The 57,671-nt window shown below is 45.5% G+C and carries 49 protein-coding genes and 1 tRNA gene (2 of these 50 cut by a window edge); 25 read left to right on the top strand and 25 right to left on the bottom strand.

Annotation, left to right across the window (positions count from 1 at the left end):
- The 3 genes in view from pdxA to lptD are tightly spaced (at most 60 nt apart) and all read right to left on the bottom strand, a layout consistent with a single transcriptional unit that may run on beyond the window.
- On the bottom strand, window positions 1–178 hold the 5' portion of the coding sequence (gene pdxA / locus H735_RS22890) for a 4-hydroxythreonine-4-phosphate dehydrogenase PdxA (RefSeq protein ID WP_020193957.1). It extends 821 nt beyond the left edge of the window; only the first 178 of its 999 coding nucleotides appear in the window; the start codon lies at window positions 176–178; its stop codon lies off the left edge, out of view.
- On the bottom strand, window positions 168–1,451 hold the full coding sequence (gene surA / locus H735_RS22885) for a peptidylprolyl isomerase SurA (protein ID WP_020193958.1): 1,284 nt from the start codon (window positions 1,449–1,451) through the stop codon (window positions 168–170). The genes pdxA and surA overlap by 11 nt, the downstream gene beginning before the upstream one ends.
- A 60-nt stretch (window positions 1,452–1,511) precedes the next feature.
- Window positions 1,512–3,857, bottom strand: coding sequence for an LPS assembly protein LptD (gene lptD, locus H735_RS22880; RefSeq protein ID WP_020193959.1), 2,346 nt, complete (start codon window positions 3,855–3,857; stop codon window positions 1,512–1,514).
- 269 nt (window positions 3,858–4,126) lie between these two features.
- On the opposite strand from lptD, the gene djlA reads away from it, so the two are divergent.
- Window positions 4,127–4,987, top strand: a complete 861-nt coding sequence (gene djlA / locus H735_RS22875; RefSeq protein ID WP_005437387.1) for a co-chaperone DjlA — start codon at window positions 4,127–4,129, stop codon at window positions 4,985–4,987.
- A gap of 138 nt (window positions 4,988–5,125) precedes the next feature.
- Here djlA and H735_RS22870 read toward each other — a convergent pair whose 3' ends face one another.
- The 5 genes from H735_RS22870 to leuA all read right to left on the bottom strand — a co-directional run bounded on the left by H735_RS22870 (window position 5,126) and on the right by leuA (window position 10,870).
- Window positions 5,126–5,908: a DUF547 domain-containing protein gene (locus H735_RS22870; protein ID WP_020193960.1), complete on the bottom strand. Its 783-nt coding sequence runs from the start codon at window positions 5,906–5,908 to the stop codon at window positions 5,126–5,128.
- A 135-nt stretch (window positions 5,909–6,043) separates the two neighbouring features.
- Window positions 6,044–6,646 carry a 3-isopropylmalate dehydratase small subunit gene (leuD, locus tag H735_RS22865; protein ID WP_020193961.1) on the bottom strand — a complete coding sequence of 201 codons (603 nt, stop codon included), beginning with the start codon at window positions 6,644–6,646 and terminating at the stop codon, window positions 6,044–6,046.
- Between the two features lie 16 nt (window positions 6,647–6,662).
- A complete protein-coding gene (gene leuC / locus H735_RS22860; protein WP_020193962.1) occupies window positions 6,663–8,063 on the bottom strand; it encodes a 3-isopropylmalate dehydratase large subunit in 1,401 nt (466 codons plus the stop codon).
- A 73-nt stretch (window positions 8,064–8,136) separates the two neighbouring features.
- Entirely contained in the window at window positions 8,137–9,228 is a 1,092-nt protein-coding gene (gene leuB, locus H735_RS22855; RefSeq protein ID WP_005430431.1) for a 3-isopropylmalate dehydrogenase, read from the bottom strand.
- Between the two features lie 94 nt (window positions 9,229–9,322).
- Complete coding sequence (leuA, locus tag H735_RS22850) at window positions 9,323–10,870, bottom strand: 2-isopropylmalate synthase (protein ID WP_005437391.1); 1,548 nt, start codon at window positions 10,868–10,870, stop codon at window positions 9,323–9,325.
- A 534-nt stretch (window positions 10,871–11,404) separates the two neighbouring features.
- Here leuA and H735_RS22845 point away from each other — a divergent pair.
- The 8 genes from H735_RS22845 to H735_RS22810 all read left to right on the top strand — a co-directional run bounded on the left by H735_RS22845 (window position 11,405) and on the right by H735_RS22810 (window position 22,256).
- The gene (locus tag H735_RS22845; RefSeq protein WP_020193963.1) at window positions 11,405–12,196 is read left to right on the top strand and encodes an SH3 domain-containing protein; all 792 of its coding nucleotides are present in this window, start codon (window positions 11,405–11,407) and stop codon (window positions 12,194–12,196) included.
- Window positions 12,197–12,396: 200 nt separating this feature from the next.
- On the top strand, window positions 12,397–12,945 hold the full coding sequence (locus H735_RS31465) for a phosphatase PAP2 family protein (RefSeq protein WP_020193964.1): 549 nt from the start codon (window positions 12,397–12,399) through the stop codon (window positions 12,943–12,945).
- Window positions 12,946–12,948: 3 nt separating this feature from the next.
- Window positions 12,949–13,995, top strand: coding sequence for an MJ1255/VC2487 family glycosyltransferase (locus H735_RS22835; RefSeq protein ID WP_020193965.1), 1,047 nt, complete (start codon window positions 12,949–12,951; stop codon window positions 13,993–13,995).
- A gap of 531 nt (window positions 13,996–14,526) precedes the next feature.
- Window positions 14,527–15,486 (top strand): LysR family transcriptional regulator CalR, encoded by a 960-nt coding sequence (calR, locus tag H735_RS22830; RefSeq protein WP_005437396.1) that lies wholly within the window; start codon window positions 14,527–14,529, stop codon window positions 15,484–15,486.
- Window positions 15,487–15,785: 299 nt separating this feature from the next.
- The gene (locus H735_RS22825; protein WP_020193966.1) at window positions 15,786–17,594 is read left to right on the top strand and encodes an AMP-dependent synthetase/ligase; all 1,809 of its coding nucleotides are present in this window, start codon (window positions 15,786–15,788) and stop codon (window positions 17,592–17,594) included.
- A 448-nt stretch (window positions 17,595–18,042) separates the two neighbouring features.
- Window positions 18,043–19,767, top strand: coding sequence for an acetolactate synthase 3 large subunit (locus tag H735_RS22820; protein WP_020193967.1), 1,725 nt, complete (start codon window positions 18,043–18,045; stop codon window positions 19,765–19,767).
- Window position 19,768: 1 nt separating this feature from the next.
- A complete protein-coding gene (ilvN, locus tag H735_RS22815; RefSeq protein WP_009707783.1) occupies window positions 19,769–20,263 on the top strand; it encodes an acetolactate synthase small subunit in 495 nt (164 codons plus the stop codon).
- A 112-nt stretch (window positions 20,264–20,375) separates the two neighbouring features.
- Window positions 20,376–22,256, top strand: a complete 1,881-nt coding sequence (locus H735_RS22810; RefSeq protein ID WP_027726530.1) for a sensor domain-containing diguanylate cyclase — start codon at window positions 20,376–20,378, stop codon at window positions 22,254–22,256.
- A 55-nt stretch (window positions 22,257–22,311) separates the two neighbouring features.
- Here H735_RS22810 and H735_RS22805 read toward each other — a convergent pair whose 3' ends face one another.
- Both H735_RS22805 and pykF read right to left on the bottom strand, forming a co-directional pair.
- Window positions 22,312–22,989, bottom strand: a complete 678-nt coding sequence (locus H735_RS22805; protein ID WP_027726531.1) for a GntR family transcriptional regulator — start codon at window positions 22,987–22,989, stop codon at window positions 22,312–22,314.
- Window positions 22,990–23,140: 151 nt separating this feature from the next.
- Window positions 23,141–24,553: a pyruvate kinase PykF gene (gene pykF / locus H735_RS22800; RefSeq protein ID WP_020193970.1), complete on the bottom strand. Its 1,413-nt coding sequence runs from the start codon at window positions 24,551–24,553 to the stop codon at window positions 23,141–23,143.
- 432 nt (window positions 24,554–24,985) lie between these two features.
- Here pykF and H735_RS22795 point away from each other — a divergent pair, with 432 nt between their 5' ends.
- The 6 genes from H735_RS22795 to H735_RS22770 all read left to right on the top strand — a co-directional run bounded on the left by H735_RS22795 (window position 24,986) and on the right by H735_RS22770 (window position 31,713).
- Window positions 24,986–25,747 carry a DeoR/GlpR family DNA-binding transcription regulator gene (locus H735_RS22795; protein WP_005437403.1) on the top strand — a complete coding sequence of 254 codons (762 nt, stop codon included), beginning with the start codon at window positions 24,986–24,988 and terminating at the stop codon, window positions 25,745–25,747.
- A gap of 115 nt (window positions 25,748–25,862) precedes the next feature.
- Window positions 25,863–27,695, top strand: coding sequence for a glutamine--fructose-6-phosphate transaminase (isomerizing) (glmS, locus tag H735_RS22790; RefSeq protein ID WP_005437406.1), 1,833 nt, complete (start codon window positions 25,863–25,865; stop codon window positions 27,693–27,695).
- Between the two features lie 222 nt (window positions 27,696–27,917).
- Window positions 27,918–29,033 (top strand): DUF481 domain-containing protein, encoded by a 1,116-nt coding sequence (locus H735_RS22785; protein WP_020193971.1) that lies wholly within the window; start codon window positions 27,918–27,920, stop codon window positions 29,031–29,033.
- A gap of 131 nt (window positions 29,034–29,164) precedes the next feature.
- Entirely contained in the window at window positions 29,165–29,542 is a 378-nt protein-coding gene (locus H735_RS22780; protein WP_009707777.1) for a DUF3316 domain-containing protein, read from the top strand.
- A gap of 94 nt (window positions 29,543–29,636) precedes the next feature.
- Window positions 29,637–30,326 (top strand): heavy metal response regulator transcription factor, encoded by a 690-nt coding sequence (locus tag H735_RS22775; RefSeq protein WP_020193972.1) that lies wholly within the window; start codon window positions 29,637–29,639, stop codon window positions 30,324–30,326.
- A complete protein-coding gene (locus tag H735_RS22770) occupies window positions 30,319–31,713 on the top strand; it encodes a heavy metal sensor histidine kinase (RefSeq protein WP_020193973.1) in 1,395 nt (464 codons plus the stop codon). Before H735_RS22775 ends, H735_RS22770 begins: the two co-directional genes overlap by 8 nt.
- Here the strand turns inward: H735_RS22770 and H735_RS22765 are convergent.
- The 6 genes from H735_RS22765 to H735_RS22740 all read right to left on the bottom strand — a co-directional run bounded on the left by H735_RS22765 (window position 31,667) and on the right by H735_RS22740 (window position 39,036).
- Window positions 31,667–32,311, bottom strand: a complete 645-nt coding sequence (locus tag H735_RS22765; RefSeq protein ID WP_020193974.1) for an HAD family hydrolase — start codon at window positions 32,309–32,311, stop codon at window positions 31,667–31,669. The genes H735_RS22770 and H735_RS22765 overlap by 47 nt on opposite strands.
- Window positions 32,312–32,418: 107 nt before the next feature.
- Window positions 32,419–32,949 carry an MltR family transcriptional regulator gene (locus H735_RS22760; RefSeq protein WP_005437418.1) on the bottom strand — a complete coding sequence of 177 codons (531 nt, stop codon included), beginning with the start codon at window positions 32,947–32,949 and terminating at the stop codon, window positions 32,419–32,421.
- 85 nt (window positions 32,950–33,034) lie between these two features.
- On the bottom strand, window positions 33,035–34,183 hold the full coding sequence (locus H735_RS22755; protein WP_020193975.1) for a mannitol-1-phosphate 5-dehydrogenase: 1,149 nt from the start codon (window positions 34,181–34,183) through the stop codon (window positions 33,035–33,037).
- Between the two features lie 113 nt (window positions 34,184–34,296).
- Complete coding sequence (locus H735_RS22750) at window positions 34,297–36,249, bottom strand: PTS mannitol transporter subunit IICBA (protein WP_020193976.1); 1,953 nt, start codon at window positions 36,247–36,249, stop codon at window positions 34,297–34,299.
- 591 nt (window positions 36,250–36,840) lie between these two features.
- Window positions 36,841–38,604, bottom strand: coding sequence for a lysophospholipid acyltransferase family protein (locus tag H735_RS22745; protein WP_020193977.1), 1,764 nt, complete (start codon window positions 38,602–38,604; stop codon window positions 36,841–36,843).
- 141 nt (window positions 38,605–38,745) lie between these two features.
- Window positions 38,746–39,036: a hypothetical protein gene (locus H735_RS22740; RefSeq protein ID WP_020193978.1), complete on the bottom strand. Its 291-nt coding sequence runs from the start codon at window positions 39,034–39,036 to the stop codon at window positions 38,746–38,748.
- 164 nt (window positions 39,037–39,200) lie between these two features.
- Here H735_RS22740 and H735_RS22735 point away from each other — a divergent pair, with 164 nt between their 5' ends.
- Together H735_RS22735 and H735_RS22730 are read left to right on the top strand one after the other, a co-directional pair.
- A complete protein-coding gene (locus H735_RS22735) occupies window positions 39,201–39,920 on the top strand; it encodes an SIMPL domain-containing protein (RefSeq protein WP_009707771.1) in 720 nt (239 codons plus the stop codon).
- Between the two features lie 229 nt (window positions 39,921–40,149).
- Window positions 40,150–40,422 carry a hypothetical protein gene (locus H735_RS22730; RefSeq protein WP_020193979.1) on the top strand — a complete coding sequence of 91 codons (273 nt, stop codon included), beginning with the start codon at window positions 40,150–40,152 and terminating at the stop codon, window positions 40,420–40,422.
- Window positions 40,423–40,545: 123 nt separating this feature from the next.
- On the opposite strand, the gene H735_RS22725 is transcribed toward H735_RS22730, so the two are convergent.
- The 5 genes from H735_RS22725 to rpsU all read right to left on the bottom strand — a co-directional run bounded on the left by H735_RS22725 (window position 40,546) and on the right by rpsU (window position 45,324).
- Window positions 40,546–40,621: transfer RNA gene (locus H735_RS22725), tRNA-Ile, on the bottom strand.
- Window positions 40,622–40,765: 144 nt separating this feature from the next.
- Entirely contained in the window at window positions 40,766–42,628 is a 1,863-nt protein-coding gene (gene rpoD / locus H735_RS22720; RefSeq protein ID WP_020193980.1) for an RNA polymerase sigma factor RpoD, read from the bottom strand.
- 99 nt (window positions 42,629–42,727) lie between these two features.
- On the bottom strand, window positions 42,728–44,488 hold the full coding sequence (gene dnaG / locus H735_RS22715) for a DNA primase (RefSeq protein WP_020193981.1): 1,761 nt from the start codon (window positions 44,486–44,488) through the stop codon (window positions 42,728–42,730).
- 148 nt (window positions 44,489–44,636) lie between these two features.
- Window positions 44,637–45,080, bottom strand: coding sequence for a GatB/YqeY domain-containing protein (locus tag H735_RS22710; protein WP_020193982.1), 444 nt, complete (start codon window positions 45,078–45,080; stop codon window positions 44,637–44,639).
- 28 nt (window positions 45,081–45,108) lie between these two features.
- Complete coding sequence (rpsU, locus tag H735_RS22705) at window positions 45,109–45,324, bottom strand: 30S ribosomal protein S21 (RefSeq protein WP_001145625.1); 216 nt, start codon at window positions 45,322–45,324, stop codon at window positions 45,109–45,111.
- Window positions 45,325–45,554: 230 nt separating this feature from the next.
- Here rpsU and tsaD point away from each other — a divergent pair, with 230 nt between their 5' ends.
- Window positions 45,555–46,571: a tRNA (adenosine(37)-N6)-threonylcarbamoyltransferase complex transferase subunit TsaD gene (tsaD, locus tag H735_RS22700; RefSeq protein ID WP_009707767.1), complete on the top strand. Its 1,017-nt coding sequence runs from the start codon at window positions 45,555–45,557 to the stop codon at window positions 46,569–46,571.
- Window positions 46,572–46,757: 186 nt separating this feature from the next.
- Window positions 46,758–47,573 (top strand): alpha/beta fold hydrolase, encoded by an 816-nt coding sequence (locus H735_RS22695; RefSeq protein WP_020193983.1) that lies wholly within the window; start codon window positions 46,758–46,760, stop codon window positions 47,571–47,573.
- A gap of 39 nt (window positions 47,574–47,612) precedes the next feature.
- Here H735_RS22695 and plsY read toward each other — a convergent pair whose 3' ends face one another.
- Window positions 47,613–48,224: a glycerol-3-phosphate 1-O-acyltransferase PlsY gene (gene plsY, locus H735_RS22690; protein WP_009707765.1), complete on the bottom strand. Its 612-nt coding sequence runs from the start codon at window positions 48,222–48,224 to the stop codon at window positions 47,613–47,615.
- A 266-nt stretch (window positions 48,225–48,490) separates the two neighbouring features.
- Here plsY and folB point away from each other — a divergent pair, with 266 nt between their 5' ends.
- The 3 genes from folB to H735_RS22675 are packed head-to-tail and all read left to right on the top strand — an operon-like array spanning window position 48,491 to window position 50,147.
- Window positions 48,491–48,850, top strand: coding sequence for a bifunctional dihydroneopterin aldolase/7,8-dihydroneopterin epimerase (gene folB / locus H735_RS22685; RefSeq protein ID WP_005436044.1), 360 nt, complete (start codon window positions 48,491–48,493; stop codon window positions 48,848–48,850).
- A complete protein-coding gene (gene folK, locus H735_RS22680) occupies window positions 48,847–49,329 on the top strand; it encodes a 2-amino-4-hydroxy-6-hydroxymethyldihydropteridine diphosphokinase (protein WP_005436045.1) in 483 nt (160 codons plus the stop codon). Before folB ends, folK begins: the two co-directional genes overlap by 4 nt.
- A 14-nt stretch (window positions 49,330–49,343) precedes the next feature.
- Complete coding sequence (locus tag H735_RS22675) at window positions 49,344–50,147, top strand: undecaprenyl-diphosphate phosphatase (RefSeq protein WP_020193984.1); 804 nt, start codon at window positions 49,344–49,346, stop codon at window positions 50,145–50,147.
- 70 nt (window positions 50,148–50,217) lie between these two features.
- Here the strand turns inward: H735_RS22675 and H735_RS22670 are convergent, their stop codons facing one another.
- Complete coding sequence (locus H735_RS22670; RefSeq protein WP_020193985.1) at window positions 50,218–51,438, bottom strand: multifunctional CCA addition/repair protein; 1,221 nt, start codon at window positions 51,436–51,438, stop codon at window positions 50,218–50,220.
- Between the two features lie 148 nt (window positions 51,439–51,586).
- On the opposite strand from H735_RS22670, the gene H735_RS22665 reads away from it, so the two are divergent.
- From H735_RS22665 to ggt, 3 genes are all read left to right on the top strand, one after another.
- Window positions 51,587–53,212, top strand: a complete 1,626-nt coding sequence (locus H735_RS22665) for an ExeA family protein (protein ID WP_020193986.1) — start codon at window positions 51,587–51,589, stop codon at window positions 53,210–53,212.
- A complete protein-coding gene (locus tag H735_RS22660) occupies window positions 53,212–53,934 on the top strand; it encodes a general secretion pathway protein GspB (RefSeq protein WP_020193987.1) in 723 nt (240 codons plus the stop codon). Before H735_RS22665 ends, H735_RS22660 begins: the two co-directional genes overlap by 1 nt.
- Window positions 53,935–54,241: 307 nt before the next feature.
- Window positions 54,242–55,972 (top strand): gamma-glutamyltransferase, encoded by a 1,731-nt coding sequence (ggt, locus tag H735_RS22650; protein WP_020193989.1) that lies wholly within the window; start codon window positions 54,242–54,244, stop codon window positions 55,970–55,972.
- Window positions 55,973–56,051: 79 nt separating this feature from the next.
- On the opposite strand, the gene H735_RS22645 is transcribed toward ggt, so the two are convergent.
- Together H735_RS22645 and H735_RS22640 are read right to left on the bottom strand one after the other, a co-directional pair.
- Window positions 56,052–56,663 carry a TIGR04211 family SH3 domain-containing protein gene (locus tag H735_RS22645; RefSeq protein WP_005528771.1) on the bottom strand — a complete coding sequence of 204 codons (612 nt, stop codon included), beginning with the start codon at window positions 56,661–56,663 and terminating at the stop codon, window positions 56,052–56,054.
- 181 nt (window positions 56,664–56,844) lie between these two features.
- On the bottom strand, window positions 56,845–57,671 hold the 3' portion of the coding sequence (locus H735_RS22640) for an inorganic phosphate transporter (protein ID WP_005431976.1). 433 nt of this gene lie beyond the right edge of the window; the window shows 827 of its 1,260 coding nt (coding positions 434–1,260); its start codon lies off the right edge, out of view; the stop codon is at window positions 56,845–56,847.

Genomic DNA, 57,671 nt, shown 5'->3' with positions numbered 1-57,671 from the left:
CAGTCAGTTGAACATCAATGCCAAGCAAGTTGGCACGTTCCAACAGCATATTTTTGTCTGCGCAGACGACGATTTGGTGTGCCCAGTCTTCCTTAGATAGAGCCAGTACCAAATCCGGGCCGATACCCGCAGGTTCCCCTGCGGTCACGACGATTCTGCGAATCGAATTAGTTGCCATCATTGTCATCCACGATTTCAACGAATGCGCTTGCGCGTAGCTCTTGCATCCATGCGCCAGCTTCTTCATTAAACTTACGGTTAAATAGAATTCGGTAAGCTTTGTTCTTCATTGCTGAGTCTGTACGGTCAACTTGGCGACGGTCTAGAACTTCAACAATGTGCCAACCGTGTACCGTTTTGAAAGGTTCACTGATTGAGCCTACAGGTAGTGTTTCTACTTGGTGCTTAAATTCTGGTACGTACAAATCAGGTGTTTGGTAACCTAGCTCACCATTTTGAGCCGCTGAACCAGGATCTTGGCTGTACTGTGTTGCCAGTTGAGCAAAGGTAGCTTCACCTGCTTTGATGCGACGAATGAACTCGTTTAGCTCTTTCTGTGCACCTTCGTCACTCAAGATAACGGTTGGTTTGATCAGAATGTGGCGAGCATTTACCTCTGTTACCGCTACGGTCTCAAGACCTTTCACATCCTCTACTTTTAGGATGTGGAAGCCGATGCCGCTGCGGAATGGGCCAATAATGCTGCCTTTGTTTTGCATCTTGATCTGGTCTGCAAAGATGGTTGGCATTTCTTCTTTCCGCATCCAACCCCAATCACCACCTTGTAGTGCTTTAGGACCTTTTGAGTAGGTGTATGCCATTTCAGAGAAGTCTGCACCGTCTTTTAGTTTCTTAACCAATGCATTGGCTTCTGCTTCAACTTCTGACTTGTCTTTATCGTCAGAGAAACGAAGTTGGATGTGGCCAATCTTGTATTGAACTGTAGCGTTAGTTTCGGTCGCTAATTGGTCGGCAAGGCTATCGACTTCAGCTGGCAAAATGTTGATACGACGACGAACAAGTGCATTACGAGCTTCAGAAGCAGCAATCTCTTTACGAATCTGCTCACGGAATTCTGGGTAGCTGAGACCTTCAGCTTGAACCGACGAAGCTAACTGCTCCACGCTTTGATTGTTGTTGCGAGCAATTTCAGCGATCGCTTGGTTCAGGCGGTTGTCATCAATACGAACACCGATACGCTCCGCCTCTTGGCCTTGCAATGTGTCGATGATCAGTTTCTCTACCACTTGGTCTTTCAGCACACTTGCCGAAGGGAGACTCTTGCCACTTTGGCGAGCATTAGCTTGCAGCGTTTTCATCGCGGTATTGATGTCGCTTTGTAGAATTACGCCATCGTTAACGATGACTGCAACCTTATCAAGCTCTACTGGCGCTGCTGTCACACCACAAGATAGTAGGGTGGTGAATAAGAGTGATTTCCAAATTTTCATTAAAAATTCCGTCAGTAATGGTGTTTAAGCGTCTTGTTATAGGTAAGACGCTTAATTCAATTAATTGTTCAAATAGAATGGACGACCGTATTTAATCGCGTTGTCTGAGCCATCAAGTTCTTTCGCGGCCAAATCTGCGCGTTGGTTGGTTGCAAAGCCTTGAATACCGAAGTTCACACTGATGTTGTTTTCGTATTCTGGTGATGCACCATCACTGCCGATTGCTCTGTCATCCCAACCCAGTAGTTGGTTTGAGTAAGTCAGACCAAAGTACCAACAATCTGATTGGTAACGAACGCTAGCAAGCCATTCCATATCAATGTTTTCATTCAGATCGTAGTAGTACTGGCCACTTGCAGACCAGTTCGGGTTGAACTCGTATGCCGCCACGATACCTGCTTGTGAAATACCTTTACGAGTGATCGTATCTAGGTTTTCGACAATGATCGTATCTTCAATGTATTCACGCGTTACATAACGGTAGTTACCTTGAATAAAGCCACCATTGAATTGGTATTCCAATGTGCTGTTTGCAAGCTGCATCGAGCTCAAGTCGATGTCGTACTGGATACCACCGTGGTAGAACAGGTAATCGTTGTAGTTGAAGTCAGTCTCAACTGCCCACGATGAGTAGTTTGATGTTTCATCTGGCAAGCTTGGGTTGTTACTGATCTTAGTCTTCTTATCAAAGTAATAGATCTGACCAAACGAGACGTTCAAGCGCTCTTTGTAGTCATCATCAAAAAAGCGAGTACTTGCACCGTAGCTTAACTGGTTTGCTGAAGCAATTTTATCGATGCCACTGTATTTGCGACTGCGGAATAGACCGTAATAATCGGTTTGCAGCAAGGTGGTGTCGTAGTTGTAAATGTTGCTCTGATCTTCATCAGGAACATACAAGTACTGTAACTGTGGTTCTAACGTCTGTGTGTAACCTTCGATCCAGCTAGTATCACGCTCTAAGTACATGCGAGCGTGCGTGCGGAACTCTGGGATCACACGTGACACGTTTTCATCCAGTGTGTCACGCAAGTCGGTATCAGTTAGGCCAGTAAGGTCTTGAGAGTAGTAAGTCGATAAGATGCGTGCTTCTGTCGTCCAATCTGCCCACGAGTTTGACAGCGGGATTGTTATACCTGGTTCGACGTGAACACGAGTTGCGTTTGGTTTTGCAGTGTCATCGGTGTCGAAGCGGCTCACTTGGCTCTTTACATCGAAGTTAACGTAGTTACCCCAAAGCGGCGTGTAGTAGTTAAGGTCGAGCTGAGGAAGCAAGCGATATGGTTGGTTGTCTTCTTGGAGTAGGATTTGGAAATCACGTACTCGCAGTGACGCATCCCAGAAGTCAGAACGGTATTGAACTTCACCTTCTTGTAGCAATTGACCATCTTCGCGGTTACCAATATCAGAGTCGAGATCTCGGAAATAGTCGATATCACTTACCTTAGAGTAATCAAGCCTGACAACCCATTGTTTATTGATAATACCATCGTGTTTGAATTGGTAACCCCAGCGCGATTCGTCTTGGTAGCGTTTATCGCTGCCCATGTATTCGCCTTTAAGCTCACCGTCACCCCAGCCATTGGTTAGATAGCGGAAGTCAGTATCTAGCTTAGTACCACGCTTTTGCATGTACAGAGGCGTAATTGTCATGTCGTATTGAGGAGCAATGTTCCAGTAGAACGGAATTTCAACTTCCATACCATCGCTTGAACCGTACGACATAGAAGGGAAGAGGAAACCTGTTTTACGCGTATCGCCAATTGGCATCGTCAAGTAAGGCACATAGAATACTGGTACATCCAACACCTCAAAACGAGGGTGGTGCAGGGTTGCTGTTTCTTCGTCTTGGTCAACATCGATTCCTGATGCCACTAATCGCCAAGAGTTATCACCTTGTGGGCAAGAGGTAATTGAACCATCTTCTAGTTCATAAACAGATTGGCCCGTGCGTGCAATGTACGCAGCTGTACCGCGGCCTTGTTGGCAGAGGAATTGGTAATCGGTGTTTTCTAGCGAGAAAGTATCTTGATTAATGTCGTTGGTGACGCGATCTGAGCGTGCTTTTACTTTGCCATCGTTGAAGGTTACGTTACCTTCAGCGACAACGACATTGTCTTGTTGGTGAAGCGTTACGCTATCCGCGGTGATTTTCTTCGGACCTTGCGTGACTTCTACGTTGCCAGAGTACTGAGCTTTGTCACCATTGATGGCTTGTAAGCGGTCTGCTTGTACTACGACTTCGGAGTTAAGCGCGTCCTCCTCACCACTTGTTTCGACCAAACATTGATCTGTGGTGGGCATTTCCTGCACACTATCATTGATATTCGCTTCAGCTTGAGTGGTGGGTACAAACAAGGCGGTGCTGATAGAGGCCGCTAAACATGTGCGGGAGAAATGTTGCATTGAATTGAACTTTCCTGTGTCACTACTACTCGATGGCTATAGGGCTTGTTGTACCCTCGCTTTATAGCCAAATGAATCAACTATAGTTTGCAATTATCCCAGAGCATGGATTCGCTGTGGCATAATGCCGATATAAAATAGCTGCAAAGATAAGCAGGCGAAATAGCCTGATCATAAAAAAACTAATTCCATTATCATAAAGGAAATCGTTGCGTCCGGCACTATAAGACCGCCGTCGTCGATAAAAATTCATTGATAGAGAACACATAATGCATATTTTTGGCAAAATTTTGGGTGCCTTTTTTGGCTTGTTACTCGGTGGTCCATTCGGTTTGTTGTTTGGCCTATTTATCGGTCACCAATTCGATAAAGCGCGTCGTTTAAGCCAAGCGGGGTTTTCTACCGGAGGCTTTGGTAAAGGTCCAAGCCAAGCCCAGCGCCAAGAAGAATTTTTTAAGGCTGCATTCGCAGTTATGGGACATGTGGCAAAAGCCAAAGGTCAAGTGACCAAAGAAGAGATTCAACTTGCGTCTGCAATGATGGACCGCATGAGTTTGCATGGCGAGCAACGTCGTGCAGCACAAGAAGCGTTCCGTGATGGTAAAGAGAGTGATTTCCCACTTGAAGATGTATTGGTTCGCGTAAAAATCTCTTCAGCAGGGCGTTTTGACTTGTTGCAGTTCTTTTTGGAACTACAAATCTCAGCGGCATTTGCTGATGGTTCCATCCACCCGAGTGAGCGCAGTGTATTGCACAAAATTGCCCGTGGTTTAGGGTTCTCTTCGGAGCAATTAGAACGTCGCCTGAACATGCAAGAAGCCGCGTTTCGTTTTCAAAGCCAAGGTGGTTTCCATGGTCAGCAACAAGGGCAATATCAATCTTCAGGGGCAGGTTGGCAGCAAGCCTCACAAGCGGATCAACTGGCGGATGCCTACAAAATCCTTGACGTCTCTTCAGATGCGGACGGCAAAACGGTCAAACGTGCTTACCGTAAATTAATGAATGAACATCACCCAGATAAATTGATGGCAAAAGGTCTACCACCAGAGATGATGAACGTCGCGAAAGAGAAATCTCAAGAGATTCAAAACGCTTACGATTTGATTAAGAAAGTCAAAGGCTTCAAGTAGGCGGACGTTTTCTATCAAGTATTGGATTTAAAAAGGGCACAGAGTGCCCTTTTTTCATGTCTTAGTCTTTGAGTTGCCGGCGTCTTTAGCTTTTGGCTTATCATGATCCTAACGCTAATTGACCTCAAATCCCCCAGTTTAGTTGGCCTGATTCAAGTCCCAATCGTATTCGTATTTCACGTTACCAGAGAAATTTTTGTATTGCGGTGCGTATTTTGCGATGTGGTTGAAGATTTGTTTTTCTCCACCAAAGTCCGTTGCAAACCAATAATAAATAGAAGACAGCTGTGCCGTGTTACCTTGAATGGATACGCCTTTGTTGCTGTTGATAAATGTTTTGGCGGCACTATCTAGTAGAGCTTGCGTGTTTTCAGCAGTGAATGCTTGAGACTGCAGATTAGGGCATCCTAGGCTGGCACAGTTAACTGCGTAATGTGTTCTAGAGTCATTCCAAATTGGACGTAAAATGCGATGTTCAATATCGTTTAAAGTCAGATCTTTCCCGTTGACCACGACCACATCGTCTCCCCAAGGGCCAAAGCTAAATAGCCCACCAAGTTTGGTAATCGATTCGACAGGATAGTTATCTAGAATTAAGTCTACAGTGATGGCGTTGTAAAGGTTTACCCAGTAGGCGTATTGCTCCGCTTGGTTGTATTGTCGAGGGTCGAGTTTTGCCAAACGTTGGATATATTGTTTCAGCTTAGTTTTATCGGCTGAGGTGACTTGGCTGTAACGAAACAAGGTATTCTCGCCTTGTTCAACTAAATAAGCATCGAGCAATTGCTGCCAATCTTGATGAGAGATTTGACTTTGATTGGCTTGATTCGATTGTTTCCAATACGGCCATAAGTCGGATTTAGGTGCGGCAAATGTCGAGAAAGAAACGAGCGCACACAAGAGTAATAACAGACGTTTCATAGAGATACCTTTGGGTTAAAACCTTATTGATATTGTAGACCTGCACAAGGCGAAGTTTCTTTCTTGAGGCAATGAAAATAAAAGAAAAAAGGCTGGCATAAGCCAACCTTTTGTTTGTTTAAGTTGCGATTTTAATTAGTTGAGAAAGCTTGGGATATTCGCTTCGTACTCGGCAATCTTATCTTCGTGTTGAAGGGTAAGACCGATATTGTCCAAACCGTTTAGCAGGCAGTGACGACGGAATGAGTCGATTTCAAAGCTGTACTCTTTGCCGTTGGCGCGAACCACATTCGCTTCTAGGTCTACTTCCACTTCTGCGCCTTCATTCGCCTCAACAAACTGGAAGATTTCATCCACTTCTTGCTCAGTCAAACGAACTGGCACCATTTGGTTGTTGATCGAGTTGCCGTAAAAAATATCGGCAAAGCTTGGTGCGATCATCGCTTTGATGCCGTAATCCGCTAGTGCCCACGGTGCGTGCTCACGAGAAGAACCACAACCGAAGTTTTCACGTGCTAGCAAGATAGAAGCGCCTTGGTAGCGCGGAGCGTTCATCACGAACTCTGGGTTCGGTTGTTCGCCTGCATCATCTAGGAATCGCCAGTCATGGAATAGGTGCTTACCGAAACCTAGGCGAGAGACCTTTTGTAGGAACTGCTTTGGAATGATGGCATCAGTATCTACGTTCGCTGCATCTAGAGGAACAACTAAGCCTGTGTGTTGTTTAAAACCTGACATCTGTTCTCTCCTTAACCTAATCCAACTCACGAATATCAACAAAGTGACCAGCAATTGCTGCTGCCGCTGCCATCGCAGGGCTCACTAGGTGGGTACGGCCATCACGACCTTGGCGGCCTTCAAAGTTACGGTTTGATGTGGATGCACAGCGCTCATGAGGACCCAAACGGTCATTGTTCATTGCTAGACACATCGAGCAACCTGGTAGGCGCCACTCAAAACCCGCTTCTTTAAAGATAACATCCAAACCTTCCGCTTCTGCTTGCGCTTTTACTTGCTCAGAGCCAGGAACGATTAGCGCTTGAACGTGAGATGCGACTTTGCGACCTTTCGCCACTTCTGCGGCTGCGCGCATGTCTTCGATACGTGAGTTAGTACAAGAACCAACGAAGACTTTATCGACGTTGTAATCAGACAATGATTTGCCTGCTTCTAGACCCATGTAAGCCAACGCTTTTTCTGCAGAGGCTTTTTCTACTGGATCGGCAAAGCTCTCTGGTGCTGGGATCGGTTGGTCTACCGCGATAACTTGGCCTGGGTTAGTACCCCAAGTGACTTGTGGTTTGATATCGGCAGCATTTAGCGTCACGACCGCATCAAACTGAGCATCATCGTCAGTTTTTAATGTCTTCCAGTACTCTACTGCTGCATCAAAGTCGGTACCTTGAGGTGAGAATTTACGGCCTTTGATGTATTCGAATGTGGTTTCATCTGGCGCAATCAAACCGGCTTTCGCACCTAGCTCAATTGCCATGTTACATACGGTCATGCGGCCTTCCATTGAAAGGTCTGTGATCGCTTCACCACAAAATTCAACCACGTAGCCTGTACCGCCAGCAGCCGTAGTTTCACCGATGATGGCTAGCACGATGTCTTTAGCCGTGATGCCCGGTGCCACTTTGCCTTTCACTTCGATCTTCATCGTTTTAGCGCGCGCTTGTTTTAGCGTTTGAGTCGCTAATACGTGCTCAACTTCTGATGTACCAATACCAAAAGCTAGAGAGCCGAACGCACCGTGTGTAGCCGTGTGCGAGTCACCACAAACAATGGTCATGCCTGGTAGGGTAATACCAAGCTCTGGGCCCATAACGTGCACAATACCTTGGTATTTGTGGTTAATGTCGTAAAGCGTAACACCAAACTCTTCACAGTTTTTCGATAGCGTCTCCATCTGGATACGAGCCATCTCACCGGATGCGTTGATGTCTTTGGTGGTTGTCGAAACGTTGTGGTCCATGGTGGCAAAAGTTTTGCTGACCTGGCGCACTTTACGACCTTTTTCACGCAAGCCGTCAAATGCTTGCGGAGACGTCACTTCGTGTACCAAGTGACGGTCGATGTACAAGATTGGGTTTTCCCCTTCTGCTGCGACGGCAACGTGTGCGTCGTAGACTTTTTCGTATAGTGTTTTGCCCATTGTTTGCTATCTCGTGTATAGCTCCCGACAACGGCTCATCAGGAGCAAATAATTATTATCAAGTCGTGCTGTATTAAGAGTTTAAGATGTACTCAGCGATCTTATCGCCCATCTCAGACGTCGAAAGTGCTGGGTTGTCACCAGCAAGGTCACCCGTTAGCTCACCCGCTGATAATGCTTTTGAAACTGCCGTTTCGATGTCTTGTGCCGCCGTTTCTTCACCTAGGCTGTAACGCAACATCAGTGCAGCAGATAAGATTTGTGCCACTGGGTTAGCGATGTTCTTACCTGCGATATCTGGTGCACTGCCGCCTGCTGGCTCGTACAGACCGAATTTGCTTTCGTTTAGGCTTGCTGATGGCAACATACCCATAGAGCCTGTGATCATCGCGCACTCATCAGAAATGATGTCGCCGAAGATGTTTGAACATAACATTACGTCGAACTGAGCAGGGTCTTTGATAAGCTGCATAGTCGCGTTATCAATGTACATGTGTGACAGCTCGACATCTGGGTAGTCTTTTGCGATTTCTTCGACCACTTCACGCCATAAGATAGAACTTTGTAGAACGTTCGCTTTGTCGATAGAGCACACTTTCTTGCGACGTAGACGAGCAGACTCAAAAGCGATTTTTGCAATACGTTCGATTTCGTAACGGTGGTACACCTCAGTGTCGAACGCTTTCTCTGTTGGACCTTCACCTTCACGACCTTTTGGTTGGCCGAAGTAGATGCCGCCCGTCAGTTCACGGACAACAACGATATCAAAACCGCGACCTGAGATGTCTGCACGTAGTGGTGAGAAAGCTTCAAGGCCTGAGTGGATTTGCGCTGGGCGTAAGTTACAGAATAATTGGAAGTGTTTACGTAGCGGCAGTAGGGCACCGCGCTCAGGCTGGTCGTTTGGTGGTAAGTGCTCCCACTTAGGGCCGCCAACTGAGCCGAATAGGACTGCATCAGACTCTTCACACGCTTTTACTGTGCTTTCTGGAAGTGGACAGCCGTGATTATCAATCGCAATTCCGCCCACATCATGCTCGTCACGCTCAAACGCAATGCCGTGTTTCTTTTCGATTGCATCTAACACTTTATGTGCTTGCGCCATTACTTCTGGGCCGATGCCGTCGCCTGGTAAAACGGCGATTTTGTATGATTTGTCTGTCATGGTAATCCTTTGAGTTTTCAAAATTTTTGAGCTTGTCTAAAACGAATTTGGTTGGAGCCTGAGTTGTGAGGCTCAAGCTCCAATGAATTAATCATTAAACCGTCGCAATTCTCTTTTGCTTCATCTCTTCAATCTTGTCGGCACGATGAATGCTGTTGATGACGTGTAATAGCGCTTGGCCAGATGCTTCTACGATATCGGTAGAAACGCCGGTACCGTGGTACTTACGGCCTTTGTAGTTAGCGATGATGTCTGCTTGACCAAGGCCGTCTTCACCTTCGCCTTTTGCGGTTAGGTCAAACTTGTCTAGGACGATTTCGTAACCTGTCACGCGGTAGATACATTGGTATAGCGCATCAACTGGACCATTACCGACGGCAGCTTCACACATTTCTTCATCGCCACATTGCATTTTGACGCTGGTGGTTGCCATTACGCTGCCAGATTGCACGCTTAGGTAGTTCAACTTGTAGAAGTCGTCTTCTTCGCGCAAGTTCGAGAAGTGCATTAGCGCTTCTAGATCGTAGTCGAACACCTGACCTTTGCGGTCAGCAAGTTTCAAGAAGTCCTCGTACAACGCATCTAGGTTGTACTCTTCTTCTTTGTAGCCCATCGCGTCCATGTGGCTCTTAACCGCAGCACGGCCACTGCGACTGGTTAGGTTCAATGCTTGGTTCTTAAGGCCAATCGACTCAGGCGTCATGATCTCGTAAGTGTTCTTGTTCTTTAACATGCCATCTTGGTGAATACCTGAAGAGTGGCTGAACGCGTTAGCACCAACGATCGCTTTGTTGCTCTGGATTGGCATGTTACATAGCTGGCTGACCAACTTGCTGGTACGGTGGATTTCGTCATGTTTTAGACCCGTATGCACGCCCATGAACTCTTGGCGAGTTTTTAGGATCATCGCGATTTCTTCTAGAGAACAGTTACCTGCACGCTCACCGATACCGTTAATGGTACCTTCTACTTGTCGAGCACCTGCTTGCACGGCAGCGATAGAGTTCGCAACAGACATGCCCAAGTCATCGTGACAGTGAACAGAGATAATCGCTTTGTCGATGTTTGGTACACGGTTGAATAGGGTCTCAATGATGCCACCAAACTCGCTTGGTACTGTGTAGCCAACGGTGTCTGGAATATTGATGGTGCTTGCGCCAGCATCAATGGCCGCTTCAACCATGCGACATAGGTTGTCGATTGGCGTGCGACCTGCGTCTTCACAAGAAAACTCAACGTCATCGGTGTAATTACGTGCGTGTCTTACGGCTTTCACGCCCATTTCTACAACATCGTCGTAGCTACGGCGCAGTTTGTCTTGAACGTGGACAGTAGAGGTAGAAATGAAGGTGTGGATTCGGAATGCATCTGCGACTTTTAGCGCTTCAGCGGCAGCATCGATATCTTTCGCAACGGCACGCGAAAGGGCACAAACTCGGCTGTTTTTAATGTGTTTTGCAATAGTTTGTACGGATTCGAAATCACCAGGAGAAGAAACAGGAAAACCCGCTTCGATAACATCAACGCCTAGCCTTTCCAGCGCATAGGCAATTTGCAGTTTTTCTTTAACCGTCAAGCTTGCTGACAACGCTTGTTCGCCATCACGCAATGTGGTGTCGAATATAATGACCTGATCGTTCATGTTTGCTTCCTTCATGATTTCTGCACTTTTCGTGCAATTTAATCGTTTACTTCCGGTATTTAGATATAAAAAAACCCGCATTTGCATGCGGGTTTCTTAGAAATTGGTGTGGTTATTTTTCTTCCACAGCCTACCCGCGCGAATTGGTCACGATCAGGAGGAGGCTAAGCAGGATAGAAAAACGTGCTGACATAGTTGTTAAGCATTCCACAAAATTAAGTTAACAAATTAGTACCGCACTCAATGGAACACGTCAACCCTAAAGTCGATTTTTTATTCATATCGGATGAGTATGATAATAAATAAGTGAGAAGTGATACTTTTGTTGAATGACTATTTTTGGAGATATATACGCTAAGAAGGTAATGACGGCGGTAAAGGTTACGCTGCTGGGAAAGTTCTTTTCCTATTTTATACCGCACGCTTTGCGAGGTATCACACAAAGGGGTCAATTGGTTGGCATAATTCCATCAGAGCGTTTTATAGTAGAGCGGATGCATTTATAGAGTTTCAAAGTAAATAGGTCAGGGATTAATGGATTTAGCAAAACAATTTGGACGTTCTGCGCTGGCAATCGCTGTGGTTTCTTTATCTGGGTGCCAACTGTTGCAGTTTGGTTCTCAGCCCCATACGGTTTCTTCTGTGATGATGAATGATCATGCTGAAAGCGTTATGGTGATCAATCAACAGATGGATCAGTACCTGAGTGAAGATGGGCGAGCTTCATTTCTGAATCAGATGCTGGTGGCGTTGGAGTCTGACAACCGTAACAAGTTCAAAGGCAAAGACCCCGATACATATTCATGGTGGAAGATTCGAGTTCAGCCTAACCAATGGAAAGAGGCGGAAGTCAGTCGCCCAATCGTCGACGGAGTGGACACTTCCAAAACACTAGAGTTTATGGATGTGTCATACCGCTCTAAAGCCAACCTGAATTTACGCTCAAAGCCAAGCTTAGACGGAGAAAAGCTTGGGGAGCTAAATAAGGATGAAGAGTTTAATGCGATTGCAAAAGTTGAGGGTGAGCCTTGGTTGTTAGTCGAGCAAAAGGGCATGGTTCGAGGTTATGTTCATAAGGACTATGCGCGCACTAACCAAGTCAATCACGATATTCTTTCTATCAAGCCAAACCCTTTGTTATGTGGTGATGAACCTGCGCCAGTAGAGCCGGCCGAAAGTGAGCTGTTCGGTAACTACACTTGCCGTGATTTGAGTTATGAGCTGACGAAAGACGGCCATATTACCGCGGGTTCACTCAGAGCATGCCGTAAAAAAAGAAAAGTATGGTATATCGATGTTCCGATGGCGAGCTCGAACCAATCTTAAGTCACCACCTCCTCTCAATGATAAAGCTCGGTCGATCATGTATTTGTCACCGAGCTTTTTAGTACCATCTAATCATTGGTTATTTCTCTCTTTCTCCCAAGCCATCACGTGTCATTAATTGTCCAAATTCTCGTCATGTAGCTGTCACTTTCTACGCCTACTTTTCATACAAGGGCGTTGTCAAAGTATAGGGAAGTCACATGCGAGCTTTAGAGACAATTTCACAGCCAATGGCAAGCATCGTTAAATTTGATTTGGCGTTTTCTAGTGTGTGCTTACAGCACCGCTTTAACCAACAAGTCGCAAATATCAGTAAAGGCGTTTCCCACAGTGGGGATGGGCACCTTTACTTGGTACTAGGTTTACTGGCCTGGTTCCTTGATAAGCAGCATGGACAATGGTTTTTACTCGCAGGGCTTACCGCGTTTGCGTTTGAACTGCCGATTTATTGGATGCTTAAGAACAGCTTTAAGCGTCGTCGTCCTGAAGAATTGAGTGCACTTCTACCTGCATTTATCACGCCGTCTGATCGCTATAGCTTACCCTCCGGTCACACCGCTGCCGGTTTTGTTATGGCGACCATCATCAATCACTTTTATCCAGAGCTTGGAACTTTCGCCTTTGTATGGGCGAGCTTAATTGGCACGTCACGAATTTTGCTCGGCGTGCATTTCTTTACGGACATCATTATTGGCGCCTTGTTGGGCAGCCTTTGTGGTTCTGTAGCAATTGCTATAGTAGGAGGCTAGTGGATGAAAATCCTTTACGGTGTTCAAGGTACGGGGAATGGCCATATCGCTCGGGCAAGAGCCATGAGTGAAGCATTCAAAGTGCACGATGTGCAGGTCGATTTTCTTTTTTCAGGACGTGAGCCAGAAAAGTACTTTTCTATAGAAGCATTTGGGGACTATCAGACGCGTCGCGGATTCACTTTTGTGACGGAAAAAGGATCGGTGAACTACACCAAAACCGCTTTGAACAATAATCTCATTCAGTTTTTTAAAGAAGTGAAGCAGCTTGATCTTTCTTCTTATGATTTAGTCATCAATGACTTTGAACCCGTTTCTGCTTGGGCGGCTCGTAAGCAAAACAAACCTTGTATTGGGATCAGTCATCAAAATGCATTTCGCTATCCGGTTCCATTAAAAGGTGCGAGTTGGTTTGATAAATCGGTGATTGAACACTTTGCTCCTTCGCAACATCACTTAGGCTTGCATTGGTACCACTTTGATCAGCCCATCCTTCCTCCTATTGTTCATACACTTGACCATGCCTCAGGCTGTGAAGACTTTGTTTTGGTGTACCTGCCGTTTGAATCAATTGAAGACATCAGTGATTTGCTATTTCATTTTAATCAACAATCTTTCGTCTGCTACCACCCAAATGTGATTGAGTGTGAGCGTATCGAAAACATTGAATTGCGTCCGTTGTGTCATACCAATTTCCAATATCATTTGCAGCGTTGTAGTGGCGTGATTGCCAACGGTGGGTTTGAGCTTCCTTCAGAGGCCCTATCGCTTGGTAAGAAGTTACTGCTTAAACCACTGGCGGGACAATTTGAGCAACAGAGTAATGTCGCCACGTTAGAAGATCTTGGCTTGGCGACTTCTATGGATAATCTGGATATTTCGATCGTACGTCAGTGGTTGAAGGAGCAATATGCCGAAAGCGTAAAGTATCCAGATGTAGCCAAAGCTATCGCGAGTTGGGTATTACAGGGTGCATGGGACGCGCCGGAGAAGCTTTCTGAACAACTTTGGGAACAAGTGGATTTTCCAAGTTACGTAGCCAATATTTAACTCTCACCCCATATTTCTCTTGCAGTCATTCATGACCTGATTGGCTGCATTTTTATGCCCTCAAAATCATTTCTATTCACTGCGATTTTGCTGCCTCTTTAACTGATTTGTGTGTTTTGTGAACGGAACTATTGATGCTGGTTTTTGAAGTGAAATGGAAACAATAATTTCCGCAAATGGATTGTATAACCCCTGTAGATTGTCATTAACGTGCTAAATAGGTTGTCAGAAATCTCTGATTTAGTTGTTTTATACTTTTTTATGTTTTTCTTAACATTATGATAAATATTGATTAAATACCTAATTGGCTAAAATTTAATGATTAAATATCAATCTAGTTGCGAAACCTTGATTGATTAGTTGATAGTACAGTTCAAGCCGGAAACATCCGGACGATAAATATAATACAAATTCGGTTTTCTATTCCTTCAAAAATGATTTGAATCCAGCCACGGTCGTTTGTGCGCAAAGGGATTCTATTCGTTAAGAATTCATTGAACCAAGTTGACGATTACATAAGAGGCGCACTCCATGTTAGATAAAAAAGACGCGATGAGCGCAATTGCTAGCTACCGTATGGAAAGCACATTGCGTGGTGTAGATTTAAACCTATTGACTGTATTTGATGCTGTGATGCAAGAGCAAAATATCACTCGTGCAGCACACAACCTAGGCATGTCTCAACCAGCGGTAAGTAACGCGGTTGCTCGCCTAAAAGTAATGTTTAATGATGAGCTATTCATGCGTCAGGGTCGTGGTATTCAACCAACTCAACGCGCTCGTCAACTGTTTGGCCCAATCCGCCAAGCACTACAGCTTATCCGTAACGAACTACCAAGCTCAGTATTCCAACCTGAGTCTTCAACTCGTCTATTTAAGCTAGCGATTTGTAGCCCATGTGACATGCGTTTTGCACCTCGCATCATGGCGAACGTCAATGAGCAAGCGCCAAGCGTACAGCTTCACCTAGATGCGGAATTTGATCGTCTTCTTTCTGAGCGCATGCGCTACCAAGAAATCGACTTCGTAATCGACTACGCTCGTTTCGATGACCAAGGTTTCTCAAGCACTGAAATCTTCAAAGATGAGCTAGTTGTGATTGCATCTAAGACACACCCTCGCATCCAAGGCGGTGTATCTGCAGAACAACTGATCAACGAGAAACACGCGAAACTATCACGTGTACATGGTCAACGTAGCTTCTCTGAGCAAGCTTACCGTGAACTTGATTGCCAAGCGGCATACGAAGGTTCAAGTCTAAGCAACCTACTATACGTAGTAAGCCAGTCTGAGCTTGTGACTATCGCACCACGTTGGATGGCTGAAAACGCAGTAAACAGCGATCAGCTACAAATCTTAGATTTCCCATTTGAAAACAAAGAAATCAGCGGCTACCTAAGCTGGCACGAATCAAGTGAGAAAGACAAAGGCCACATCTGGCTACGTGATCAACTAATGATCACTTGTGGTGAAGTTGTAGCGCTTAAATAAGCCTAACTTTTAGCCTGACTAACTGGTCAGACTGGATTTGTAATCATCAATTTTTACAATTCCTTGGCCCCGAGAGATTGCCGTCTCTCGGGGTCTTTTTATATCCGCTAAATAACAGCTGAAACAGCGACTTAAGTTGATTAAACCTTCATCAGTTAAACATGAGCTATGCTCTCATTAGTGATAGTGCTCTCTTAATAATGATAAGTTTGATAATGGTCAGTTGCGTTTTTAAGCGTCGAGGTTACACTTGTGCGCTCAAATAGCTTACGCCTGTAAGCCAAAAGGTAATGTAAAGAATGGCCAAGTTAGATTTTCATATCGTTAAACGTATTCGTGAACAAATTGCGAAGGGTGGTACTCGTGTTGCGCTCAAACATAAAGTAGGCGACGCATGGCAAGGTATTACTTGGGAGCAATTTGGTCAGCAAGTGGATGCTTTGTCGCTTGCACTTTTGGCTCAAGGATTGGGCGTTCAAGATAAGATCGGTATTTTCTCAAACAACATGCCGCAGTGGACTATCGCTGACTTTGCAGCGTTGCAGTTACGTGGCGTAACCGTTCCGATCTACCCAACCAACACAGCAGCGCAGTCTGCTTACATCATCGATAATGCAGACGCAAAAGTGCTGTTTGTCGGTGAGCAACCTCAATTTGACGCAGCCGTTAGCATCTTTGATGAATGCCAGCAGCTAGAACTGATCGTTGCGATGTCGGATGACATTGAACTCGGCGAACACGCGTTTGCAATGACGTGGGATGACTTCATTGCCAAAGGTGATGATAGTCAGCAGCTCGAGTTAACTTCTCGTTTAGATCAAGCGCAAGAAGAAGACCTTCTCACGTTGATTTATACCTCTGGTACAACTGGGCAGCCAAAAGGCGTTATGTTGGATTACGCGAACATTTCGGCTCAGCTTGAAGGCCACGATGAGCGTTTAAGTTTGACTGAAGATGACGTGTCTTTGTGTTTCCTTCCGTTATCACATGTATTTGAGCGTGCTTGGACGTTCTACGTGCTCTACAAAGGCGCGACGAACTGCTACCTACAAGAGACCATGCAAGTACGTGATGCTCTGAGTGAAGTACGCCCTACAGTCATGAGTGCGGTACCACGCTTCTACGAGAAAATCTTCTCAGCAATTCATGAGAAAGTATCACGAGCACCTGTTCACCGTAAGATCATGTTCACTTGGGCCGTTAACATGGGCGCCAAGATGGCGGCTTGTCACCAAGAAGGTCGTAAACCTTCGTTGATGCTGCGTAAGTCATACGCTCTGGCGGATAAACTGGTGCTAAGCAAGCTACGAGCACTGCTAGGTGGTCGCATTAACTTCATGCCATGTGGTGGTGCGAAGTTGGATGAGACCATTGGTCGTTTCTTCCATGCGATTGGCATCAACGTGAAGCTTGGTTATGGCATGACGGAGACCACGGCAACGGTTTCTTGTTGGGATGACCAGTGTTTTGACCCAAGCTCTATCGGTATGGCGATGCCAGGTGCACAAGTTAAGATCGGCGAAAACAACGAGATCTTGGTGCGTGGCCCAATGGTGATGCGTGGCTACTACAAAATGCCAGAAGAAACCGAGAAGACATTCGACGAACACGGCTTCTTGAAGACGGGCGATGCCGGTTACATTGATGAAAATGGCAACTTGTTCATTACTGACCGCATTAAAGAGCTGATGAAGACCTCAAACGGTAAGTACATTGCGCCTCAAGTTGTCGAAGGTGCGATCGGTAAAGACCATTTCATCGAGCAAATCGCGGTTATTGCCGATACACGTAAGTTTGTATCAGCGCTTATTGTTCCGTGTTATGACTCGCTAGAAGAGTACGCGAAAGAGCTGAACATCAAGTATCACGATCGTGTGGAATTGATCAAACACCACCAAATCGTTGAGATGCTTGAAAAGCGCGTTAATGACCTGCAAAAAGAACTGGCTAAGTTTGAACAAGTTAAGAAATTCAAACTGTTACCAAAAGCGTTCTCGATGGATGATGGTGAGTTGACCCCAACGCAAAAACTTCGTCGTAAAGTCATTAATGACAAATACCAAGATGAAATCGAAGAAATGTACAACGAAAAGTCAGATAAAAAGTAACTTAAGCTGACTTAGATTTCAGATTGATGAAATTATCCCCAGTTGCCTAATATTGTGCTGCTGGGGATTTTTTATGACTGTCTTTCACACTTCTTTCCCCTTGATAAAGAGAAATAATCACTCGAAGTGGCTATTTTGAGTGAAATTATTCACTTTATTTTCTTCTTCTTTCTTTTATTGATTCCAAATTGAACGCGCTTGATAGCGTCAAACCCTACCTTTGTTCTGATTTACAGCATCTTGTTTAAAATTTGATTCAACTCTCATTAGACCCGTTGATAATAAAACGTTACATTTGTTGTGTTACCTTGCGTTTTGTTATGACAGACGCAAGACATAGCTGAAAAAGTGGAAGTATTTCTATTAGGCTACGAATAAGACCTAGACTATGTAAAACCAGACCAAACCGTTGGCCTTACGGTGAGGAAAACTGGTAAGGAGAGCAATTATGACAGCAATGTTGTCAGGCGCAGAGATGGTTGTGCAATCTCTGATCGAAGAGAGCGTAGAACAAATCTTTGGTTACCCAGGTGGTTCCGTTTTAGATATCTACGATGCCCTGCACGCCAAAACAGACCAAATCAAACACGTATTAGTAAGACACGAGCAAGCTGCTACGCATATGGCAGATGGTTATGCTCGAGCAACGGGTAAGCCGGGTGTAGTACTAGTATGTTCGGGTCCAGGTGCAACCAACACCATCACCGGTATTGCTACGGCGTACATGGACTCAATTCCAATGATCGTTATTTCTGGTAACGTACCAAACAATCTCATCGGTAATGATGCATTCCAAGAGTGTGACATCGTGGGTGTATCTCGCCCAGTGGTGAAACACAGCTTCTTAGTTAAGAAAGCGGAAGACATTCCAGAGACGATCAAAAAAGCGTTTTATATCTCGACGACTGGTCGACCAGGTCCGGTTGTGATTGATTTGCCAAAGGATATCCTTAACCCGCAAATCAAGCTCCCTTACGAGTATCCGGAAAGCATCTCAATGCGTTCCTACAAGCCAACCACGTCTGGCCATAAAGGCCAAATCAAGAAAGCACTCAAAGCCTTGCTTGAGGCGAAGAAGCCTGTTTTGTACATCGGTGGCGGTGCCGTTATTTCTGGTGCCCACGAGCATATTCAAGCATTGTCAGACGAATTGAATCTGCCAGTTGTGAGCACTTTGATGGGCTTAGGGGCATTTCCGGGCACACACAAAAACTCTCTAGGTATGCTCGGGATGCACGGTACATATGAAGCCAATATGGCGATGCATGAAGCTGACCTTATCTTCGGTATTGGTGTTCGTTTTGATGACCGTACAACCAACAACCTCGAGAAGTACTGTCCTAACGCGAAAGTCATGCACATCGATATCGATCCATCTTCAATCTCTAAAAACGTGAAAGTGGATCTGCCTATTGTAGGCTCAGCCGATAAAGTGCTAGCGACCATGGTTGGCTTGCTGAATGAGCAAAGCAGTAGCAATGACCAAGAAGCAATTGGTCAATGGTGGGACGACATTCAAGTTTGGCGTGAACGTAACTGTCTTGCATACGAAACGTCGCCTGAACGTATCAAACCTCAACAGGTTATTGAAACACTGCATAAACTGACCAACGGTGATGCTTATGTGGCGTCGGATGTAGGCCAGCATCAAATGTTCGCTGCGCTTTACTACCCATTTAATAAGCCACGCCGTTGGATTAACTCTGGTGGTCTCGGCACGATGGGCTTTGGTCTGCCTGCTGGTATGGGCGTGAAGTTCGCGATGCCAGAAGAAGAAGTGGTGGTGGTAACTGGTGACGGCAGTATTCAGATGAACATCCAAGAACTGTCGACAGCAATGCAATACGACATTCCAGTGAAGATCATCAACTTGAACAACCGATTCTTAGGCATGGTAAAACAGTGGCAAGACATTATTTACCAAGGCCGTCACTCTAACTCATACATGAGTTCTGTTCCTGATTTTGCAGCGATTGCAGAAGCTTATGGTCACGTCGGTATTCGCATTGAAACGCCAGATCAGCTTGAAGCGGGTCTACAAAAAGCGTTAGACATGAAAGATCGCTTGGTGTTTGTTGACATCAACGTAGACGAAACCGAACACGTATACCCAATGCAGATCAAAGGCGAGGGTATGGACAAGATGTGGCTAAGCAAAACGGAGCGTACTTAATATGAGACACATTATTTCTTTGTTAATGGAAAACCAACCAGGTGCGTTGTCTAGAGTTGTTGGTCTGTTTTCTCAGCGTGGTTACAACATCGAGTCTCTGAACGTTTCACCAACCGATGATGAGACGCTATCGCGCTTAAACATCACGACGAACTCGGATGAAATGCAGCTTGAGCAGATCCAAAAGCAACTACACAAACTGATTGATGTACTGAAAGTGCAAGAAGTGACTGAGTTTGATCACATCGAACGTGAGTTGATGATGGTGAAGGTTAAAGCGAGCGGTTTTGCGCGTGCAGAAGTAAAACGCACGGCGGATATCTTCCGTGGTCAGATTGTTGATGTCACGGCTGCTCAATATACGGTTCAACTTGCAGGTACGAGTGAAAAGCTGGATGCGTTTATCCAAGCTATCTCTGAAGTTACCGAAGTGGTCGAAGTCGCTCGAAGTGGTGTGGTCGGTGTGGCACGTGGAGAGCGTTGCCTCAAACCGTAATTACACTGAATGCATTTAAGAAAAGCCATCGTTCATCGATGGCTTTTTGTTTAGAAAATAACAATTAATGATATAATTGCTGCTTTCGTAAACAAATTGGGTAGTAGGACGCGTGAAAGTAAGGAAGTTGGTCAGCGCTTTGCTGGCAACCACGCTATTTTTTAGCGCGCTCATCTCTATCTACTACTACCAGAAATACCAGACTCTGTTAGCGGCTAATGTAGAAAATACGGCTAAAGAAGCCCTTCATCAACTGGCTTACTCAGAGCGTGAATACAACAACGTTCAAGACCAAATATCTTCCATCAGTGACCTGCTCGGTCATAGCCAAAGCCTATATGATTACCTGCGCCACCCAAACCCAAAGAATCTCGCCATTTTAGAGGAGGTGTGGAGTTCTGTTGCGGTTAACCAGAAATGGTATCGACAGATTCGCTTCCTTAACGTCGATGGGCAAGAGAATGTCAGAATCAACTATGACTTCAAAACTGGCACTGCAGCCGCCGCTCGTACTCTGCAAGACAAATCCGATCGCGAGTATTTCCAATATGCTCAGAATTTAAAAAATGACCAAATCGGCTCTTGGGGAATTGAGCTCGAGCAAGAGAACGGCAATCTTGTTTACCCGTACAGCCCTTCTGTTCGCATTATGATGCCAGTGGCTATGAATGACATTCGTGAAGGCTATTTGATCCTCAATATCGACGTAAAATACCTTTCTTCTCGTTTGAATTATTCCCCAGTCAGAGATTTCAACATCGAGCTGATTAACCAATCGGGTTATTACGCAGCAAGCTCTCACAGCGACAAACTGTACGGCGATATTATCCCAGATCGTGCTCGATTTAACTTTGGTTTGCTCCATCCTGATATCTGGCAAAACATAGGCTCGCAGAAGATGGGCTATAAGTATGATGGTAAACATCTGATTGCCTTCAACACGATTGAATTTGTGCCAGGTGAGCCTCTCCATTTACTTATTGACCTCTCTCAAGAGCAATTGTTGGAGCGAGCTGACCGAGATATCGATGACTTAGTCCAAGAAGCCTTCTTTGTGCTGAGTTTAATGTTGGTGTTTGCTCTGCCTATCACTTCGCTGGCACTGCATTATCGTCGTCATAGCATTGAATCTAAACTTGCCCGCGCCGCGTTGGATGGTATGACAGCAGTGATGATTTCGGATACGTCACATCGAATCATGATGGTGAACCAAGAGTTTGAAAACATGATGGGCTATACCTCTTCGCGATTGCGTGGTTGGAATGCACATAACCTAATCTTCATTCCTGAAGACATCGAAGAGATTCTGGCGATTTGGAATAAGCTTGGTATCGAGCAAGTGTGGGAGGGGGAAGTGCGTTGTCGCACTAAGCTCAACCACGTATTTACCGCTATCATGCGCATTCAGGCCATCATGGCGAAGTCTGGCAAAGTTAGCTACTACATTACCTCGCTGGTGGACATTTCTGAGCGTAAAGAGCTAGAAGAGAAACTGCGAAACTTGAGTGAGAAAGACGGCTTAACCAGCTTATGGAATCGTCGTAAGTTTGAAGAGCAGCTTGCGCAATATGCCAATATGGTTGAACGTTATCCGGATACGCCAACGACTTGCCTTGCACTGTTTGATATCGACCACTTCAAACGCATCAATGATGAAATGGGTCATGATGAAGGTGATAAAGTGATTTGCGGCGTGGCAGACACGTTGTCGAATGGAGTAAGAAATACCGACTTTGTTGCTCGTGTCGGCGGAGAAGAATTTGCCGTGATCATGCCACATACGACGACGCAAGAAGCGGAAGTGGTATTGAATCGACTTCGAGTTGCCGTAGAGTTAAACAGTGAAAAAGCAGTGACAGTGAGTGTGGGTTACAGTGATCTCACTGGAGACCGAACACGCAGCTATAAATGCGCGGATATCGCCCTGTACGAATCAAAGAGTGCAGGGCGCAACCGAGTGTCGATTTGTCACAGTTTCGATGACATTGCTTAGAGATTATTGCGGTAAACAGATAGGCAGAAGTTTTTCTATTCACTGCTGAACCGAATTAAGCGGTTTCTAGCTCTAACGCTGTTTCGATGCGTTGCATTGAGCTCAACAAGTGCTTATCAAGTAAGTCCATTGCTTCTTCGCTGTTCTTCGCAAGAACAAGCTTCATGATCATCTCGTGCTCATCAATGTTGAACAGTGCGTCTTGTTCTGAGTTTAACGTTTGCATTGCAAAGTAACGGTAACGCTTGATCTGGTTAATCAGGTCACTAAAGAACTCAAACATGTTCTTTGAATCCGCGCCTTCAAGCAGAGAAACATGGAACTGGTGATGACGCTCTTCCCACTCTTGCCAGCAGAAAGTTTCATCAAAGTTCAGACGAGATAGCTTGTGGTAAGACGTCAGTACATCCAACTCCCAGCTTTCATCACCCGCCAAGATTGCTTTCTTAAGCAATACAGAAGAAACCACACGAAGGCTTTCGTATAGATCGTTCAATTCTTTTTTGCACACGGGTGCAACCCAACAGCCTTTTTGTGGCTCAAGCTTTACATACTTGCTCCAAGACAGTTGCACAAGGGCTTCGCGGATAGGTGATGCACCAACGTTGTATTTCTCTTTCAGGTCAGCAACCACAAGCTTTTGGCCTGGTTTTAGAGCACCTGTCAGGATGTCCTGACAGATCATTTTTGCAACTTTATCGGTTAGGGTAGGACTAGACACAAGCAACCTCATGAAATTTTATTATCGTGACGACAACTAAACAGTACGTAGTTCGGTTGTGGTTGATAATACAGCGTACTGATTATGAGGGCAAGATAAAATATATAAAAAAAGAGGGCCGAAGCCCTCTTTTTTATTGAACTGATGATTGAATACGTCAGTCTTATAGAACGTGTACAGAAGCCGTGTTCGTTGTACCTGAAGCTACTAGAGCACCAGAAACCATAACAACGATGTCGCCTTTGTTACCTAGACCAGATTCTAGAGCAAGTTCTTTACCTGCTACGTAGAACGCGTCAGTGCTGTCGATTGACTCAACAACTACTGGAGTAACACCTTTAGTTAGAACTAGCTGTGCAGCAGTCTTAGTGTTAGTTGTTAGTGCTAGGATGTTTGCAGTTGGGAAGTACTTACGTACTGAACGTGCAGATTTACCGCCTTCAGTTGCAACAACGATAAGTGGAGCAGCTAGTTTCTCAGCTGTATCTACTGCGCCTTTACATACTGCTTCAGTGATGCGTAGACGTGGGCTGTCTAGACGAGAACCTAGCTCAGCTTTTAGAGCTGAATCAGTACGGTTCGCGATTTGAGCCATGATAGTTACCGCTTCAACTGGGTACTTACCTTTAGCAGTTTCACCAGAAAGCATTACTGCGTCAGTACCGTCCATTACTGCGTTAGCAACGTCGCCTGCTTCCGCACGAGTAGGACGTGGGTTATTGATCATAGAATCAAGCATTTGAGTTGCAGTGATAACCATCTTACGTGCACGGTTACACTTCTCGATCATCATTTTCTGAGCGAAGATTACTTCTTCAGCTGGGATTTCAACACCTAGGTCACCACGAGCAACCATGATGCCGTCAGAAAGTTCTAGGATCTCGTCGAAGTTATCAACACCTTCTTGGTTTTCGATCTTAGAGATGATGTGGATGTTCTCGCCGCCGTTTGCAGCAAGTACTTCACGGATTTCTTGAACGTCAGAAGCTTTACGGATGAAAGAAGCAGCTACGAAGTCAACGCCTTGCTCACAACCGAATTTAAGGTCGTTCTTATCTTTTTCAGATAGTGCAGGTAGGTTTACAGAAACGCCAGGAAGGTTAACACCTTTGTTTTCGCCTAGAGCACCGTTGTTAAGAACTTTACACTTAACTTCAGTTTCAGAAGTTGCAAGAACTTCCATTTCGATTAGACCGTCGTCTACTAGTATAGTGTTACCAACGTTTAGGTCGTTAGCAAAACCAGCGTAAGTTACTGCAACTTTGTCTTTGTTACCTACAACTGAAATGTCAGTTGTGAAAGTGAATTCTTGACCAGCTACTAGATCAACGTCGTTGCCGTCTTCTAGTTTGATAGTGCGGATTTCTGGACCTTTAGTGTCTAGAAGGATTGCAAGTTGTTTGCCTGTAGCTTCCATTACTTGGCGGAAGTTCGCGATACGAGTGCCGTGCTCTGCGTAGTCACCGTGAGAGAAGTTAAGACGCATAACGTTCATGCCAGCGTTTACTAGTTCAGTTAGCTTCTCTACAGATTCAGTTTTAGGGCCAATCGTACATACGATTTTGGTCTTTTTCATGGAAGATACTCTCCGGTAAGTATAGTTACAATTTGAAAGTCGGTTGTTTACTCTGAAGTTAGGGCGCTTTGATGACATTTAGTGCCTGCCACCCACCGATTTTCCGCCACATTATTGGAACTTCAGATTCTGAAAGTCTTTCACCAAGTTTAGTCATTTTATGACTAAAAGATCGGCGATTATGGTTACCTTTTTGTGACTAATCCCACTTTATATGCAGAAAGTTGCAAAAAAATAACCGTCAATTCTGTAATTTTTTTTCTTTTCGGTGGCGAATTCTACCACCGAATGAATCCAATATCACTGTTTAAGAATTGTCTTAGGACAAGGTTTTATCGAGAAATATTAATTTTTTGGATCGAAATAAATGGACTTAAAAGTTTCGTTTTGACTATAATAAATTTCAAATCGAAACTTAAAATCAAAATTTAAATGTCGAAACGAAACACTCAACTAAGAAGACACGCCATTTCTAACCTAGTAAATGAGCTTGGGGAAGTTAGCGTAGATGAGCTAGCGCAGAAATTTGAAACCTCAGAGGTCACGATTAGAAAGGATTTAGCTTCTTTAGAGAAAAACGGACAACTTTTGCGCCGTTATGGTGGTGCAATTGCGATTCCAACGGAAGTTATCCACGAAGAAATGAGTCCGAATGTTTCGAGTCGAAAGTTAAGTCTGGCAAAAGCAGCGGCATCACTGATCCGAGAACATAACCGAATTGTGATCGACAGTGGCAGTACAACGGCTGCGCTGATTCAGCAATTAAACGACAAACGCGGTTTGGTTGTTATGACCAACTCGTTGCATGTCGCCAATGCACTTAACGAATTAGAGAGCGAACCAACCCTGTTAATGACAGGCGGAACTTGGGATACGCACTCAGAATCCTTCCAAGGCAAAGTAGCCGAATCTGTATTAAGAGCTTACGACTTTGACCAGTTGTTTATTGGTGCTGATGGCATCGATTTAGAACGCGGTACCACCACGTTTAACGAATTAGTTGGCTTAAGCAAGGTCATGGCAGAAGTGTCTCGTGAAGTCATCGTCATGATTGAGTCAGAGAAAGTAGGACGCAAAATCCCGAATTTAGAACTCGCTTGGGACCAAATTAATGTGTTGGTTACTGATGCAGAGTTACAACCAGAACACAAAATACAGATTGAACAACATGGCGTTAAAGTCATTTGCGCCTAATCTAATAATGTAAACAGTTTCATATTTCACTTCCCTCTGGATAAAGGCCTTTGCTTGCTGCCTCTATTTGAAATCATGGTCAGGGAAGAACAAAACTACAAACGGAGATAAACACATGTGTGGAATCGTAGGTGCAGTAGCACAACGAGATGTTGCAGAAATTTTAGTTGAAGGCCTACGTCGCTTGGAATACCGCGGTTACGATTCTGCGGGCGTTGCGATTGTTGATGGTGAGACAAACCTAACGCGTATTCGTCGTCTAGGTAAGGTACAAGAGCTGGCAGACGCAGTAGACGAAGCAAAAGTGATCGGTGGTACTGGTATTGCGCACACTCGTTGGGCAACACACGGTGAACCTTCAGAAGTGAATGCACACCCACACATGTCTGGTGACATCGCAGTGGTACACAATGGCATTATCGAAAACCACGAAGAGCTACGTGAATTACTTCAATCTCGTGGTTACGTGTTTGAATCTCAAACGGATACTGAAGTTATTGCTCACATGGTTGAGTGGGAACTTCGCACTTCAGAAACGCTACTAGAAGCGGTACAGAAGACAGCAAAACAATTGGATGGTGCATACGGCACGGTAGCGCTGGATCGTAAAGATCCTTCACGCATCGTCGTAGCACGCTCAGGCAGCCCAATCGTCATTGGTTTTGGTGTGGGTGAAAACTTCCTTGCTTCTGACCAACTTGCGCTACTTAACGTGACACGTCGTTTCATGTACCTAGAAGAAGGTGATGTTGCTGAGATCACTCGTCGTGACGTGACTGTATTTGATGCAACAGGTGAGCGCGTAGAACGCGAAATCACAGAATCAAACGCGGAACACGATGCGGGTGACAAAGGCCAATACCGTCACTTCATGCAGAAAGAAATTTACGAGCAACCAACTGCGTTGATCAACACAATGGAAGGTCGTATCACGGCGGATTCTGTTGTTACTGAGGCAATCGGTGTAAACGCGGCAGAAATCCTAAGCAAAGTTGAGCACGTACAGATCGTTGCATGTGGTACGTCTTACAACGCAGGTATGACAGCGCGTTACTGGTTCGAAGACATTGCAGGTGTAAGCTGTGACGTAGAAATCGCTTCTGAATTCCGTTACCGCAAGTTTGTGACGCGTCCAAACAGCCTATTGATCACGCTTTCTCAATCTGGTGAAACAGCAGATACGCTAGCAGCACTTCGCCTAGCAAAAGAGAAAGGTTACATGGCGGCAATGACCATCTGTAACGTAGCGGGTTCTTCTTTGGTTCGTGAATCTGATTTCGCATTTATGACCCGTGCTGGTGTGGAAATTGGTGTTGCATCAACTAAAGCGTTCACGACTCAGCTTTCAGCACTACTGATGCTGGTAACTGCTCTTGGTAAGCAACAAAACCGCATCAGCAAAGAGAAAGAAAAAGAGATCGTAGAAGCGCTTCATGCTCTACCGAAGCAAATCAACGCAGCGCTGTCTTTCGAAAAAGAAATCGAAGCACTAGCACCAGACTTTGCTGATAAGCACCACACTCTATTCCTAGGTCGTGGCGAGTTCTACCCAATCGCGATGGAAGCGTCTCTAAAACTGAAAGAGATCTCTTACATTCACGCAGAAGCGTACGCAGCGGGTGAGCTGAAACACGGTCCTCTAGCGTTGATCGATGCAGATATGCCAGTTGTAGTTGTTGCACCAAGCAACGATCTTCTAGAGAAACTGAAATCAAACGTTGAAGAAGTACGTGCTCGTGGTGGTCTGCTTTACGTATTCGCAGATGCTGACGCAGGTTTCGAAGGCGATGAGACCATGAAGATCATCACTATGCCACATGTTAGTGAAATCACGGCGGCGATCTACTACACCATCCCAATGCAGCTACTGTCTTACTACGTAGCGTTGATCAAAGGTACGGACGTAGACCAACCTCGTAACCTAGCGAAAGCGGTAACGGTAGAGTAAGCAACGCAAGGTGTGATTAAGATTACACTTGTTTATGTTGCGCTATGTAAGTAGCGAGAACCTAAAGCGAAGTCACATGACTTCGCTTTTTTTATGTCTGTAGACATGGTTATGATGCGCAATACGTTGACATTCAATTGTTTACTTTCTGACACGCCGAGCGGTGAGCATCACTATCGTAAGCCCAACGGATGTGGTTTCCATTGAACTGAAAAGGTCACTATGAAAATCAAACTCTTGGCTTTATGTATCGCGTCCTCGCTTTACCATCCATCAGTGATGGCAGAGGAAGAAACACAAACAGAAGAGCGCAAAAGCCAAACAGTATTCATCGATGAAAGCGATGACTGGTTACAACTCAAATCTGGTGAAGTGATCAAAGGGGAACTGACTGGCACGATCAAGGAAGAAACTAACTCGTTCGATCAAGAAGTTGAATTCGATAGTGATGATCTTGGCGATCAAGAGATCGAACTGGAAGACATTGCGGTGCTAGAGACAGCAAGTTTCTTTACCATCCGAACTTCCAGTGGCGATATCTACGATGGTTATTTATCGATCCGCGAAGACAAGTTATACCTCAGCAATGATGGTGAAGAGATCGCATTCCCTGTGACAGAAGTCGTGTCGATCTATCGTGGTTCAGAGACAGACTCAGACCACTGGACGACTGAGATCTTTTTGGGCTTGGACATCAGCAAAGGCAACACTGATGAGTTCTCACTCCTTGGTGAAGTAGAAGCGGAAAGGAATACCGTGGGCTCGCGGACTAAACTGAAAACCAAACACGAAAACTCCAAGACCAATGATGAGACCACCGCGAATAACAGTTCGTTTGATGGCTCCTATGACATTTACCTAAGTAACCGACTCTTCTTTAGGCCACTTAAGCTCTCGCTGCTCAGGGATGAGTTCCAAAACATTGATTATCAAGTTAATGCCTCGATGCAGATGGGTTATTTCATCATTGCTAATTCACAGACAGAATGGGATGTCTCCATCGGTCCGGGTTACCAGTACACCGATTTTAAAACGGTAGAGGAAGGGGAATCTGGCGATGCGACCAGTAACACCTTGACCTTCGAATCTAACTTTGAGTATGAGCTGACCGATGACATCGATTTCAGTCATACCTATAACCTCAACTGGGCGAGCAACGATGCTGGTGGTACTCGGCATACCAACGAGCTCGGTTTTGATATCGATCTTGTCGATGATCTAGATCTAAGCATTAAAGCGATTTGGGATCATGTTTCGGATACCAAAGCTGATGCGGAAGGTGTGGTGCCAGAGAAAGACGACTATAAGTTCCATTTTGGTCTGACTTACGAGCTGTAATTTGGGGGGTTATCGGTAATCAATCGCTATTTTGGTTTATGACAAAAATGTCATCTTCGAGATAGGTTGGTGTCAGGTGTGTTGTTGAATAATGAAGCCATTGAAAACAAACACACTCAAAGGTCATCAACATGAAAGTACTGAAAACCGCTCTCCTTGTAACAACAATGGCAATCACTAGCGCATCAGCATTCGCTCAACCGACTTTCACTGGTGGAAAATACATTAGCCGTGAAGAAATGAAGACCATTTCTGTTGAGCCAACGGCAACCTCGGATGCGGCTTATCAACAAGCGTTAGCTGAACTAAACTCTTTAAAAGACATGTCGTCTCATGAGCTTAATAAAGAGTTGAACATCGTGACTTTCGATGTCGCAAGAAACAGCACGCACCTGCAGGACGGTGGTTTTGTTACGGTACAAGAGCGCATGAACGAGCAGGGACAGTTGGAATATCTGGGTACTGTGAACGTGAAAGTGAACTACGCACAGCGCGACAGTAATCGATAAAAACCTTGAATGAAAAGAGTATGATGCAATTTGTATCGTACTCTTTTTGCGATCGTCAATGCTGAGCACATCCCGTTGAGATAGAGGGCTGAAATTGAAACTACTGATTGTAGAAGATGAAGTTAAAGCAGGGGAATACTTGCAAAAAGGGCTAGTGGAATCGGGCTATGTTGTTGATTGGGTTCGCGACGGTGTAGATGGCTTATATCACGCTACCAGTGAACCTTATGATCTTATTCTTCTCGACATCATGCTGCCCAAGCTCGATGGTTGGCAAGTGCTCAACACGCTGCGCAGTAGTGACATTCACACCCCAGTTATCATGCTCACTGCCAAAGAGCAGATAGAAGATCGCGTGCGTGGCTTTGAGTTAGGAGCCAACGACTACGTGGTAAAACCTTATGCGTTTGCTGAGCTGCTGGCGCGCATCCAGAATATCTTTCGTCATCATACTTCTTCTCGTGTACAGACTTCTCCTCAGACACTGCAAATTGCGGATCTAGAGCTTGATATGATGAAGCGAGTGGCAATGCGAGGAGGGCAAAGTATTACGCTAACGGCAAAGGAGTATGCGCTGCTTGAACTGCTGATGCGTAAAGAAGGTCAGGTGTTATCACGGACCACCATTGCGTCATTGGTGTGGGACATGAACTTTGATAGCGATACGAACGTGATTGATGTCGCCATCAAACGACTGCGCAATAAAGTCGACAAGCCATTTGAAACGCCTCTAATTCATACTATTAGAGGGATGGGGTATAAGCTGGAAGCGCCAGATGTTTAAACGCCCAGCCAACCTATCCATGCAAAATAAACTGGTGCTGATGTTTGTCGGCACGACGCTGGTGGTGTACCTCGCTTTAGCCTTTATCCTCTATTACACCATCGAGCGCCATTTCTTTACTCAAGACTATAACGAAATGGTCAGCAAATATAATGCGATAGAGAAGACCATGATGGTTTCTCCTGAGTCGGCTTATTTGCTTATCGACAACAGCTCCGCTTACATGTGGGCGTTTGAGGAGGGAGAGCAGACCTACAAAAACTCAACGCTTTCTATTCCTAACAAACTGTCTCTCACGCTGAGTTCGCCGCAGATTTTGAATCAAAACAACGCAATTGAGTGGCATGAAGATTCTTTGGATATTCGAGCCTTCGCCTTTAAAGCCAAAGATGTCACTGTGGTGATAGGCACCAGCATTAACCACCATATACTGTTCCTCAATAAACTCGGGTGGATTCTATTCTGGTCGCTGGGCTTTGCGTTTTTAGCTTCTGCTCTGTATAGCCGAACCATAGTAAATCGAGGTTTGAGGCCGATTCTTACCTTAAACAAACACATCCAACATATTACTCCTGAACAGTTAGATATTCGTATTGACCCTGAGACGTTGCCGATCGAGCTAAGAGAGTTAGCGATAAAGCACAATGCGATGTTGGATCGATTACAAACCGGCTTTCATCGTTTGAGTGAGTTCTCCTCTGATATTGCTCATGAGCTTAAAACGCCGCTGACTAACATCACCACTCAAAACCAAGTAATCCTTGGTGCTGCCCGCAGTTCTGAGGAGTATCAAGAAGCGATTGCTTCTACTTTGGAAGAGCTTGAACGGATAACTAAAACCATCAATGACTTACTGTATATCGCCAAAGCAGAAAACAAACTGATCCATCGACACAACGAGCGCTTCGCAGCTCATGAACAAGTGGCTCATTTGATCGAGTACTTCGAAATACTGGTGGAAGATTCAGCGTTGGCCATTACCACTTCAGGTGAGGCGATGTTGTATATGGACCGAAACATGTTTGAGCGCGCAATCAGTAACTTATTGTCCAACGCGATTCGCCATGCGTATGACGAGACGACGATTTCGGTTGATATTGAGCAGGTTGGTGAACTTGTGAAGATAACCGTCAGCAACGTTGGTGAGGTGATTCCCAAGCAAAACCTGCCGTATTTGTTTGACCGCTTTTATCGGGTCGACAAGTCTCGCCAGCACTCGGGTAGTGTGGGAGCTGGGCTGGGTTTGTCAATCACTCAATCGATAGTTCACGCCTACGATGGAAGCATCAGCGTCACTTCAGAAGATGGCCAAACCCAGTTTTGTTTGATACTGCCAGCGGCTAAAGCTGACTCAGCAGTGGAATCACTTCCTCAAGAGACGCTTTAATGATGACTTTGTCTTCGAGCTCTGGCAGAGGTGGAAGTAAATCCGGAATCATTACAGCTTGGCATTTCGCAGCGAGTGCAGCTTTGATGCCGTTGTTCGAATCTTCCAAGACTAAGCATTGCTTGGCGTCCACACCTAAGTGGCGATAAGCCATCTGATAGCAATCAGGGTTTGGTTTGCCACGTTCTACATCTTCGGCGGTAATCACTAAATCGAACTGCGCAAGGTACTCGCTGCCTGCGAAATTATGTTTCACCTCTGGAAGGTGAGAAGAGGTGACAATCGCGGTTAATAAGCCATGTTGTTTGATGGCATAAAACAGTGCGTCGAATCCGGGTTTGAGCGCAATGCCTTGATTTCTTAGATTATGGAAGTGTTCATCTCGCACGGCTTTATAGCGAGGCATATCGATGGTGTCTTGAAAATGCTCAGAGAGTATTCTTTCACATTCAGGGTCTTGGACACCGATGAACTGTTGGTAGAAATCATCGGTGATGGTTAAGCCTTGCTCGGTAGCGGCGTATTGCCAACTTTGCTTGTAGATGGATTCGGTATCGAAAATCAGTCCATCCATATCAAAAAGTACAGCTTTTAACATTGGGTAGGGCTCCTACGTTTTGGGTGTAGAGCGGCTGACATTGTTGTTTTGTTATACCTAAGCAACCTCGAATCCTTTTGAAGGTGGCTTGGGTATAAAGTGTGGCGTTAGAATGGGCTCTCTTTGCCGAGTTCATTGCAGATCTCGACAATCGCAAGCGAGAGCCCTGACTTAATGATTTGTTGTTGACGTTGCAGTTGTAGCTGATAAAACTCAAGGTCGATGTCGTCATCTGGTTCGTTAACTTCCAGTTGCACCATGCCCATCTTCTTCACCAAATGCAGCTTTTTGATTGGATCTAGAATATTAGGGTCAGTGAACTCATAGTCAGAAGCGTCGCTATTGAGATGGTTTTTGAGCTTAATGATGTCTTCGATGTCGTGGTAAATATCATCGGGAAGGACACCCAAGCCAAACAATAACTTCAAACGAACAGACAGATCGCCCAGCGGTCCCGAGTCTTGTAACAGCGGACCGACAACCGATTGAACAGCGAAGTTATCTTTACGAAAAATTCTTTGCACTAACCCGTCGATCGAATCGTTAAAAACGTCGACTGCTGCAATGAAAAAGCCTCGTACCGATGGTGCGCTGTTTAATCGCTCAATGATCTCGGTTTCGTTGATGTTATCTGCCATATACTGAATACATTTCTAATTATTAGCTATTCCAACTCTTCAATGGAGATGGATATAGAAGGGGAGCCAAGCTCCCCTAGGTAAATCAAAGTTGGTTGTAAAGTGTCTCGATTTGAGTCACTTCAGCACTGTTTTCTACAAGACCTGTGTATGTCGCTAACGTCTTCTTCACACCCACTTCTTTTAATGAGTTTTGTAGCTCTACGGCTTGTGGGTCAGTGTCGTTAGTGTACTTCAACGCAGCGGCAATGCCTTTCAAAAGTGTTTTATTTTCAGTGCCATACTCAATTGTACCGAGTAAAGGCTTCACTAATCTATCGTTTGCACCTAATTTACGAATTGGTTGACGACCTACGCGATCAACCTCATCCACTAAGTAAGGGTTGGCAAAGCGTCCCAGAATTTTCTCGATGTAAGCATTGTGCATGTCACGGTCGAAGCCGTAGCGTTTGATCAGCACTTCACCACTCTCTTGCATCGCCTGTTTTACTTCAGCATGAATGCTTGGGTCTTCAATCGCTTCACGAATGGTACGATGGCCTTTCAAGCAACCTAGGTAAGCGGTAATGCAGTGACCAGTATTGAGAGTGAACAGCTTGCGTTCTACGAATGCCATTAGGTTGTTGGTTCTTTCCATGCCTGCGATGTTAGGGATTTCGCCCTTGAATTGCTGCTCATCCACAATCCATTCGCTAAAGCTTTCTACCGTCACTTCTAGTGGGTCATCGTTCGCCGCTTCTGCTGGTGGTACGATGCGGTCTACCGCTGAATCGACAAAGCCAACCAACTCGTCTGCTTTTGAATGCAATGATTCATCTAAGTGTTTGTACACCTCACCTTTTAGGTGTGTGGTGCCACGAACCATGTTTTCACACGCGATGATGTTCAATGGTTTATCGTTACCTGCTGCAAAGCGCTTAGCAATGCCGGTAGCGATGGTTTTTGCAATGATGTCCAGTACGTTAGGGCCCACTGCTGTTGTTACCAAGTCGGTTTTTACAATGCGGTCGATGACATCTTCACTAGCTGAGTTAACCGCGGTGACGTGAGTTACTGTGTCGATTTGGCACTCAGTACCGACCACTTTTACTTTATATTCTTGCTTGTGACTCAGTTGGTCGACGAGTGGAGCGTCAACGTCTGCAAATGTCACCTCGACTTCTGCGTCTGCTAATAGTTTACCGATGAAGCCACGACCAATGTTACCTGCGCCAAAATGAACTGCGTTTTTCATAATTCTTACCTACCAATGTCTGAAATGTTGACTAAACGAATTTAGGGTGAGGCCAACCGCATAGGGGGTGACAGCTGACCTCGGTTTGCTCAGGAGCAAATAAAAGGGAGTGTTTAAGCCGCTTGCTGGCCGCCAAGGATGTTCAGAATCTCTTCCACATCGTTGGTGCTAGTTAGCTTCTCAATTGCCTCCGGCTCATCGAGCGCGTTTGTAATGGTGGTAATCACCTGGATGTGCTCATCGTTCTTAGCGGCAATACCGATAACCAGTTTCGCTACATCATCGTCGTCTTCAGTAAATTGGATACCCGATGGGTATTGGCAGATTACAATGCCGGTTTTCTTCACGCGGTCTTTCGCTTCTACCGTACCGTGAGGTACAGCGATAGATTCGCCTAGGTAAGTTGAAACCAACGCTTCACGCTCAAACATCGCGTCTACGTATTCTGGTTCTGCGTAGCCAAGTTCAACCAATTTGTTGCCTGCAAAGCGAATTGCTTCTTCTTTGTTGGCTGCTTTCAAACCTAGGTGAATGTTCTCACGCTGGATTTGGAATACCGATGGTTGTTGTGGCTCAAAGCTGTCGTCGTTCGCCGCCATGACGGAGACTTTTACCATTTGGTCGTCATTGGCTGCGGATTGGTTTTGTGCGGCTAGTAGTTTGGTGACTAGCTGGTTGTACATTTCGCTGTCTAAGAAGTTAGTCAATGAAATGTGGTGCGCGTTTGGAGCATGCTTACGTGCACGATCCGTTAAGTCTTTATGAGTAATCACGATATCTGCACTCTCTGGTAAGCTGTTAATGGCAAGGTTGGTTACGTGGATGTTCAGACCTGCGTCTTGAACCTTTTTGCGTAGCATGCTCGCGCCCATTGCACTCGAGCCCATGCCCGCATCACAAGCGACAATGATGCTTTGTACTGTCGCTAGGTCTACGTCACCTTTGCTTTGGCTGTTTACCACCGCATCGTTTTTAGATGCAGATTTCATGTCTTTCATTTGTGATGTTGCTTTTTCTAGTGCTGCTTCATCACCGTCTTCTTCTGTTGACGTTTGTGTCTTCATTAGCAGTGCTGCTACGGCGAATGACACGCCTGTTGCTGCTGCGATAGACGCTAGAACACCAACGATTGAGCCTTTCTGAGTCATCAACAAGATTGCAAAGATTGAACCTGGCGATGCTGGAGAAACGATACCTGCGTTAAAGATAGTTAGAACGAATACGCCAGTCATACCGCCTGCGATAGCCGCAAGGATTAGGCGAGGGTTCATTAGGATGTATGGGAAGTAAATCTCGTGGATACCGCCGAAGAAGTGGATGATTGACGCACCACCTGCAGTTTGACGAGCCGTACCTTTACCAAACACCATGTAAGCTAGCAGGATACCTAGGCCAGGGCCTGGGTTTGCTTCGATTAGGAAGAAGAACGATTGACCTGTTTCAGACGCTTGTTGGATACCTAGCGGAGAGAAGATACCGTGGTTGATCGCGTTGTTTAGGAACAGGATCTTCGCAGGTTCAACGAAGATTGAAGTTAGTGGTAGTAGGTGAGCAGAAACTAGGAAGTTAACGCCTGCCGCCAAGCCACCAGAAAGAATTTTTACGAATGGACCGATAAAGATGAAAGCAAGGATCGCACATAGCATGCCGATGATGCCCGCAGAGAAGTTGTTAACCAACATCTCGAAGCCACTTTTTACTTTACCATCGATGTAGTTATCGAATTTCTTGATAGCCCAGCCGCCCATTGGGCCGACCATCATTGCACCCATAAACATTGGGATGTCTGTGCCGACAATCACACCCATTGTTGTGATTGCACCGACTACCGCACCACGATCACCACCAATTAATTTACCACCGGTGTAACCGATAAGTAGTGGCAGCAAGTAGGTAATCATTGGGCCAACCATAGAGGCTAACGTTTCGTTTGGTAGCCATCCAGTTGGGATAAATAGAGCAGTGATAAAGCCCCACGCGATAAACGCGCCGATGTTTGGCATTACCATGTTTGACAGAAAACGACCAAAATTTTGTATCTTGATCTTGGCATCTGGTGATATCATAACAATTCCCCGTTCGATGTTCTGATGAATCTTGTTGTAGTAAACGGTTCGCCAAAACCGTTTGTTTGATTGCTTAGTACCCAATCAATTTACCACACATTTTCCAATTGGAACTGACAACGGGTTTTTCGTGATCTACGCCCGCATTTCTTAGGCTGAGAAACGGTTTTTAAGTGACCAAGTTCAACTTATTAACTTGTAACTTAATAACAAAAAGCCACTTTCAAATCTGTCAATAAAAATCTTAGTGATCAATTCGATCTTCTGACAAATTTAAAATCAAAATACTTTGTGATCTTGATCACTTTTGATTTCTTTTGAAATTCAAATTAAATACCAGTAACGATCGATGTCACATTTTGTGTTGATTTGGTCTGGATATAAAATGTGATCTGAGTTGACTTTAGTGTTTTGTGAAAGTTTGCGACGGGATTGGTGTGATCAATGTCATTGCGACTCTTCGATAGGATGTATTTATAAGAGTCTTTTAGGCGTACTTCACGAAGTGCTCTTATCTAATTGATAGAAAAGTAAAAGAGAGTCGCTACACTGCTTTTTATTGACTCACAACTCCCTTCTTACTCACTGCTCTTACTTATGGCTGCTAATTGCATGGTGGGTGAGGTACTCATGAGTTTGTTCGCGTCCCATATACCTTGCCAACGTCTTTTCTTGAACATCGCGCAAGTCCACCGTAATTAACCCATCTAGAGCGTTATTGAATGCAGGGTCGACATTGAAGCACACCAGTTTGCCATTGAGGCTTAAGTACTGACGCAGTAAAACGGGGACACCTTTTCCTTCATCGATTCTGGCAATTACGCGTGATAGTAACTGTAAATCTCCCAGAGCAGTAAGCATGCTGGTGTTCCAGTCACGGTGGTGCTCGGGAAGTGGGTTAGAAGGCGTGACGTATTCAGCACAGTCTTTGTCATAGTGGTGCAGTGTCATTGATTGAGCCAACAACTGGCGTGCTGTGTCGCTGTAGTCATTGCTGATACTGACTGGACCAAATAGGTGTGTGTAATCTGGGTTTTGATGTACGAAGGTCGCAATGCCTTTCCACAGTAGCAATAATGCACTCATGCTCTTTTGATATTGCTGAGCGATCACCGAACGCCCCATCTCGATCGATTTTCCCATCTGATCTAAAAAGCATTGGTCATAGTTAAACAGCGTACGTGAATACAGACCTTCTACACCACGCTTCTCAATCAGTTGATCAACCAGACCTAAGCGATAAGCGCCGACCAAGCATTGGTTTTCTCTGTCCCACACAAATAGGTGCAGATAGTCATGATCGAAGTGATCAATATCTATCGCTAATCCAGTGCCTTCACCAACTTGACGAAAATTGAATTCACGTAGACGACCAATTTCATGCAGTAGAGAAGGAATGCTCTTCGCCTCAGCACAATAGACATCGAACTCTCCACTTTCGAGTAGCTTTGCTTCTTCTGGTAGGTTGTTCAGTTCTTCAAGCAATTCGCCTATGGGTAACCCTGCCGCAATTGGAGAGAGCATTTTCGAAGAGGACGAGGGCTTGATTGGTTGGGTGTCACGATTAAGTAAATAAGTATTGAGGCGCAAATAGTTAACGACCTGATCATTGTTAAGTGTGTTGAGCTCTTTAAACTTTATGGCTTGCCCAAACGAAAGCTTGATGGTCTGTGCATGTTTGTTCAGTAGCTCCCGCCCGAGCATTAGGGTACGCAAAAGTGGATGGATTTTCCCTGCCATATAGAAGCGTTTCGAGTTCTGACCACTGATGAATACTGGAACTGTCGTTGCTTTGTTTTTGCGGATTAGGTTGCTTACGCTTCGAGTCCACGCTTTGTCTTCCAAGCGTTGCTGTTTGGCATCGACTAACTGGGACACTTCACCGGCAGGAAAGACAAGCAATAAGCCGCCATTTGCGAGGTGTCTATTGGCCGCTCTGAGGGCTTTCATATTCGATTTGACGGCGTCTTTGCCTTCAAATACATCAACACCAATAAAGAGCTGATCTAACTCCGGCACGGTTTTGAGGTATTGATTGGCTAGGATTTGGATATCGTCTCTGACCATCAAGAGCAGTTCAGCCAAGATCACGCCTTCCACACAACCAAGCGAGTGGTTCGCCACAATGACGGTAGCACCTTGTTTAGGAACTGAGTCGAGTGAACCATGAGCAATGCGATAATCGATACCTAAGATATCCAGCGTGAAGCGGAGAAAAGTCTTGGTATCGGCATTAACGGGGCGTTGGGCGTAGAACTTATCAAGTTGGTTTAAACCAGTTGCCCATTCAGCAACGTTTTCACCAATGCCAAACGGCGTTTTACGTGGGAGACGAAAAGGGGTCGAACTATCCATATTTACCTCAGCGTACAAGTTGCTGATTGGATAGTAGAAATTACAGATTACAGTTAAGAGGCAAAAGCATGAGCCTTTGGTGACAAACCAATGAAGCTTTATTGACCAAAGGCATTGAGGCGAGAGTTCCTAATGGTTGCGTTAGGTTTTATCCCCAGCGAACATTAAGAAACTCAACGAGTTCAGTGTTTCCCCCAGGCTTTCGAGAGAGCTCAATACTTGCTTGGTTGGCTCGTTGTCTAACAGAATACGCCCATCAAAGCCCTTGCCTTCGCAATGTTCCTCAGTACAAGCAATCGCTGACTCGTCTAGAGCTGCGTTTTCGACAACTTGTTCTTCACTCATCTCTTCAGAGGCAATCTCGTCAGCACTCAAACAAGACGCGGAGACGAGTAGGCCCCTGAGCAACACCATCAACTTTGTTTTTAACATGGTAATGAAACTCGAAAATAAAACACTGTTCGATTTTATGCTATTGCGCTTATCATTTCGAGCGATATGACAAAAACTTAGCTTTCAGTCGCTATTTTCCTGCGGTATCTGGGCTATGTTATCTAGATAACAAATTGATTGGTTTAACGAAATTAGGAGCATGAATGGAGCGGATTTCCAATAAGTCATCACTGTGGCTAGGGCTGTGCTTAATCATTGGGTTAGGTGTGTTGGGCTTTTTCATTCAACAGACCGCGGTAAAATACAAAGCCTATGAACGCGTCGTGACGGTAAAAGGCTTATCTGAGCGTGAGTACCCAGCGGATACGGTGATTTGGCCAATTCAGTTTACTGTTGCGAGTAATGATATGCCGACGATGTTTGATGAGATTGATCAGCAAACCAAATTGGTGCTCGACTTTCTGGCTGCTAAAGGGTTGGATGAATCAAACTTTTCTCTTTCCTCTCCTGCTGTAACAGACCGCAAAGCGCAGCAATACGGCAATGAACAGGACATTGAGTATCGTTACTTAGCCAATCGAACGGTGACGGTTTATAGCCAGAATATTGATGTCGTCAGAGCGGCGATCAATGAAATTGGTGAGCTAGGTAAACAGGGCGTTTTGCTTAACCAAGACCCTTATGCTAATCGTGTTGAGTACAGCTTTACTAAGCTCAATGACATCAAGCCAGATATGATTGAGGAAGCGACCAAGAACGCTCGTGAAGTGGCAGAGAAGTTCGCCAAAGATTCGCAAAGCTCGCTTGGTAAAATCAAGCGTGCGACGCAAGGCCAGTTCTCTATTTATGATCGTGATAGCAACACGCCGTATATTAAGAAAGTACGCGTTGTTTCAACCGTTCAATATTACTTGTCGGATTAACTCTATTTCTTGCTAATCCTGAATAACAGTAGAAGCCAGTCATTTGACTGGCTTTTTTAATGTTCAATTAATTGCATTTTAATTGCCGCTCTTTCTCTGATTTGTGCAAGTGATCTTTTATAAAACTAAGTTCTTATTTGTTTGGCGATGAAGTTGATAAAAGTCAATTCAGAGAAGGAGTTAGAGGCGTAATTTTGACCGCACTGATTAGCTAGAAGGAATTACTAGAATGGCATTTAAACATTACCTCAGAGAGTTACTGGGTTTGACCATCGTGGTCTCTGTGGTGTTCGGGGTTTTGAGTATCTTATTGGATTTCTGTGCCCTTGCGGCACTGTGCGAGCATCAAGAAAATATCGCGCATATCTTCTTCCACGAATCGTTTTACTTCGTCGCGTTTCTGATCCCGCCTTATTTCTTGTGGAAAGTTATTAACCGTCCGGACTTAGTTGCAGCGACAGAGGATTACCAAGTCAGCAAACTTGGGTTAGAGCGCCCTTAGCTCTAAACAAACCTCAGTTCTAAACTAGCTCTAAAGTTAATGTTGAGTCGTTGGTATTGGGTGGAATCTCTGTCTTCCAGATACAACAAAGGCCCGTAGATTTCTCTACGAGCCTTCTGAATTTGGTGGCCCCTCCCAGACTTGAACTGGGGACCAATCGATTATGAGTCGACTGCTCTAACCACTGAGCTAAGGGGCCTTAATAGGTCAACGATTATAGGGGAAGCGTTGCAAGGTGTCTAGCCACTAGGTAGGGCAATTGCGCTTAGTTTTTATTCACTTAGCTTCACGGATAATAAAAAAGGTGACCAACGGTCACCTTTTTTGATTTTAATCGCTTCGATTACTCGTCTAGGAAGCTGCGCAGTGTTTCTGAGCGGCTTGGGTGACGTAGTTTACGCAGTGCTTTCGCTTCGATCTGACGGATACGTTCACGAGTAACGTCGAACTGCTTACCAACTTCTTCTAGAGTGTGGTCAGTGTTCATGTCGATACCAAAGCGCATACGAAGAACTTTTGCTTCACGTGGCGTTAGGCCTGCAAGTACGTCTTTTGTTGCCATTTTCAGGCTTGTCGCAGTTGCAGAGTCTAGCGGTAGTTCTAGCGTAGTATCTTCGATGAAATCACCTAGATGCGAATCTTCGTCGTCACCGATTGGTGTCTCCATAGAGATTGGCTCTTTAGCGATTTTCAGTACTTTACGAATCTTGTCTTCTGGCATCTGCATGCGCTCTGCCAGTTCTTCCGGTAGCGGCTCACGACCCATCTCTTGCAGCATTTGGCGAGAGATACGGTTTAGCTTGTTGATCGTTTCGATCATGTGTACCGGAATACGAATCGTACGTGCTTGGTCCGCGATTGAACGAGTGATTGCCTGACGGATCCACCACGTTGCGTAAGTCGAGAACTTGTAACCACGACGGTATTCGAACTTATCTACCGCTTTCATCAGACCGATGTTACCTTCTTGGATTAGATCCAAGAACTGTAGACCACGGTTGGTGTATTTCTTCGCGATAGAAATTACTAGACGTAAGTTCGCTTCAACCATCTCTTTCTTCGCACGGCGAGCTTTTGCTTCACCGATAGACATGCGACGGCTGATGTCTTTAATGTTTTGAACGTTTAGAGAAGTCTCTTCTTCAATCATTTTTAGTTTAGTGATTGAACGACGGATTTCTTCTTCGCTACGTTTGATTTTTTCAGCGTATGGCTTGTCAGATGATAGGATTTCATCCAACCATGCTTCGCTTGATTCGTTGCCTGTGAACAGTGCAATGAATGATTTCTTCGGCATTTTGCCGTATTCAACAGCAGCCTTCATGATCAAACGTTCTTGAGTACGAACGCGATCCATCGCCGTGCGCAGTTCATTCACTAGGTGGTCAAACTGTTTTGGCGTTAGACGGAATTCTTTGAATACGTCTAGCATCAACTCGTTAGCTACTGTTGCTTTCGGGCTCTCGTAACCGTGCTCGTTGATTGCAAGCTGAAGATTTTGGTACGTGCTGCGTAGCTGGTTGAATTTCTCAAGCGCTAGTTCTGGGTCGATACCAACATCTTCTTCAGAATCATCTGAATCGTCATCGCTTTCTTCGTCTTCATCAACGTCTTCCTCATCTTCTTCTTCTAGCTGAGATTCAGTCAGTTCAGAACCGATGTGCGTTGCTGTTGGTGCAGCTGTGTCGTCTGCATCAGGGTCAACAAATCCAGAGATTAGGTCTGTTAGACGAAGTTCTTCTGCTTGAACTTTGTCAAATTGCTCAAGAATGTATGGGATAGTGCCAGGGTATTCAGCAACAGACGATTGAACTTGGTTAATACCTTCTTCAATACGTTTTGCGATGTCGATTTCGCCTTCGCGAGTCAGCAGCTCTACAGTACCCATTTCACGCATGTACATACGTACTGGGTCTGTTGTACGACCAATTTCACTTTCTACGCTAGAAAGTGCTGCTGCTGCAGCTTCTGCTGCATCTTCATCGGTAATGTTTGTGTCATCGTTCAGTGCTAGATCATCGGCATCAGGGGCAGTTTCTACTACCTTGATACCCATATCGTTGATCATCTGAATGATGTCTTCTACCTGTTCTGAATCTACGATTTCAGCAGGCAGGTGGTCATTTACTTCGGCGTAGGTCAGATAGCCTTGTTCCTTGCCTTTAATAACAAGTAACTTTAGCTGTGACTGCGGATTTTGATCCATAGACGGTATCCAACTTCGTAATCTGGTGAAGGAATTAGTATGCGAAATGCAAACCACTTACTATAGCAAATTTAATTGTTGCTGACTAATTAATCAGGGTTACGCTTTTAAATCTAGCATTAAAGCTAGCAGCTCCCTTTTCTCTTCGGCTGATAAACCGACACTTCTTGCTTTGGCCTGCAGGTTTTCAATTTGCTTTTCTACGCACTGGGCAATAATTTTATCCAGTGAGTCTAAAAATATTTCTTCTAGGTTGTCTTCTACGAGGGGAATATCCCAGCTCGCTAGACGAGACAGAAGGGTCTCATTTTGGCTATTTCGCCAATGCTCTAATAATTGGCCTGTGTTGATATGGGGATGTGCCTGACATTTATCAAGTACATCAACAAATAAACTTAGTCCTGGTATTGATAAATCTCTTACCGAAGACAAATCAGGTACCATTTGAGCATAGCTCGGATTTTGAATAAGTAGAGCGATTACCTCGCGCATTGGAGTTCGTTTGATCTCTTTGTGCGGCTGAGGTCGAGTTTCGCTCGTCTTCTTACGCGGTTGGCGTAAGCGGTTATCAAAGCCCGTGCGTTCATCAAGCAGCTTTTCGAGTAACTCCTGAAAGTAGGGATCAGGTATCTTGTCGATTAAGGCACTCGCGTAGGCACGCAGTGCGGATTTACCTTCATTGTTGCCCAAGTTGATTTGGTGCAATTCAATCAGGTTATCGAAAAGATAGCTCGAAAGCGGTGTCGCTTGTTCAATTTGTTGTTCGAAGGCTTGCTTGCCGTATTTGCGAACGTAGCTGTCCGGGTCTTCTCCATCAGGCAAGAACAAGAACTTCAATGTGTTACCTGTTTTTAGGTATTGAAGTGCGTTCTCTAACGCGCGCCATGCGGCTTCTTTACCTGCTCGGTCGCCATCATAACAACACACAACGGTGTTGGTTTGTCGGAACAACATTTGAATGTGGTCACCTGTCGTTGACGTGCCCAATGAAGCGACAGAGTAATCTACGCCATATTGCGCCAAAGCCACCACATCCATGTAACCTTCAACCACTAAAATTCGTGGTGGTTCACGATATGCTTGTAAAACTTCATAAAGGCCGTAAAGCTCTTTACCTTTATGGAAGATAGGCGTTTCTGGTGAGTTTAGGTATTTCGGAGTACCGTCGCCAAGGACGCGACCACCAAATCCAATCACTCGGCCACGACGATCACGAATCGGAAACATGATACGACCACGAAAGCGGTCATAACGGTTACCTTTGTCGTTCTCGATCAACATGCCACCAGTTACCAGAATGTCTTGGTTGTCTTTGTTCTGGCCGAAGTTTTTACGGACTAAATCCCATTCATCAGCCACATAGCCGATGCCAAACTTCTGTACGATTTCGCCAGATAGACCGCGATCTTTCAGGTACTCAATCGCCACTTTGCTTGCTGGCTGCTTGAGTTGGTTACGATAGAACTGAGCAATGCTGCCCATCAAATCGTAAAGACTGCGTTTTTCACTGCTGCTTGCTTGAGGGCCAGATTTAAACTGACCACCGCCACCACTGCGCTGTTCGCGTGGTACGTCCAAACCAAGGTAAGACGCCAGCTCTTCAATCGCTTCGACAAACTCTAAACGTTCGAACTCCATAATGAAGTCGATGGCATTGCCGTGCGCGCCACAACCAAAGCAGTGATAAAACTGTTTCTCTTGGCTGACACTGAAAGAAGGGGTCTTTTCGTTATGAAAAGGGCAGCAAGCACCGTAGTTTTTGCCTTTTTTCTTAAGTTTTACGCGCGCGTCGATGATATCGACAATATCGAGTCGAGCTAGGAGGTCATCAATAAAACTGCGAGGGATGTGTCCAGCCATAAAACCTAACAAAAAAAGAAAATCATGATTGGTGTGAATGGGTTACAGAGAAAAGCATGTGTACGGCTTTTTGTTATTCCATTCTGCCAGATACAAACAAGCCGTGCGTTCCAAAGGATAGCACGGCTTGCTGCAATTGGGTGGGGTATTAAGCCAATTTAGCGCGAACTAGACCGCTTACTTTACCCATATCTGCACGCCCTTGAATTTGCGGTTTCAGAACGCCCATTACTTTGCCCATGTCTTGCATGCCAGCTGCACCAGATTCCGCAATTGCATTCTCGATAAGAGCTGCAACTTCTTCGTCCGTCAGTGGTTGAGGCATAAAGTCCTCAAGAACCGTAATTTCAGCTTGTTCCGCATCAGCTAGATCTTGACGACCCGCTGCTTCAAATTGCGTTACAGAGTCGCGACGTTGTTTAACCATCTTAGTCAATACAGCAAGAATGTCGTCGTCGCCCAGAGTGATCTGTTCGTCAACTTCACGTTGCTTAATTGCTGATAGAGCTAAACGAATAGTACCAAGGCGCAATTTGTCCTTGGCTTTCATCGCTAATTTTTGCTCTTCTTTGAGTTTATCAATCAGAGCCATAACTAAATTCCTTTCCGGAGCTCAGTTATTAGTACAGGCGAACGCGACGAGCGTTTTCGCGAGCAAGCTTCTTAGCGTGACGCTTTTGAGCTGCTGCTTTAGCGCGTTTGCGAACTGTAGTTGGTTTTTCGTAGTGCTCACGACGACGCACTTCAGAAAGGATACCTGCTTTTTCGCAAGAGCGCTTGAAACGACGTAGAGCAACGTCGAACGGTTCGTTTTCACGTACTTTAACTACTGGCATATGCCTTTCACCTCAGGGGTTATTCGTTAACGCTGGATTTCAGTAAACCAAATCACAATTGTTTGGTCTATTACCAGCTTGATCAAAAATGGTGCGGAATTTTAATCCGATCACATAAGCTTTGTAAAGCCTTTTATCGCTTATTGTCTGTACAAAATTTGTTTGAAGCATCAAGGCAAGGTAATATGACGCCCAAATTTCCTCTATATAGAAAGCCCACTGAGAAAACCATGCGCATTATCGGTATTGAAACCTCATGTGACGAGACTGGCATCGCGATTTACGACGATGAAAAAGGTCTGCTATCACACCAGCTTTACAGCCAAGTAAAACTTCACGCGGATTACGGTGGCGTGGTGCCTGAGTTGGCTTCACGTGACCACGTTAAGAAAACCATTCCTCTTATTAAAGAAGCGCTAAAAGAAGCAAACCTAACCCCAAAAGACATCGATGGTGTGGCGTACACGGCAGGCCCTGGTCTTGTTGGTGCTTTGCTTGTTGGTGCAACGATTGGTCGCAGTATCGCTTACGCTTGGGGCGTGCCTGCGGTACCTGTTCACCATATGGAAGGTCACCTTCTTGCGCCTATGTTAGAAGATAACCCACCACCGTTCCCGTTTGTGGCGGTATTGGTATCAGGTGGCCACTCAATGATGGTGGAAGTGAAAGGCATCGGCGAGTACAAAATCCTAGGCGAATCGATTGATGACGCAGCGGGTGAAGCGTTCGATAAAACCGCCAAGCTAATGGGCTTGGATTACCCAGGTGGTCCACTGCTGTCTAAACTGGCAGAAAAAGGCACACCGGGTCGCTTTAAGTTCCCACGTCCAATGACCAACGTGCCGGGTTTGGACATGAGCTTCTCTGGTCTAAAGACTTTTACTGCTAACACTATTGCGGCAAACGGTGATGACGAGCAAACACGCGCGGACATCGCTTTAGCATTCGAAGAGGCCGTGTGTGCAACACTCGCAATCAAATGTAAGCGTGCACTAGAGCAAACAGGCATGAAGCGCATAGTTATTGCTGGCGGCGTAAGTGCTAACCGTCGTTTGCGTGCTGAGCTTGAGAAGCTGGCGAAGAAAGTAGGTGGTGAAGTTTACTACCCACGCACGGAATTCTGTACCGACAACGGTGCGATGATCGCTTACGCTGGTATGCAGCGCCTGAAGAATGGCGAAGTGTCAGACATGGCCGTGGAAGCGCGACCACGTTGGCCAATCGACCAACTGACGCCAATCGCGTAAGCAAACCTCTGCTGAAGGTTTGAAATAGATTCACGACAATAAAGGTCTCTGCTCATCAGAGGCCTTTATTTTTAGCTAACGAATTGAAAGGCTTCGTGTAATTAATGTGAAAGTCTGACTGATGCGAGCAGTTCTATATTGTTTTGGTGATAGGATGATGCGCAAGAATAAGAAATGGATATAACAATGAATAAGTTTGAAATTGAAGGCCAAGAACTTGCTTACTTAGATAAGGGCGAAGGTCCTGTACTTCTGTTTGGTCACAGCTACCTTTGGGATTGCCAAATGTGGGCTCCACAAATTGAAGTGTTGAGCCAATCGTACCGTTGTATTGTGCCAGACCTTTGGGGGCATGGTAAGTCAGATGCTGCGCCAGCTTCAACCCGTTCTTTGGTGGATTACGCTCAGCACATGCTGGCATTGATGGATCATTTGGAGATCGAACAGTTCTCTATTGTTGGTTTGTCTGTTGGCGGCATGTGGGGAGCAGAGCTGACTTCTCAAGCGCCACAGCGTGTGAAGTCATTAGTGTTGATGGATACCTTCATTGGGCTTGAGCCTGAAGTGACGCACAAGAAGTACTTTGTGATGTTAGATACGATTAGCCAAGTGCAAGCCGTGCCAGCGCCAATTATTGAGGCAGTCACTCCGCTATTTTTTGCCAATAATGCTGAGCAAGTGAATCCTGAGTTAGTCGCTTCATTCAAACAAAGTCTGGAAGCTCTGCAAGGTGAGCGTGCCGTCGAAGTCGCTCGTATTGGACGTATGGTGTTTGGCCGTCGTGATGTGATTGAAGATTCTGAGATGTTCGCACTGCCAACGTTGATTGCGGTTGGTCGTGAGGATAAGCCACGTCCAGTGTTTGAATCTTACTTAATGAATGATTGCATTACGGGCAGCGAGTTAGTGGAGATTCCTGAAGCGGGACATATCAGCTCTTTAGAACAGCCAGAGTTCGTTAACCAAATGCTGTTGAATTTCCTCAACAAAGTACATGCATAAAATCTTGAACAGCATGATTCAAATACAAAAAACTCGGCATTAAGCCGAGTTTTTTTCTATCAGTTTCTTCTCGCCAATCTTGGGCTCTTCACCAGACAGTAAGCGGCGGATGTTTTGATGGTGCTTAAATACGATTAAACAACACAACATGGCCACAGGCAGAGTGTACTGGGGTTTGAACATCCAAGTATAAAAAGGAGTAACCAGAACCGTCACCAATGCGGCCAAGGAAGAGTAACGGAATAAAGCCGCCACAGAGAGCCAAGTGAGCATCACCAGCCCAGTTAAATCCAAACCAATAGGTGCAATTGCGCCTAGTGCCGTTGCAACGCCTTTGCCACCTTTAAAGTGAAAGAAGATCGGATACATATGGCCAAGACAGGCCGCGATGGCGATAACACCAAGGATGATTGGGTCGATACCAAGGAAGTAGCCACCCCACACTGGAATGGTGCCTTTGAGCATATCGCAAAGCAATACGGCAATCGCTGCCCCTTTACCACCAATACGTAATACGTTGGTGGCGCCTGGGTTATTCGAGCCAACTTTGCGTGGATCTGGCAGTCTCAGCAAACGACAAATTAGAACCGCACTGGAGATCGAACCCAGCAAATAGGCGGCCATTGTCATTATTAGTGCCAGTGCGTCCATAGAAGTCCTTGATGGATTGGAATTTAATGCTCAGTTCCTGAGTAATTGCTATCATACCGCGATTCGGCTTTGAGCAAAAATACTCTCTGCGATAGAGCTTGCATTATGGGATTTCTTGTATATAAAGAGTCTTCGCAGTTTATACCCAAGCGACTTTTTGCCACCAATTGACGTGGTTAAAGGCCGTAGCAGGTTGCTTGGGTATAGAATAGTACGATCAAAATGCCCAAATCGGGTATCCGACCTCTGTAATAGAAGGACATAAGATGGCTCTGGATAAAGTTTTTATTGAACAGTTAGAAGTGATCACCACCATCGGCGTTTACGATTGGGAACAGCAAATCAAGCAGAAGCTGGTTCTGGACATCGAAATGGCGCACGATAACAAGCCGGCGGGCAAGAGTGATGATGTTCAAGATGCGTTGGATTACTCACAAGTGAGCGAAGCGGTATTAAATCACATCGAAAATGGTCGCTTCTTGTTGGTTGAGCGCGTGGCAGAAGAAGTCGCAGAGCTTATCATGCAACGTTTCTCTGTTCCTTGGGTGAAGATCCGTTTAGCGAAACCTGGTGCTGTTCCTCAAGCACGCGCTGTTGGCGTTGTGATTGAGCGAGGTCAGGCATGATCAAAACGTATATCGGTGTAGGGACCAATATTGACCGAGAACATCACGCACTTGTGGCTTATCAAGAGCTGCAAAAGCTGGGATGTGATCTGAGAGTTTCGCCGATATACGAATGCGAGCCAATCGGCTTTAGCAGTCAAAACTTCTACAACTTCGTGATTAGTTTTTCCACGGAGTTATCACTCGAAGAGTTGAGTCACCGCTTACGCGAGATTGAATTTCAGTGGGGGCGTGAAGAAAACGCACAGAAGTATCAGGATCGAACTTTAGATCTCGATATAGTCTTGTTTGGTGAGTGTATTTCGCAGCAAAAACCTGAGCTACCTCGCAGTGATATCTACAAATATCCTTTTGTAACAAAGCCCCTGTATGATCTCGAACCTCAATTGGTGATCCCCGGCGATGGAAGAACAATCGCAGATATTTGGCAGGTGATGCAGCCTGTCGATTCACTCAAACCAGTTTCTTTTTCACTTTAATCTGAGTTGTTTACATGAGTTACTTTGAAGCCTTTATTTTGGCTCTGATTCAGGGTCTGACAGAGTTTTTACCAATTTCCAGCTCTGCGCACTTGATCCTGCCTTCTGCCATTCTTGGTTGGGAAGACCAAGGTTTGGCCTTTGATGTTGCCGTTCACGTTGGTACATTGATGGCGGTGGTGATCTACTTCCGTCAAGAAGTGATCACGCTTTTCCAAGCGCTGTTTGCTTCGATCTTTAAAGGTGATCGCAGCAAAGAGGCTAAACTGGCATGGATGATCGTCATTGCAACGATTCCAGCCTGTGTGTTTGGCTTGTTGATGAAAGACATCATTGAGGTTTACCTACGTAGTGCCTACGTGATTGCAACCACGACTATCATCTTCGGCTTGCTGCTTTGGTGGGTAGATAAAAATGCAGAGCTAGTGGCTGATGAATACCAAACGGGCTGGAAGAAGGCTCTGTTTATCGGTATCGCTCAAGCACTCGCTATGATTCCTGGTACTTCACGCTCTGGTGCGACAATCACGGCGGCACTTTACCTTGGCTTTACTCGTGAAGCGGCGGCACGTTTCTCATTCCTAATGTCTATCCCAATCATTACTTTGGCGGGTGGTTACCTAGGTATGAAGTTGGTGACAAGCGGTGAACCAGTACACGTTGGCTTCCTATTAACGGGCATTGTGACTTCGTTTATCAGTGCGTACATCTGTATTCACTTCTTCTTGAAGATGATTTCACGCATAGGCATGACACCATTCGTTATCTATCGTCTGATTCTAGGTTTTGGCTTGTTTGCTTTCTTGCTGACTGCTTAAACTCAATCCGAATGAAAACGCCCACTTTCTACAGCGGGCGTTTTTGTTTGTCTGTTATGTACTTATCGGTTTATTTTCCTAGCGTAACTCTGACTGCTTCAACGCGACGCTTCTCTTGTTCATCACGAATTGCTGGGCCTTTGAAGCCGTCTTTAATGATCGCTTGTACATCGACAGATGCCGCCGCTTGGTAAGCTTGCATAAACAGCTCTGCTTGCGGGTAAGGTTGGTCTTCTAGCCCCTTTCGACCAGCATGATCGGCTTGGCAACAGATTAAAATATCTTGTAAACGTTCTGATTTACGCCACACATCAAACTTGTTTAGGATTTTGATGATAGTTTGAGGCTTAAGTTCAACTGCTCGATGGATGTTAGAGTGCTGCTCGCACACCATTAGGGCTAAGTCACGAAACTCATTAGGTACGCGTACACGGTCGCACAGCTTTTTAATCAGTTTTAATCCTGTATGACAATGCATTTTATGACTTGGCCATTCGCTTTCTGGCGTGATGCCTTTGCCTAAATCATGTACTTGCGCAGCAAATCGAACGGGTAGTGAATCACTTAGCTTCGCTGCCTGCTGTGCCACCATTAAGGTGTGAATGCCCGTGTCGATTTCCGGATGCCATTTTTCTGGTTGAGGTACACCAAATAGCGCGTCAATTTCTGGCAAGACAACGGCTAATGCACCGCAATCTCTTAAAACGGATAAAAACACGTCAGGGCGGGAGGTAGAAAGCGACTTGTGCCATTCCTGCCAAACACGTTCTGGCGTTAGCGTACTTAGCTCGCCGGATTCGGCCATATCGCGCATCAGCAGCATGGTTTCCTCTGCGACACTAAAACCCAAGTGCGCTAACTTAGCCGCGAAGCGAGCAACACGTAAAACACGCAAAGGGTCTTCAACAAAAGCCTGCGAGACATGACGAAGTACTTTTGCATCGGTATCTCTTTGGCCGCCGTATGGGTCATACAAGTTGCCATCTTCATCCATCGCCATGGCGTTGATAGTGAGGTCGCGGCGAATTAGGTCTTCTTCAAGCGTGACGCTTTGATCAAAGAAACATTCAAAGCCAGTGTAACCCGCCCCAGATTTTCTTTCGGTTCGTGCAAGGGCGTGCTCTTCTTTAGTCTTGGGGTGAAGAAATACAGGAAAGTCTTTCCCGACAGCCGTGTAGCCTTGGCTTTGCATCATTTCTGGTGTCGAGCCGACGACCACCCAATCTTTGTCATAACTGTCGATTCCGAGCAAATGATCTCGAACTGCACCACCAACTAAATAAACTTGCACGCATTACCTCTTAATTTATGGATATGACGTTGGACATTGTAGCAAGCAATGGTACTTTTCTTCACATCTAAAAGAACTTAGCGCTTTGTTTAAGTCTAATAAGGAATATCCCGATTTGATTGCGGGTGGGTTTTAGCTGGAGATCCTAATGTATAAGGACTTTTTCGGGTTTGTTGAACTGCCATTTTCGATTGTTCCAAACTCGCGTTATCTGTATCTGAGCCAACGTCATAAAGAGGCGATTACGCATCTTCAGGCGGGGTTAGGCGATGGTGGTGGTTTTGCCATGCTGACGGGCGAGGTAGGGACAGGTAAAACCACGGTCGCAAAAGCCATGTTGGCAAACTTAGACGAGAACACCAAAGCGGGGTTGATCCTCAATCCAACGTTCTCAAGTCGAGATTTACTCGAAGCCGTTTGTGATGAATTCAAAGTCACCTATCCGCAAGATGCGACATTAAAGCAGCTTAACCAAGTGATTCATGAGTACTTGTTGAATAATCACAAGTCAGGTTGGACAACCTTATTGGTTATCGATGAGGCTCAGCACTTGGCTGCCGATGTGCTTGAGCAATTACGCCTGTTAACCAACTTAGAAACGGATACACGTAAGCTGCTTAAAGTGCTTTTGGTGGGGCAGCCTGAATTACAGCGCTTGTTGCAAACTACGCAACTGCGTCAACTTGCTCAGCGCATTACTGGCCGTTATCACTTGCTGCCACTTGATGAGAAAGAAACCGCAGATTACATCACGTTCCGTTTGCACACCGCTGGTGGTGATAAACAGCTGTTTGACCGCAGTTCTACCAAATTGATTGCTAAATACAGTCACGGTATTCCGCGTCTGATTAACTTGATTTGCGATAAATCCCTGAACATGAGCTATTACAAAGGCAATGTGGTCGTGGATAAGCAAACTGTTCATCAAGCGTGTGAAGAGGTAATGCAGTTCCAAGCGGAGATTTATCAGCAAGACAAACCCATTCGCCGCAGTTTTGAGTGGCCGACATGGGGCTCGGCTGCCATCGGTGTTTGCGCTGCTGTCGGTATTGGTTGGGCTGTGATGCAGCAAATGCCTTTAAAGTCGACGGTAAGCACTGCGCCTGTTCAAGTCGTTCAAGCGACAGTCCCTCAAATTGCTGCGCCTGTGGTTAATGAGCAATTGACCAATGAGCAGCGCAACATGTTGCTAGAACAAAAACAATCGAATCTAGCGGTGAATGAACTGTATAAGCTTTGGGGTTATCGTGCTTCGGTACGTGATAATTTATGTTTATCAGAGCCTCAATCCACCATACGATGCGAGCGTAAAATGGCGACATGGCCGTTGTTGGTGCAGCAAAATCGTCCGGTTATCTTAGAGCTCAACTATCAAGGCCAAGTCGGTTATGTTGTTTTGTATGCCATTGGTGATGACAAGGTCGAAGTGCTCAACGGCAGTCAGCGTTTGCGGCTCCCCGTTTCTTGGCTTAAACCATTGTGGCAAGGCAACATCATTGAGTTGTGGCAAGCGCCGCTCAAGGATACGTTGCGCTTAGATATGGAAGGACCAGCGATTGATGTTCTTGACCAACTCTTGGCACAGGCTGTGAATGAGCAACCGCTAGGTTCTGATATCTATGACGGCGCACTAAAAGAGCGTGTGGAGTTGTTCCAACGTTGGCAAGGCATTGGTGTTGATGGTATCGCAGGGCAACGTACACTGGAGCGATTGCAGCAGAGCGTACAAATGGATGCACCACAGCTAAAGCAAATTGATGAGGAGGACGCATAATGTCAGTCATGAAGCATGTTGGACTCTTTCTATTGCCAGTGAGCATTACGGCGGTTGGCGCGGCGTGGTATTTGGATCTCTTTGCCCAAGATGCCCCAGAGCCTGTTGTGGTTGAAAAAGCGCAGCCGATCGTTGAGCCAGTAAAACCAGTGGTTAAGCCTAAGTTCGAAAGCTTGAGTTACCCCGAGGAGCCACAACTGGCGCAGTTGCAACGAGATTGGCCGACTGCCGAACTCTCACAAGAGTTTGGGACGTTCGTTGATAAAGGGTATGCCAATAATGATTCGGTTCCGGGTGAGCAAGACTTGTTAGAAGTACCTCAGAAAACCGCGCCTACCAGTCCGAAAATGCAAAGCCATGATGATCTCGGCTTATCACTGGACGATCTTGATTTGTCTTCTTTATCTCCAGATTTAGCATTGAAGGTAGAGAACGCGTTAGCAAACAACGATCAACCATCTGCAGATAATGCATCATCGGCTGATGATCTTGAGCGTGACGCTCGGCAATGGCATGGACGATTACCGGCTATGAACTTGCAAACGCACATGTACTCGAGTGACGTGAATCGTCGTTGGGTGAAGATCAATAACGTTGAGTACCATCAAGGTGATGTGGTTGATGGGCAGATCACTTTGAAAGAGATCCAACCGCGAGCGGTGATCGTCGAATTCCAAGGAGAGAAAATCCGTATCCCAGCTCTCTATGAATGGAAAGGCTAAGCTTCAACTAAAGCGGTTTTTTCTTCCAAATCACATCTAGCCAGTGAGCTTTTGCCGCTGGCTTTTTTACTTCTGGATTTTTACATCTGTAGAGCGGTTCGTTTATCCATTTTAGTGATGCCAACTCAGGGTTCAAAGAAACAAAATATACCTTATGCCTGTCGTTTAAATGACTCCAATACGGCGTACTTATTGATAGGTGTTCCCCAGTCAGTGTTGTGTAAAAAAACGCCATATTGACGAACTTCGCAATAAGCATTGAGTCAACGTTAGACATCTTATAAATACAGGAGTCTATCCGGAACGTATGCGTATTCTTACTTTTTCTTTGAGCTTGATTGCCGCGGTGAGCCATGCCGCAAAGCCAGAACCTTTCCCAATTACGCCAGATAATACTGGTGAACATTTTATGGTGAGTGCAACCAACCCTTATGTCAGCAGTACTGGCTATTCCGTATTGAAGCAAGGTGGCAACGCGGTCGATGCCATGGTTGCGATGCAAATGGTGATGTCCGTTGTAGAGCCTGACATGACAGGCATTGGTGGCGGCACGTTCGCTCTGTTCTATCAGCACGATAAACAAAAGTTTCTCGCCTTGGATGGACGCGATGAAGCACCTTCTAGTGCAAACCCAGAAATGTTTGTGGAAAACGGAGAAGTGCTTAGCCGTAATGAGATACTTGGCCCTCGCTCTATTGCCGTGCCGGGAACGCTGCGCTTGCTTTACACCACTCACGAGCAATACGGAAAGCTGCCATGGTCAGAGCTCATTAAGCCTGCCATTGAACTGGCGAGCGAAGGATATGCGATGAACAGCTATACTTATGACATTGTTGTACGAGAGCAAAGCCGACTTGAGCAAGACCCGGAAGTCAAAGCCTTGTATTGGCAAGGAGACGAAATCAAGCCGACGGGCACCTTGATGAAGAACCCGAAGATGGCTGAAACATTGAGAAACATTGCTCAACAAGGTGATAGCTATTTGTATGGCGGTGAGTTTGGTAAGCACATCGTAGACACGGTCAATAGCCGCATTGATGATCAACATGAGAAGTTGTCACTAGACGATTTCAAAAACTATCAAGTAAAGCAACGAGAGGTTATTGAGAGCGATTACCGTGGGAATAAAATCGTTTCGTTTGGTTATCCAGCATCCGGTGGTCTGATGGTCTCTCAAAGCCTTGAGTTACTTGAGCCTTACGAACTCTCACAAATGGCGAAGACGAATGTTGAGCCTTGGCGCTTAATGACTGAGGCGATGCGTATTGCTAAGGCTGACCGTATCGCGTATGCCGGCGACCCAGATTTTGTCGAACCGCCAACGGCTGAATTGCTGTCCAAAGAGTACTTAGATGAGCGTCGTGGACTTATTCCAAGTGAAGGGGTAGCAAAAGAAAATCCAAAAGCAGGGCAAGTCACCGCAACACAGTACGCGCAGTACCAAGGTTTTGAGAGCAAAGATACCGGACACATCTCTATCGTCGATAGGGAAGGGAATGCCATTGCCATGACCAGCACGGTAGGCACTGGTATGGGTTCTGGTGTGATGGTTGATGGCGTTATTTTGAATGCGCAGATGGCAAACTTCTCACCTCAGCCAACGGTTAACGGTAAACCAACTCAGAACTCGATTGAAGCGGGTAAACGTCCACGTTCCGCCATTACGCCATTAATGGTGATGGACAGTGACGACAACCTGCGTTTGGTGGTCGGTTCTCCAGGCAGTTCCCAAATCCCGGGTTATGTGTTGAAAACCGTCGTTGGGGTGCTGGATTGGAACTTATCAGCGCAAGAGGCCATCGATTTGCCGAACATTCAGTACGGCACCAAAATAGACCGCACTAAGCCTTATGACCCGACGGGCTTGCTGGTGGAGAAGAAAACGTTCGCAGAAATGCTGGTACCGGAGTTTATGGAACTTGGCTACCCAGTACACGTGATTCCAGTTGTGAGTGGCTTGAACGCCATTGAGCTAAAAGATGGCAAGATTTACGGGGCAACGGACAGACGCCGAGCATCCAGTTCAATGGGTGAGTAACAAGAATCCTACTTAACAAGCCAACAAAAAAGCCAGTCGATTACGACTGGCTTTTCTTTATCCGTTCAGCTGAAGGCAATTATGCCCAACCTGCTGGCGATTTCTTTCTGCGAGGAATTAGGTGTGGCAGTACCAAACCAAATAGCAGACCAAGACCTGCAACACCACCACCGTAAGTGAAGTACTTCAGTAGCATGTCGTCTTTTTGCGTATCTAGCTTAGCGCGAAGTTCGCGGTTTTCTGTTTCAACAGAAGTAAGCTGGTCGCTGATTTCAGAGTATTTCTTCTCTAGATCAGAAATCTGTTGGTTGCGTGTTTCTAGTGATGTCACTAGACCCGCTTTTTCGGTGTCTGAGTTCTGGCGTGCGTTTGCTAGTTGCTCTTTCACTTCTTTCAGCTCTTTCTCTACGCGAGGAAGGCGAATTGCCATGCTTTCTTGGTTCGTAACAAACTTGCTTTGCACCCAGCCTGTACGGCCACGAGCGTCACGGATTTGTGTGTAACCCGTGTCTTTGTTTGTTTGAAGAAGTTGTACTTTAGAGCCTGCGTTAACACTGCCCATAATGCGGTAAGTGTTGTTTGGACCAGAGTGCATAAAAGTGAATAGGTCATCAGAAATATAACGGTCTGCCGCTAGTGCCGCTGGCGCTGCTAGCAAAGTAAACAAAACCGTGATGATTAGTTTTTTCACAGTAAATCCCTTAACGATTTTCTTGGATACAGCTTTGGCACCGAATTATTGGAGCCGGAAATAGACGAATATTATGCAGTTTCAAACTTCGGTGCAACAAAGAAGGGAGGCAAAGCCTCCCTTTCTGTGCGTTTGAGTCAATAATGACAAAGCGCTTACATTGTATTGACGGTGTTTACTCTTACGAGAACATCGCTTGGATGCCGTAGAAGAATACTACTGCCAATAGTGCGCCTGCTGGTAGCGTAACGATCCAAGATGCAACGATGTTACGAACCACGCCTAGGTTAAGTGCTGCGATACCGCGAGCGAAACCTACACCTAGAACCGCACCTACTAGAGTTTGAGTAGTAGAGATAGGTAGACCAGTACCTGATGCTAGAACTACTGTACATGCTGTTGCTAGCTGAGCTGCAAAGCCACGGCTTGGTGTTAGTTCAGTAATACCAGTACCAACGGTAGCCATAACTTTATGACCTAGCGTTGCTAGACCAACTACGATACCAAAACCACCTAGAGGAAGAATCCACCATGCGATTGTGCTTTTCGCTGTAACTTCACCCATGTGTTCAACCGTTGAAACAACGGCAGACAGTGGACCGATCGCGTTAGCTACGTCGTTTGAACCGTGTGCGAATGCCATTGCACACGCTGTGATAACCATTAGTACGCTGAAGATGCCTTCTACGCCAGCAAAGCTGCGGTCTTCTTCGCGGTTCGCGAATTTCTTCTGAATGTAGAAGTAACCACCTGCCATTACTGCAGCAGAGACGATTGCTGCCCACATCCACGCTTCACCATTACTTAGGTGAAGGCCAACGTGTTTCAGACCTTTCTTAATCGTTACAAGCGCAATCACCATAGTCGTGATGAACATGTACACTGGAACGAAACGTTTCGCGTTGAATAGTGGGTTCTCAGTATCAAAGATCAGACGCTGTGCGCTGACAAAGATAACGTAAGCAAAGAAGCCTGAGATAACCGGAGTAATAATCCAGCTACCGACAA

This window comes from Vibrio owensii CAIM 1854 = LMG 25443 (assembly GCF_000817815.1).
Lineage (GTDB): Bacteria > Pseudomonadota > Gammaproteobacteria > Enterobacterales > Vibrionaceae > Vibrio > Vibrio owensii.
This window is presented reverse-complemented; position numbering and strand designations above follow the sequence as displayed.

Coding starts and splice junctions, on each gene's coding strand:
- surA (WP_020193958.1), bottom strand. CDS start 1,451: ATGAAAATTTGGAAATCACTCTTATTCACCACCCTACTATCTTGTGGT.
- lptD (WP_020193959.1), bottom strand. CDS start 3,857: ATGCAACATTTCTCCCGCACATGTTTAGCGGCCTCTATCAGCACCGCC.
- djlA (WP_005437387.1), top strand. CDS start 4,127: ATGCATATTTTTGGCAAAATTTTGGGTGCCTTTTTTGGCTTGTTACTC.
- H735_RS22870 (WP_020193960.1), bottom strand. CDS start 5,908: ATGAAACGTCTGTTATTACTCTTGTGTGCGCTCGTTTCTTTCTCGACA.
- leuD (WP_020193961.1), bottom strand. CDS start 6,646: ATGTCAGGTTTTAAACAACACACAGGCTTAGTTGTTCCTCTAGATGCA.
- leuC (WP_020193962.1), bottom strand. CDS start 8,063: ATGGGCAAAACACTATACGAAAAAGTCTACGACGCACACGTTGCCGTC.
- leuB (WP_005430431.1), bottom strand. CDS start 9,228: ATGACAGACAAATCATACAAAATCGCCGTTTTACCAGGCGACGGCATC.
- leuA (WP_005437391.1), bottom strand. CDS start 10,870: ATGAACGATCAGGTCATTATATTCGACACCACATTGCGTGATGGCGAA.
- H735_RS22845 (WP_020193963.1), top strand. CDS start 11,405: ATGGATTTAGCAAAACAATTTGGACGTTCTGCGCTGGCAATCGCTGTG.
- H735_RS31465 (WP_020193964.1), top strand. CDS start 12,397: ATGCGAGCTTTAGAGACAATTTCACAGCCAATGGCAAGCATCGTTAAA.
- H735_RS22835 (WP_020193965.1), top strand. CDS start 12,949: ATGAAAATCCTTTACGGTGTTCAAGGTACGGGGAATGGCCATATCGCT.
- calR (WP_005437396.1), top strand. CDS start 14,527: ATGTTAGATAAAAAAGACGCGATGAGCGCAATTGCTAGCTACCGTATG.
- H735_RS22825 (WP_020193966.1), top strand. CDS start 15,786: ATGGCCAAGTTAGATTTTCATATCGTTAAACGTATTCGTGAACAAATT.
- H735_RS22820 (WP_020193967.1), top strand. CDS start 18,043: ATGACAGCAATGTTGTCAGGCGCAGAGATGGTTGTGCAATCTCTGATC.
- ilvN (WP_009707783.1), top strand. CDS start 19,769: ATGAGACACATTATTTCTTTGTTAATGGAAAACCAACCAGGTGCGTTG.
- H735_RS22805 (WP_027726531.1), bottom strand. CDS start 22,989: ATGAGGTTGCTTGTGTCTAGTCCTACCCTAACCGATAAAGTTGCAAAA.
- pykF (WP_020193970.1), bottom strand. CDS start 24,553: ATGAAAAAGACCAAAATCGTATGTACGATTGGCCCTAAAACTGAATCT.
- H735_RS22795 (WP_005437403.1), top strand. CDS start 24,986: ATGTCGAAACGAAACACTCAACTAAGAAGACACGCCATTTCTAACCTA.
- glmS (WP_005437406.1), top strand. CDS start 25,863: ATGTGTGGAATCGTAGGTGCAGTAGCACAACGAGATGTTGCAGAAATT.
- H735_RS22785 (WP_020193971.1), top strand. CDS start 27,918: ATGAAAATCAAACTCTTGGCTTTATGTATCGCGTCCTCGCTTTACCAT.
- H735_RS22780 (WP_009707777.1), top strand. CDS start 29,165: ATGAAAGTACTGAAAACCGCTCTCCTTGTAACAACAATGGCAATCACT.
- H735_RS22770 (WP_020193973.1), top strand. CDS start 30,319: ATGTTTAAACGCCCAGCCAACCTATCCATGCAAAATAAACTGGTGCTG.
- H735_RS22765 (WP_020193974.1), bottom strand. CDS start 32,311: ATGTTAAAAGCTGTACTTTTTGATATGGATGGACTGATTTTCGATACC.
- H735_RS22760 (WP_005437418.1), bottom strand. CDS start 32,949: ATGGCAGATAACATCAACGAAACCGAGATCATTGAGCGATTAAACAGC.
- H735_RS22755 (WP_020193975.1), bottom strand. CDS start 34,183: ATGAAAAACGCAGTTCATTTTGGCGCAGGTAACATTGGTCGTGGCTTC.
- H735_RS22750 (WP_020193976.1), bottom strand. CDS start 36,249: ATGATATCACCAGATGCCAAGATCAAGATACAAAATTTTGGTCGTTTT.
- H735_RS22745 (WP_020193977.1), bottom strand. CDS start 38,604: ATGGATAGTTCGACCCCTTTTCGTCTCCCACGTAAAACGCCGTTTGGC.
- H735_RS22740 (WP_020193978.1), bottom strand. CDS start 39,036: ATGTTAAAAACAAAGTTGATGGTGTTGCTCAGGGGCCTACTCGTCTCC.
- H735_RS22735 (WP_009707771.1), top strand. CDS start 39,201: ATGGAGCGGATTTCCAATAAGTCATCACTGTGGCTAGGGCTGTGCTTA.
- H735_RS22730 (WP_020193979.1), top strand. CDS start 40,150: ATGGCATTTAAACATTACCTCAGAGAGTTACTGGGTTTGACCATCGTG.
- rpoD (WP_020193980.1), bottom strand. CDS start 42,628: ATGGATCAAAATCCGCAGTCACAGCTAAAGTTACTTGTTATTAAAGGC.
- dnaG (WP_020193981.1), bottom strand. CDS start 44,488: ATGGCTGGACACATCCCTCGCAGTTTTATTGATGACCTCCTAGCTCGA.
- H735_RS22710 (WP_020193982.1), bottom strand. CDS start 45,080: ATGGCTCTGATTGATAAACTCAAAGAAGAGCAAAAATTAGCGATGAAA.
- rpsU (WP_001145625.1), bottom strand. CDS start 45,324: ATGCCAGTAGTTAAAGTACGTGAAAACGAACCGTTCGACGTTGCTCTA.
- tsaD (WP_009707767.1), top strand. CDS start 45,555: ATGCGCATTATCGGTATTGAAACCTCATGTGACGAGACTGGCATCGCG.
- H735_RS22695 (WP_020193983.1), top strand. CDS start 46,758: ATGAATAAGTTTGAAATTGAAGGCCAAGAACTTGCTTACTTAGATAAG.
- plsY (WP_009707765.1), bottom strand. CDS start 48,224: ATGGACGCACTGGCACTAATAATGACAATGGCCGCCTATTTGCTGGGT.
- folB (WP_005436044.1), top strand. CDS start 48,491: ATGGCTCTGGATAAAGTTTTTATTGAACAGTTAGAAGTGATCACCACC.
- folK (WP_005436045.1), top strand. CDS start 48,847: ATGATCAAAACGTATATCGGTGTAGGGACCAATATTGACCGAGAACAT.
- H735_RS22675 (WP_020193984.1), top strand. CDS start 49,344: ATGAGTTACTTTGAAGCCTTTATTTTGGCTCTGATTCAGGGTCTGACA.
- H735_RS22665 (WP_020193986.1), top strand. CDS start 51,587: ATGTATAAGGACTTTTTCGGGTTTGTTGAACTGCCATTTTCGATTGTT.
- H735_RS22660 (WP_020193987.1), top strand. CDS start 53,212: ATGTCAGTCATGAAGCATGTTGGACTCTTTCTATTGCCAGTGAGCATT.
- ggt (WP_020193989.1), top strand. CDS start 54,242: ATGCGTATTCTTACTTTTTCTTTGAGCTTGATTGCCGCGGTGAGCCAT.